We start from the raw sequence: 56262 nt of genomic DNA, 5'->3' as shown, positions 1-56262 counted from the left end.
GATCACCACCGAACCCACCATGACCAATCTCTTCCTGCAACTGGGCCTGGATGAAAGCGAGCAGGGGATCGCCGACTTCATCAAAGGCCATCAGCTCCCCACCGAAGTAGCGCTGGGCGATGCGCCGTACTGGAGCGATTCGCAGCGCCAGTTCCTGGTCGAGCAACTCAAGGCCGATGCGCCCTGGGCGATGATCGTGGACCAGTTCAGCGAATCGCTGCACTCCGACGCGGTCAAGCGCAGCACGGGGCTCTGAAGCGCCCGCAGGGCGGGCGCAGCGGTGGTGTGCTGCCGCCGCGCCCTTCCTTGCGTTATCGCGCGGGCGCGGCAGTGGGCGCTGTGCCTGGCGCTGCTGGGGTCGCCGCGCCCCGCAGGCGCGCGAGCAGGTCGGCGGTGGCGTAGCCGTCTGCCACCAGCCCTTCGCTTTGCTGATAGCGGCGCAGTCCCGCCCGGGTGGCCGGTCCCAGCACGCCGTCTGGCGTTCCGGTGTCGAACCCCCGTTCGTTGAGTGCCACTTGCAGCGCCAGCACCTGGTCCCGCGACAGGGCGGGCAGGTCACGCGGCCAGGCGGCGATGATGGGCGCGCCGCCGTCGATCTGCTGAGACAGCTGGGCCACGCCCAGTGCGTACGTCACCGCGTTGTTGTAGCGCAGCAGCGTGCGGAAATTGTGGCCCACCAAAAACGCTGGGCCCCGGGCACCGGCCGGTGCCAGGATGGAGGCAGCCTCCAATGCCGGCAATGGGCGCCCGTCCATGGTCTGCACGCCTTCGGCCGCCCACTGCACCGCGCTCTGGCGCACGCTGAGCTCCGTGCGTGCATGGTCAAAACCCGCGGGCAGCTGGACTTCGGTGCCCCAGCTCTCGCCGCGCCGCCAGCCTTCGCCGGCCAGGAATGCCGCGGTGGACGCAGCCACGTCCGGCACGCTGCCCCAGATGTCGCGGTGGCCGTCGCCATCGGCATCGACGGCATGGCGCAAGAACACCGAGGGCAGGAATTGCGTGTGCCCCATGGCGCCCGCCCACGATCCGATCATGCGGTCGGCAGCGATGTCGCCCTGGTCGATGATGCGCAGGGCGGCCAGCAGCTCGTTTTGCGCCCAGGCGCGGCGCCGCCCCTCGTAGGCCAGCGTGGCCAGCGCATCCACGGTGCGGAAGGTGCCGAAGTTGCTGCCGTAGTTGCTCTCCATGCCCCAGATGGCGGTAATCACCGTCGCCGGCACGCCGTAGCGTGCGGACGCCGCCTGCAGCGCTGCGGAATGCTCGGCCAGCTTGGCCTGGCCCTGCGCCACGCGCTGCGGCGACACCGCGCTGTCGAGGTACGCCCACGGTGTGCGTGTGAACTCGGGCTGGGCGCGGTCCAGCTCCACCACACGGGGTTGCCACTGTGCCGTGGCCAGCACATTGCGCACCGTGTCGGGGCGTATGCCGGCCTGCAAGGCCTGCGACTGAAAGGCGCTGTTCCACACGGCGAAGCCTGCGATGTGGTCCGCGTCCGAGCCCGTGGCCAGGGCAGCAGCCTGGGCAGCCGTCGGCGCAAGCGGTAAGGCGCCGGGCTGCGGCGGGCTGGGGAGCGCGGCGGCGGGTGTGGCTGCGGTCGCTGGGGCTGGGGCGGGGGCGGGGGCGGGGGCCCGGTTGGACGCCTGGGCAGGGCCGCTGCCATTGGCGGGGGCAGCGCAGCCTGCCAAAGCCAGCGCGGTGGCCAGCGTCACGAGCGCTGCAGGCGTTGCCTTGGGGCGGCGGGTGGAGTCGGTGGAAACAAGCGTGTTACGGGTCATGCGCCATTGTCCCGCCCCTGCCGGGCGTTTGTTGCACTGCAGGTGTATCACTGCGTGAAGACGCTGCGTCAGCAGCATGGCGTCGGCAGGCGGGATGAGAAAGGCGGTTTACTATGGTTTTGATAGCTGCCAGCGCTTGAACGGCAAGCGGTAGGGGCCCAAATCGCTTCAAAATGGGGTTACATTTGGCGCACCGTGGCGGGCCCGTCGTCCGCCGCCCGTTCACGTTCACTGTCACCGACAAGCCCACCGTCCTCGTCCTCCGTCCATGGCTTCACACACCTTTCTCTGGCACGACTACGAAACCTTCGGCGCCAACACGCGGCGCGACCGGCCCGCGCAGTTCGCGGCCATCCGCACCGACGCCGATCTCAACGAGATCGGCGAGCCCCTGAACATCTTCTGCCAGCCGGCCAACGACTACCTGCCCGACCCGCAGTCGTGCCTGATCACCGGCATCACGCCCCAGCAGTGCCTGGAGCAGGGCGTGCCCGAACACCAGTTCGCCGCTCGCATCGAGGCCGAGCTGGCGCAGCCTGGCACCATCGGCGTCGGCTACAACACCATCCGCTTCGACGACGAGATCACGCGCTTCATGTTCTGGCGCAACCTCATCGATCCGTATGCCCGCGAGTGGCAGAACCAGTGCGGCCGCTGGGACCTGCTGGACGTGGTCCGCATGACCTATGCGCTGCGGCCCGACGGCATCACCTGGCCCAAAAAGGAAGACGGCGCCCCCAGCTTCAAGCTGGAGCACCTCTCTAAAGCCAACGGCCTGCTGCACGAGGCCGCGCACGATGCCCTGTCGGACGTGCGCGCCACCATTGCGCTGGCGCGCCTCATCCGCCAGCACAACACCAAGCTCTTCGACTTTGCGCTGTCGCTGCACAAGAAGGACCGCGTGGCGACGGAACTGCGCCTGCCGGCCACCAGCGTCACGGCGCGGCCTTTCCTGCACGTCTCGGGCATGTTCCCGGTGGACCGGGGCTGCCTGGGCGTGATGTGGCCGCTGGCCAGCCACCCCACCAACAAGAACGAACTCATCGCCTGGGACCTGTCGCAGGACCCGACACCCCTGGCCACCATGGGTGTCGACGAGATCCGCCTGCGCATGTTCAGCAAGGCCGACGCACTGCCCGAGGGCGTCACGCGCCTGCCGGTCAAGACCATCCACCTCAACAAGTCGCCCATGGTGGTGGGCAACGTGAACACCCTCACGCCCGCGCTGGCGCAGCGCTGGGGCATCGACATGGAGCAGGCCGCGCAGCATGCCGACGTGGCGCGCAGCCTGCCCGACATGAGCGGCATCTGGCCGGCCGTGTTTGCCCGCCCGCCCGAGGCCACGCCCGATGTGGACCAGGACCTGTACGGCGGTTTTGTGGGCAACAACGACCGCCGTCTGCTCAACGAGTTGCGCACCATGAGCGGCGAGAAGCTGGCCCGCTCCCGCGCCGCGTTCGACGACCCGCGCCTGGCCGAGCTGCTGTGGCGCTACCGGGCGCGCAACTTCCCCGCTACGCTGTCGCCTGAAGAAGCGCAGCAGTGGGAGGCGCACCGCGCAGCCTGCTTGTTCGACGGGCAGGGCGGGGCGCGCACGGTGGAGCAGCTGTTCACCGAAATCGACACGCTGTCGGAGACCGCTGAAGACGACCGCACACAGGACATCCTGGGGGCCCTGTACGATTACGCGGAGCACATCGCGCCTGAACGGTAGCCCCCCCTGAGGCGCTGCGCGCCTTCCCCCCTGAGGGGGGACGCACCCGGTGGCCTGGCGAAGCCAGTTCCACGGGTGCACTGGCGTTAAGGGCGCGCCAGTTTCAGAGCTTGTGACGATAGCTGACCCAGCAATCCGCTTACTTTTTATGACGACACCGCAGACCAACCATTTCACGACCGAGATCCTCCACGCCGACCGCCAGGGCGGCGCGGAGCATGGGGCCATTCACAAGGCGATCCACACCTCGGTGCAGTACGGCTACGACCAGGTCGAGGACCTGATCGCCGTGTTCCAGGGCACCGCCAAGGGCGGCTTCAATTACGCGCGGCAGGGCACGCCCACCACGGCGGCGCTGGAGGCCAAGATCACGCAGATGGAAAAAGGGCAGGGCACCATCGTGTTCGCCACGGGCATGGCGGGCATCTGCGCCATCTTTCTCACGCTGCTGAAGGCGGGCGACCACCTCGTGGCCAGCCAGTTCGTGTTTGGCAATACCAACAGCGTGTTCGGCACGCTGGCTGACCTGGGCATCGAGGTGACCCTGGTGGACGTGACCGACGCCGCCAACGTGGCGGCTGCGGTGCGGCCCAACACCCGCATGGTGTTTGTCGAGACCATCGCCAACCCCGGCACGCAGATCCCGGATCTTGAAGGTGTCGGCACCGTCTGCCGCGAGCGCGGGCTGCTGTACGTGGTGGACAACACCGTGGCGTCGCCCTACCTGTTCCGTGCGTCCACGGTGGGCGCGGGCCTGGTGCTCAACTCGCTCACCAAAAGCATCGGCGGTCAGGGCGCGGCGCTGGGCGGCGCGGTCACCGACACCGGCTTGTTCGACTGGAGCACGTACCCCAACATCTTCGCGCCCTACCGCAAGGGAGACGCCAAGGGCTGGGGCCTGCAGCAGGTGCGCAAGAAGGGCCTGCGCGACATGGGCGGCACGCTGTCGTCCCACGCCGCGCACCAGATCGCGCTGGGCGCCGAGACGCTGTCGCTGCGCATGGACCGCACCAGCGCCACGGCGCTGGCGCTGGCCCAATGGCTGGAGCAGCACCCCGCCGTTTCGCGCGTGCTGTACCCTGGACTGCCTTCGCACCCCCAGTACGCTTTTGCGCAAAAGCACCTCAAGGCCGGCTCGTGGCTGCTGTCGTTCGAGCTGCGCAACCCCGACCACTGCCTGCCCGTGTGCAACCGCCTGCAGCTGCCCATCAAGGCCACGGGCCTGGCAGACACGCGCACGCTCATCATCCCGGTCGCCCACACCATCTTCTGGGAGGCGGGCCCCCAGGTGCGCGCCGCCATGGGCATTGCCGACAGCATGATCCGCTTGTCGGTAGGTCTGGAGGAAGTCGAGGACCTGCTCGCGGACTTCGAGCAGGCGCTGGCGGGGCTCTGACGGGCCTACAGCGAAGTCCACCCCGGCTGCCCCCACCGCCCCATCCACACCATGGCCACCGCCACCTCTGCACCGCCCGCCAACATCGGCAAGTACCGTATCGAGCGCGAGCTGGGCCGGGGCGCCAGCGGCATCGTGTTTCTGGGGCTGGACGGGTTTCGGGGCCGCAAGGTGGCCATCAAGCAGACCCACGCGCATCTGCTGAAGCAACCCGAGCAGGCCGAGCGCTACCGCAAGCTGCTGCGCAACGAGGCCGCGCTGTCGGGCCGGCTGCGCCACCCCAACATCGTGCGCCTGCTCGACGCGGATGAAGAAGCCGTGCCGCCGTACCTGGTGCTCGAATACGTCGACGGCCAACCTCTGTCGGCCTACTCCACGCCAGACGCACTGCTGCCCGTGCCCCAGGTGCTGGACATCGCCTTCAAGTGCTGCAACGCGCTCGAATACGCCTACCGCGAAGGCCTGGTGCACCGGGACATCAAGCCCGCCAACCTCATGCTGGCGCAGGGCGGCGACATCAAGCTCACCGACTTCGGCGCCGCCCTGTCGCTGCGCAGCGATGCCACCCAACTGTCGGGCCTGGTGGGCTCGCCGTCGTACATGTCGCCCGAGCAGGTGCGCGAGCAGGACCTGACCCACCACAGCGACATGTTCTCGCTGGCCGTGGTGGTGTACGAGCTGCTCACCGGCCGCCGCCCGTTCGACGGCGACACCGACTTCGCCACGCTCTACAAGATCAGCAACGAAGCGCCCACCCCGCCCAGCTTGCTGCGCGCCTCGCTGCCCAGCCATGTCGACGACGTGCTGCTACGCGCCCTGGCCAAGAACACGGCCGACCGCTTTGCCACCTGGCAGGACTTTGCCCAGGCCCTGCTGGCCGCCCACCAGGGCCTGCCCCGCCAGAAGTCGCAGGACACCGAGGCCGAACGCTTTGCGCGGCTGCGGGCGCTGCCTTTCTTTGCAGACTTTCACGACGTGGCGCTGTGGGAGCTGATGCGCCTGGGCCACTGGCGCCGGCTGGAGCAGGGCACCGTCCTCATGCGCGAGAACACGCCCGGCGACTCGTTTTGCATCCTCATCGAAGGCCAGGTCAGCGTCAGCCGCCAGGGCTGGACCCTGAGCACCCTGGGCCCCGGCGTCACCCTGGGCGAGATGACCTACCTGCGGCCCGAGGACAAGATGCGCACCGCCACAGCCGTGGCAGAGACCGAGGTGCTGGTGCTCAAGGTGCGCAACCCCGCGCTGCAGGGCGCATCGGAAGACCTGCAGTCGCGGTTTGACAAGGCGTTCATCAAGCTGCTGGTGGGGCGGCTGATTGCCACCAACGAGCAACTGGGGGAGTGGGAGCTGGTGGCGGCGCCGGGAGCGGCGGGCGACGAGTGATAGTTCTGGCGGGGGTGTCGTGCGCAGCGCTGCTGTCCATGGGCCTGACGCTGCGGACGGCTGCCAGGCAGCGTTTCTGCCATCTGCCATCTGCCATCTGCGCCTTGTCTTTGAACGCTTACTATCGGCCAGACGGGTACATCGCCCTCGGTCACTTGGGCAGGTGAGTTGTTGCAAGCTTTGGGGGCGAAGCAAACCATGGATCTGATGAAGTTGCTGCGAAGTCTTGAGGAGTTCGTCTTCGAGGCGATAGCTCTGCTGTTCTTCTACCCCAAGACGCTGTTGCGAATCGTCTCAAGGCCGCTCCAGGCCATGGAGTACGCCGAGCAGGAAGAGACTGCGAACAAGCCCGATGCCTATGACAGTGCGGTGAGCCCGCCCTTGCTGTTGTTGCTCACGTTGCTGTTGGTCAATGCCGTGGGCACGGCATTGCATGTCTCGCAAGCAGCGGATGCCGCCCCCCTTGCCCGCCAGATTCTCAACTCTCCGCAGAACCTGCTGCTTTTTCGCAGCCTGCTCTTCAGTCTGATTCCGCTGTCAGCCGCAGTGCTGCTGCTGAGAGCGCGCGGGCAACTCACGTCGCGCACCACTTTGCGCCAGCCTTTCTTCGCGCAGTGCTACCTGACCTCGCCATTTGCGTTGGTTGTTTCGATGGGCCTCATCGCCACACAATTGCACGAGCGCAGCACGGCAGCGGTAGGTGCGATTGCGTTCGCTCTGGCGTGCATGTGGATGCTGGGCGTTCAAGCCGCCTGGTTCCGCGTCAAGCTTGGCATCGGCTGGCTGGCTGCATTGGCCATCGGCTTCGGGCTCCTGGTGTGGTCCGGTGCGTGCGTGCTTGGCGTGGTGGCCTTGGTCGCCAGCTTTTGAGTTTGCAAAGGGTCTCACCATCGTGCGTCTCAAACCTCACTGGGTTATCGGGCTGGGCATCTACCTCGCCTATGCAGGCTGGGTGGCTGCGGCATGGGCATTCTTTGGCATCGACTATGCGTCGCTGGGTACGTCGGCAAACCTGCTGCGGGGTGTCATCCTGCCGTTGGGCCTGGCGGCGCTTGCGCTGTGCATTTTCAACGGGCTGGCGCAATGGTGGCCACAGACCACCCGCGAACCCCGCATGCACGCGCCCATGTATCAGCTCGCGCTGGCGCTGCCCATGTGCGCCTTCATTGCGCTGAACATTCAAGGTGCCGACTGGGCATCGATGGGGCTGCAGCATGCCCTGGTGTTGGCCGGGGCGATGCTGCTCGTGGGTTTTTGCGAAGAGATGGTCCATCGTGGCATCTTGCTGGTGTGCCTGCGCCATGCCCTTGGATCGGAAGCCTGGGTGTGGTTCTGGTCAAGCGCGCTCTTCGGCCTCATGCACGCCAGCAACGCGTTCTTTGGCCTTGGAGCGGCGGCGCTGCTGCAGGTGGTACTGGCGTTTTGCGCGGGCACGGCGCTTTATCTGCTGCGCCGGTTGACTGGCAGCCTCTGGGTCGCAATGCTCTTCCACGCCTTGTGGGACTTCTCGAGTCTGGCACATGCCCTGGGGCATGCCACCCAATCCGGCGCTGCACTCGCCGCTCTGGGAGCCACCTATCTGAGTGCATTCGTGGTACTGGTCCTGGTTCTGCGCAAGAGGCCGGAGGTGGTCATCAACACGTACGATCCAAGCTGACAGGTGCAAGTATCTCAACGCAGAAAAGTAGCCCGTTGCAGGGGAGTCGGGGCAGGTGGTTTTGGCTTCCTGTACATCTGCCCTTGGCGTGCGACGTCGCGACCCCGGTTGAATCCGCATGTCTTTTAGAAGAAGTCGGTATCCAAAAACCTGTGTATGTTGCCGCAAGTTCCGCAGGTATTTCCTCAAAACTTCGCCAGGGATTCTCTGCACGAATCGAGCTGCCAAGTGTGCGCTGCGGATCGGGATGGAGTGCAAGGCGCAAAACGCAGCAATAGCCGTAGCTATTGCGAGTATTTGCAACGCCGCAGGCCGCCCGAGACCGCAGATGCACACGGCGCGATGATTCGTGCAGAGGGTCCCTAGGGATTCTCTGCACGAATCGAGCTGCCAAGTGTGCGCTGCGGATCGGGATGGAGTGCAAGGCGCAAAACGCAGCCATAGCCGTAGCTATTGCGAGTATTGGCAACGCCGCAGGCCGCCCGAAACCGCAGATGCCCACGGCGCGATGATTCGTGCAGAGAGTCCCTAGGAGCCCCCATTGAATCGCCGCATCGTCACCACCTGTTTTGGAATCGCCACATTCGCGATCATTGGGGCGTCCTTGGCCCCTCTTTTGCTGCCCGCACCCACAACAAAATGCACACACCTCAGTACACCGGTTCGGTTTACGAGGATTGACAGCTTCCCCGTAAAGGTCAGTCGAGGCACACGCGAGTTTCCTCTGGTGGAATACAGTTACGTTGCTTCCGGCAAGAGCTATACCAGCACCAATATCTTCTGCGGAGCGAACGATAACGTCGTGGTGGACTGGAATAGAGTCGCCCAATTTTTTCATGATGCAAAGAATGGGGTGGACGTGGTGGCTTGGTTTGCCCCCTCCTCACCGGAGTCGGCATGCATCTCCATAACTTCCGAGTTCCGGTACTCCGTGGTGTCCAGCACATCCGCTCAATGTCGCTCAGACTGAGGCTGGGGATTCAACGAAGTGGACATGCACGGCAAGCTGAGCAGTTCCGCTCATTTCAAACGCCGAGCGTCCGCTTTGCCAGCGTCAAAGGTCGCCTAAATTCAGCGCCAACGCATGCGGCGCTACCGCAACTGCCCGGCCAGCCTCTCAAATCCCTGCGCTAGACATTTTAATTGAGAATGCATATCATTTGCATGCCTGAGTACGCCACCTTCGTCCACCGCAAAAGGCTTCCCCCAGGAGCATTGCCATGGACACCGGCTTACACCCCCGCCCTCACCGACCCGATGCGACCCCCCACCAACCCGCCACGCTGACGCGCTGGCAGCATGCCGCGCAGCGCGCGCGGTCCGCACAGCAACTGGGTCAGTGGCGCATGGCCATGGCGTACCAGCACCAGGCGCTGGCCCTGTCGCTGCAGCTTCTGGAGCGCACGCCGCCCGCAGGGCATGAAGACGACTGCATTGCTGCCGCCGTGGTCTCGCACCTCAACGTGGCCGACCTGCAGGCAGAGGCCGGAGCGCTGGCGGACGCCGCCCAGGTGCTGTGCCGTGCCCACGCCCTGTTGCTCAGCCTGATGGCCGACGCGCGCCATGGCGCGGCCCTGCAGCAGGCCGCCTGGCGCCATAGCCGCGAGACGCATGCCGCGCTGCTGCGGCATGTGCAGGCCCATGGCGCACAGCCCCTGATCACGCAGACCCTGACGTCGGCCCATGTGGTGCATGCGGCCGGTGGGGCAGGGCACCACTGAATCCTGTCCTCTTTCGCGCGCTGTGCCTGTTCGCGGTCGCTGCACTACGTTCGCCGCGCTTTTTCCCCAACTTTTTTGCCTTTCAAGGACACCATGCCCCATACCTTGCCCGCCTTGCCGTACGCCTATGACGCGCTGGAGCCGCACATCGATGCCCGCACGATGGAGATCCACCACACCAAGCACCACCAGACCTACATCAACAACCTGAACGCGGCGCTGCAGGGCACGCCACATGCCGACCTGCCCATCGACGAGCTCGTGGCACGGCTGGCGCTGTTGCCCGAAAACCTGCAGGGCCCTGTGCGCAACAATGGCGGCGGGCACGCCAACCACAGCCTGTTCTGGCGCGTGATGTCACCCCAGGGCGGCGGCCAGCCGCAGGGCGATGTGGCGCGCGCCATCGACGCAGACCTGGGCGGGTTCGACGCGTTCAAGGACGCTTTCACCAAGGCGGCACTCACACGGTTTGGCAGCGGCTGGGCGTGGCTGTCGGTCACCAAGGCGGGCCAGCTGGTGGTCGAAAGCACGGGCAACCAAGACAGCCCGTTGATGGCGGGCCTGATGTCCGGCCACACGCCCATCCTGGGCCTGGATGTGTGGGAGCACGCCTACTACCTGCAGTACCAAAACCGCCGCCCCGAATACATCGCGGCGTTCTACAACGTGGTGGACTGGGCCGAGGTCGAGCGCCGCTACGCGCTGGCCCGGGGCTGACAGATTCATCCGGGCCGTACACGCCACACCGCAGCCCGGCAATCGACCCGCTCTGTACCGCCCCCTGATCAATCCAGCCCGACTGACCCCAGGAGCCACCATGCCCACCCCGCCCACCTCCCTGACGTCGCCGGACACGGCGGATGAACCGATGCTGCCCGCTGAGCCTGGCGCGCGCAGCGACGCTGCCTTGCACTGGCGGCAGTGGATCGGGCTGGGCATCGTCCTGCTCGGTGTGGTCGCGGCGTTCGCCCAGGTGTGGGCCTGGATTGCCAACCAGCCTGTGGTGCTGGGCGCCCTGTGGGGCGGGCTGGCTGCGGCGCTGGCCACGGCGCTGGGCACCTTGCCGGTGATGCTGTCGCAGCGGCTGTCCGAGCGCACGCAGGACACGCTGTTCGGCTTTGGCGCGGGCGTGATGCTGGCGGCGTGTTCGTTCTCGCTGATCATTCCGGGCATCCAGGCTGCGCGCGCTGGCGGCGCGGGGGCCTGGGGCGCGGGCGGCACGGTAGGGGCGGCCATCCTGCTGGGGGGGCTGGTGTTGCTGCTGATGGAGCGGTTGCTGCCGCACGAGCATTTCATCAAGGGGGTGGAGGGCGCGCAGGCGTCGCGCACCCTGCGACGCACCTGGCTGTTCGTCTTTGCCATCGGCCTGCACAACCTGCCCGAGGGCCTGGCGATCGGCGTGGCCTATGCCGGCGGCGATGCACTGCGCGCGAGCGCCCTGGCCACGGGCATCGCGATCCAGGATGTGCCTGAGGGTCTGGTGGTGGCTGTGGCGCTGCTCGCAGCGGGCTACCGCCGTTCGCTGGCGGTGGGGCTGGGCATGGCGTCGGGCCTGGTGGAGCCCGTGGGCGCCGTGCTGGGTGCAGCGGTGGTCAGCTATTCCGCCAGTCTGCTGCCCTGGGGCCTGGGCTTTGCGGCGGGTGCCATGCTCTTTGTGATCAGCCACGAGATCATTCCCGAGTCCCACCGCAAGGGGCACGAGGCCTGGGCTACGGGCGGGCTGATGGTGGGGTTTGTGATCATGATGCTGCTGGATACGGCCTTGGGTTGAACGCTACATTTTTTATAGCTGTCAGCGCTTGCTGGAAAGGCGATAGGACCGGTTTTGATGCTGCATGGTGGCGATATCGGCATTGCCCCTAGGCATTTGCATTGCTTGGAGCAGGGCTTGGGCACTACTCACCCAAAGAACCAGTAGCACACCGCAATGGCCGCCACCACCCCGGCCAGTTCTGCCAGCAGCGCGCAGCCCACCGCGTGGCGGGCGCGCTGGATGCCCACGGCCCCGAAGTACACCGCCAGCACGTAGAACGTGGTTTCGGTGCTGCCCTGGATGATGGCGGCGGCCAGGGCCGCAAAGCTGTCCACGCCGTGCGTCTGCATGGTCTCGATGAGCATGGCGCGCGCCGCGCTGCCTGAAAACGGCTTGACCAGGGCGGTGGGCAGGGCGTCCACAAAGCGGGTGTCTGCTCCCAGTGCGGTCACGCACCAGCGGATGCCGTCCAGCACATAGCCGAGCGCGCCGGACGCGCGGAACACCCCCACGGCGCAGAGCATGGCCACCAGGTAGGGCAGCAAGCCCTTGGCCACATCGAAGCCCTCGCGCGCGCCTTCGATGAAAGCCTCGTACACAGCCACCTTGCGCCAGGCGCCGATCGCGACAAAGGCGACGATGAGCGCAAACAGCGTGAGGTTGCCCAGCAGCGACGACAGTTGCGCCAGCGCCGCGCCGCTGAGCGTGGCCAACAGCGCCATGAAGCCACCCAGCAGCAGCGCCACAGGCAGCAAATAGGCCAGCACCACCGGGCTCCACAGCGGCAGCCGCTGCACCACCGCCACGCTGACCAGCCCCACCAGCGTGGACGCGGACGTGGCCAGCAGGATGGGCAGGAACACCAGCGTCGGGTCCGGCGCGCCCTGCTGCATGCGGTACATGAAGATGGTCACCGGCAGCAGCGTGAGGGACGACGCATTGAGCACCAAAAACAGGATCTGGGCATTGGTGGCGGTGTCGGGCTCGGGGTTCAGCTCCTGCAGCGCCTTCATGGCTTTGAGGCCCATGGGCGTGGCGGCGTTGTCCAGCCCCAGCGCGTTGGCGGCAAAGTTCAGCGTCATCAGGCCCAGGGCCGGGTGGCCGCCGGGCACCCCCGGCATCAGCTTGGCGAACAGCGGCGCCAGCCACCGCGCCAGGGCATCGACGATGCCGGCCTTCTCGGCGATGCGCAGGAACCCCAGCCATAGCGTGAGCGTGCCGAACAGCAGCACCATCACCTCGACCGACAGCTTTGCCATGGCGAACAGGGCTTCCACCATGGCCGCGAAGATCTGCGCGTTGCCGCCCACCAGCCATTGCGCCAGCGCGGCCACGGCCGCCGTCAGAAAAAAGCCCAGCCACAGGGTATTGAGCATCAGGAGTCCGTCATTCCAGGGAAGTGGGTTGGTCGCGTAAAGAGCGGGGGTGCCTAGCAATGGACTTTTCATCCGCTGCTTTCTGTCTGCCTGCTTGTCTATTTGCCTTTCTGCGAGGTTACCTTTCCTTGTGCAGGGCAGGGTCTGGCGGCGTGGCACCAGGGCAACGGTGGCCACAGTGGTACCCTATAGGGTTCGGTTCCGTTCACCGCAGGCGGCTTTTTACAGCCCGTGTCCTGCGCTGACGCAGAGCCGCCCGTACAAGGCGCCCCGGCGCGCCGCACACCAACACCAAGGAAAAGAGGTCCATCATGGGCGCGCAGTGGAAGGCAAAGGGCAAGGCGTTGGTCGCCGATGCCAAGGGCAAGCTGTTTGGCAAGCTGGTCAAGGAAATCACCGTGGCCGCACGCGGCGGCGCCGACCCCGCCAGCAACTCGCGGCTGCGCCTGGTGGTCGAGCAGGCCCGCAAGGTGTCCATGCCCAAGGACACGCTCGAGCGCGCCATCAAGAAGGGCTCGGGCACCGGTGCCGACGCGGTCAACTACGAGCGCGTGATCTACGAAGGCTTTGCGCCCCACCAGGTCGCCGTGATGGTCGAATGCCTGACCGACAACGTCAACCGCACCGCCCCTGAAATGCGCGTGCTGTTCCGCAAGGGCCAGCTGGGCACCTCGGGCTCGGTGGCGTGGGACTTCAACCACGTGGGCATGATCGAGGCCGAACCCGCCAACGCCGATGCCGACCCCGAACTGGCCGCCATCGAGGCCGGTGCGCAGGACTTCGAAGCCGGTGACGAAGAGGGCACCACCACCTTCTGGACCGACCCGACCGACCTGGACCTGGTGAGCCGTGCCTTGCCCGCCCACGGCTTTACCGTGCTGTCGGCCAAGCTGGGCTACAAGCCCAAGAACCCGGTGAACCCCGCCAGCCTGAGCGCCGAGCAGCTCGAAGAGGTCGAAGCGTTCCTGGCGGCCATCGACGGCAACGACGATGTGCAGAACGTGTTCGTGAGCCTGGGCGCGTGAAGCAGCGCGCTGCAGCGTTCACCGCCTGCCCGGCGCGGGCTGCCTGCCGCGCAGGGGCCGGCGCACATGGAGAGGGCTGATTCATGACCGCAGACCACTACGCAGCGCTCGGGCTCGCGCCCAACGCGTCGCTGGCGGACATCAAGAAGGCCTTTCGCCAGAAGGCGTCGTTCTACCACCCGGACCGCAACGACGCGCCCGACGCCGCACAGCGGTTCCAGGCGGTGCAAAAGGCCTACGAGGTGCTGTCGGACGACACCGCCCGCCAGGCCTACGACGACAACCGCCGCCGCAACCTGCTGGACGACCCGCTGCAGACCGCGCAGGAAATCTGGCAGACCTACGCCCGCGACATTCTTTCCTCGTCGTCCTCTTCGTCCTCGTCTTCATCTTCCTCTTTGCCCGTTCAGTGAAACTTTCTCCCTACTTCTATGACCTGCGTTCGGCCTACCAGGCCGAGCTCGACGATCTGGTGTCCGACTCCGAAGGCAAGGACGTGCTGCGCAAGCGCCTGGCCGAAAAGCGCAATGAAATCGCCTTCCTGGTGCAGATGATGGAGCTGGCGCCCGAGATGGTGGCGGTGGCCTTTCACCAGGGCTTTCGGTTTGCAAAACCGGCGGCGGTGGAGCACCTGCTGGGCCTGCCCCAGGATGAACTGCCCGACTGGCACAGCCTGACCCACGCCGTCACGCTGGAACCCTGGGCGCAGAGCCTGGCGCAAACCGTGTTGCGCGAGCCGCAGGGCGCGCGGTTTCTGGCGGTGGCCGCCGGGCTCGAATACACGCTGCTGCACGCCCGCATGGCCCCCGCCGCGCAGGCTGCAGACGCCGATGGAGACGACGCCGAAGACGGTGAAGACGCCGCGGAACACGACGACGACTTCAACACCCTGAGCGCCGACGACGCGGCAGACCCGCAAAACAGCCGCACGCGCGAAGAGGCCAGCTCCAACTGGCTGTCGGACGTCGGCTTCGACCGGAAGGATTGAGCCCCCTGAGGCGCTGCGCGCCTTACCCCCGTGGGGGGACGCCTCCGGTGGACCGGCTAAGCCGGATCCACGGTGGCGCTGGCGATGGACGCGCGCCGGTCTCGGGCGCGTTCTGGAAACGACGAGACATTCTCTTGAGAGCTGAGGTACGACCATGAGCAACGACAGCAACAACACCCACCTGGCCCTGATCACCAAGACCACCAGCCTGATTGCGGCGGGTGACATCGTGGGCGCAGAGTCGGCGCTGGCCGAGCTGGCCGACACCGACGGCGACGGCGCGCTGATGGTGGTGCTGGACCAGCTCGCGCCCAAGGACATCCTGGCGGTGATGCGCGAGTACGACGACTCCAAGGCCTCGGTGGTGAACCTGCTGGTCACGCCCGAGCAGTTCGCGCGCGCGATGGTGCTGGAAAAACAATACAAGGACCTCACGCACACGCACCTGCGCAACATGGTCAATGCGGTGGTCTTCCGCGACGACGCGGACCCGGTGGAATTCCTCGCCGCCATTGGCGACCTGGAAGGCGGCGCCGAGGCGCTGGCCAACTACTTCGCCGAGAAGTGGAGCCGCATCGAGGCGTTTGCCCGCACCGGCACCTTCGACGCGGTCGAAGACTACGGCGTCACGCTCACCGACGATGAACTGCTGGCGTCCGGCTATGTGCAGCCCCGCGTCGACCAGGACGAGGTCGCCGACCGCGACTGGATGCAGATGGCCTGGCTGCTGCGCTACGAATGCCGCGACCTGTTCATCGAAATGCTGCTGGTGCTGCGCGCCAAGGCCCGCGCGTTCGACCTGGGCCTGGAGGAGGGCGACGAGCCCGCCGAAGAGGACGATGGCAAGTTCGAAACCAGCGAGACCGACCGCGGCAAGGCCACGCCGGCTGCGCGGGCCTCGGATGAAGAATCCGCTATCTAGATGGCAACCCCCTGTGGCGGGGCGGCCCTTGCGCGGCGACCCTGGCTGGGGCCGCGCCAGTTTCGTGACACCGCGACGACGCGCAGCGCGATGGAAACCTGAATGACATTGCCTCACACACCACCCACCGATTCGCCTGCCGCACCCGGCGCGCTGCAACTGCACGATGCCCGCCCGTTCTTCGACAAGGCCCTGGCCTACGGTGTAGCGCACGGCATCATCGGCGCGGACCGGCTCGCAGCCATCCACACCGATGCCCCCAAAGGCATGGTGCAGATCGCGCGCTACTTCGGCAGCGAGTTCCTGCGGCCCGAGCTGGAAAAGGCGCGGGACCGCATGGTCAACCTCGTGAGCCTGTACCTGCTGGACACCACCGGGGGCGATCTGCACGAGGCGGCCGTCTCGTTGCGTGACAACTCCTTCCTGTCGCGCTCCAAGGGTGGCTCCGACATGCTCAAGCGCCTGATCGCCATGCCCGAGAGCAGCAACTTCGGCATGGCGGGCTACGCCGATGCGGAGACTCCGCTGCTGGCCGTGTGGTCGCTGCGCAGCCATGCCGACTACCGTGCCGAGCTCGCGCGCCGCACGCAGACCGCGGCCGCCATCGGCGCAGCCCGGTGGCTGGCGCAGCAGTACGACCTGGACGAAGACGAGCTGGAAGCCGCTGGCGCCGATGCCGAGGCGGTCATCCGCACCGGCCTGCTCATGCAGGCGCTCGCCCCCCGGGCGATGGAGCTGGGCGAATGGCCCAATGCCGTCGCGTTCGACAAACTGGTCACCGCGTTGCGCAAGAAGAAGGTGGCGGCCCCGGTCACGCTTCGCGTGCCGGCGGGCCTGCCCGCCGACTTGCGGGGCGCTGTCGAGGCGCAATGCGCCGCCGTGCTGGCCGACCTGCCCAGGCTGCTGGACACCGCCGCGCCCCTGCGCAACCTACTGCGCCCTACAGGCACCTTCCGTGCGCAGTACTTTTTGCTGGACGACCCCCTGGCCGAGGTGGACGACTACCACCGCAGCCTGGACGAACTCGATGCCGACGAAGAGCCTCCGCAGCCTGCCAGCAAGACCTGGACGAAAACGGTGCAGGGCAACGACGACGAGCACTCGCTGCTGACGCTGTTCCTGTGCCTGGCGGCCGGGGTGCCCAAGAAGACCCTGCTGACCGAGAAGACCGCCGCCAGCCTGGTGCGCAAGGTCCGCAAGTCCGGCTGGCAGCCCGCACTGGCCACCGACTTCATTCAGGGCCACGCCAGCGGCGTGCACCAGCAGGACTACGCCACGCTGTGGGCCGGCTTCGTGCAGGATGCAGAGAAGACCTTGCTGAGCGACATGGACTACCAGATGCACGACGCGCTGGCGCTGCTGCGCCGCGAGTGCAACGTCGTGGGCGACTGAAGCCGCTGACGACACCGACGAGACTGACGTCGTAGCGCCCGGGCGCTGCTCCGGGTCGCCACGGCCGCTCTGGGCCGCCAGGCATCGGTGCCGCGCCATGGACCGCAGGTGGGCCAGCACGCACAGAGCCTTCGGGTCAATGATGAAGATGCCGTCGGAGTCCACGCCACCATCCGGTGCGTCCCAGTGCCGGTCGCGTGCGCTGGTATCCAGTTAGAGCCACCTGCAGCAGCCCGGTGCGGCCTTGCGCAGACATCAAACCGCACCGCGTCAATGGCATCGCACCGGCTGCGCCGCACACAGGGGCGAGCGACTTGCTTCACTGTCATCCGCATGAGGTCATGCTCGGTTAACATGAGGCCGCTTTCATGCCCTGCAGCGTGCGCTCTTGGATGATCGATCTGTCTGAGACGCCGAGCCTGCAGGGTAGACCAAGCCCGTGCCCGCGGCCCACCAGCCCCAGTTTTCTGCCCAGCTTCTTCGCGTACGTGCACAGTCCCACCCTCGTCATTCTGGCGGCCCTGCTGGCTGCGCTGGTTACCTCCGTGCTCTACGCCGTGTGGTACTTCCACCGGAACATCCCTGGCCTGCGCCTGTGGGTGCTGTCCTTTCTGGGGGCGACGGTGTTCAGCACCACACTGCTGCTGCGCACCTTCATGCCCGAGGTGGTGTCGGTGCTTCTGGCGCAGGCCTCCATCGCCCTGGCCTCGTACACCTGCCTGATGGGCAGCCGTGCCTATGTCGGCCGCAGTCCCCTGGGGCATGGCGCCGCCGCGGTCGGCATGGTGCTGCTGCTGGCGCTGTCGGCGTACTTCACGGTGGTGCACCCGCATCCGGGCGCGCGGTTTGCGCTGGCGGGGCTTTTCTCGGGGCCCTGCTTTTTGCTCACGGCGCGCACGCTCGCGCGCGGCGGCTTTCGCAACGTACCTGTGCGCTACCTGGTGGGGACGGCGATTGGCGCGCACGGGCTGTTCGTGCTGGTGCGGCCCGCGCTGTTCAAGCTGTCGTCGCCGCTCACGGGCTTTCAGTGGAACGACGAGCTGCTCGAGCTGCTGTCCCAGTTCGTGGTGCTGGAGGCCACGCTGGCGCTGGTGCTGATCGGCTTCGGCGTGCTGATGCTCACGCACGAGTTCACCACGCGCGAGTTGCGCCACTTGGCCGAGGTCGACCCGCTGACCAGCGTGTTCAACCGCCGCGCGTTCCTCACGCTGCTGGACAAGGCGATCAGCAACGCGCAGCGCACGCAATCGGCGCTGCCCGTGCTGGTGATGGACCTGGACCATTTCAAGCGCATCAATGACACCTGGGGCCACCACTGCGGCGACGATGTGCTGCGGCACTTCGTGCAGCTGGCGGGCCGCTGCCTGCGCAAGGAAGACGTGATGGGGCGGCTGGGCGGGGAGGAGTTTGCGATCTTTTTGCCCAATGCGGATGGGCTGGGCGCGGCGGCGGTGGCCGAGCGCTTGCGCTCCACGGTCGAGTCCCAACTGGTGGAGAGCCTGGGGCCACAGGGCCGCAACGGCCCGCCGCTCACGGTGAGCGTCGGCGTGGCGCTGTTTGCCGAACCCGACACGGGCGAGGCCGTGCTGCAACGGGCCGACGAGGCCATGTACCTGGCCAAGCAGCGCGGCCGCAACCGCGTGGAGATGCTGCAGCGGTAAGGGCGGCGAAGGGCGCGCGGCTGCATGGCTGCACGCCCACCAGTCTGACCCGAGCGATGGCGCATGCGCGGGCTGCCGGGCCGCGCGTCCGGCTGCGTTCGAATGCGGCTTGTGTCGCCTGCCCGACCTTGGCCGGCAACTGGTGGGTGGCTGCGGGGCGGGGCGCGGTCGCACAATGGCAGCCCCTTCCCCCACCTTCTTAAGAACCCCCGATGAGCGAGCAGACCGGCATGGCAGGCACAACACGTGGCGGTGCGGCTGAACCACGATCAGGCCAGGCAACCCGGGCCCCGTCGCACACGCGCCGACGCGTGCTGGCGCTGGGCTCTGGCGTGGCTGCAGTGGGAGTGGCTGCGGGCGCCGGATACCTGCTCTACCAGCCCAGCCATGACCGGCAACTGGTCTACGCCCGCGTCAGCGACGCCATGAAGGAAGTGGACCGCCTGCACGTCGCGTCCGCCCAGCCAATCGCGCCCGCCACGGCGTGGAGCTGGTCGCAGACGCTGGAGCACTGCGCGCAGAGCATCGAGTTTTCGTTGGCGGGCTTTCCCGAGCCGAAGTCGGCGGTGTTCCAGCACACGGCCGGGGCCGTGGCGTTCGGCCTCTTTGCCTGGCGCGGCCGCATGAGCCATGACCTGGCGGAGCCCATTCCGGGTGCGCCGGCGCTGACTGCGCCCACAGCGGATGCATCAGCCGCCCTGGCCCGACTGAAAGCCGCCGTGACAGCGTTTGAGCTGCACCCAGGGCCGCTGCATCCGCACTTTGCCTATGGCATGCTCAGCCGCTCGCAGTACGAGCATGCCCATGCCATGCATCTGGCCAACCACCTGTCTGCGTTTGACGCGCGCATTGCTCGTTGACCGACTGACCCGCTTGGCGGTCAGGTTTGATGGATGAAGCAACCTGGGATGTGCACCAAGACCTGGGTGGAGCGGGCAGGCTGCCAGCCCTTTTTGGCCATGGGTCATGTGAGGAAGGTATCACCGGCGCCGCCGATCGGGCCTCGATGGCAAGTTGCGGACCATCGTTTTTGATGAGTCTGTCATTACCGGTCAAAATATTTCGCGGGCAATGCAGGTGCGGTATTCGGAATCTCAATAAGCTGCGTATCGAGCCACGCTTGAGGAGCCGGATTGGATGGATTTTTTGCGTAGGCTCCCACATAAGGCGCCATTCGCGTGGTTTGGTAGACAGTGGGCGTCCATTCAGCCGGTGCCAGAAACAACGTGGTGCCTCTTTTTTCACTGTATGGACATGCACCGTACGTAGATATGTTCCACAACGTCTGCGTGTAGGTTTCATAGTCCGCAGTGTGACGCTTTGAGCCGATCGAGTACGGCCAGCCTTCAAGTTGGAAAAAGCTGTTGTAATCCCCTGGGCGCGCCAGCGGATTGTTGACCGTTCGACCCGTGAGGAACGAGAGAATAAGACCGCAGCCCGGTGGAGAAAAATCGCTGGATATATCCAGGTAGTACGTTCCCGTCACGTTGAGTAAACCCGTATAGTGTGAATTGCCAATGTCGTGCTTTGTTGTCAAAGCGCTGGACTTCAGCATCTCATCCATGGGCATGACATTAGCGGTCGACGATGGCAGATCATCTTTTGCGCAGATTGCGACGAAGTGGCCGCCGCCCAGTAAAAGTGTCAAAAAACACGTGACGGTATCTGAATTCCAGGAATTTCCAGCACCGAGGAATGGCATCGGCATATAGCCGCTGAGCAAGTAGGAAATGGGCTTGGAATTTTCGACTGGCGCCATCGTGGGAAGCCAGAGGGTGAGTGGTCCGCTTGAGCTTGCGGTCACAATATAGTGTTTAAGAAAATCGAGAAGAGCGATGTCGTCGCTGTTGCAGATGCCGGTCTCCGTGCCTTGCCATTGATCCAGAAACACTGCTGCAGCCCCGGCCAGCTGTCCGCCTGTGAAGTCTGCGGGCATGACGTAGCCGCTCTTGCAAGGCTCACTCGGTGTTGCTGAAATCTGAGATGCAGATCGAATGTTGGGCCCGAACATGCTGTTGGAGAAGTCTTGGCCATTTTCAAATGGCGGATTTGCCAAAATACCCAGCGGTACTACGTAGCCGCCATCTGGACCAGAAGGTACGCTGTGATAGAGGTTCAGCTGCGGTGCAATGGATGTGCCCTGGTAGACAGGAGCGTTGAATTCGCCGATCACTCCGACTGGCAAGCTGATGACAATACTCGCAGGTCCCCCTTCAGGATTTACGGTGTAATTTATGATCAATAGATAATCTTCAGCGACGAGCTGAAATTTGCCGGCGCAGCCAGTCATTCCATTCGCGCTTATGTTTATCGCCCCATTAGGTGCTACCGACGGGGCGGATGGAGTGGGGGATGATCCAATGGTAGATGTCGGATTGTCAAATGTGAGCGATACCGATAGTCGATTGACGATCAATAAGTTGATGCTCGTTTCCACAGAAGGCATGTGCATTTCCGAGTTGATTGAATTTCCCCCCGCCCGCAAATTAAATCTATGCTTGATTCAGCGTAACGCTAAAGTTCGAAGTTGCGTTCCGAGGATTGGCTATATAGTAATTTTTCCCCGTGGTGAGCTTTCCGCCGGGGACAACGGTTCCATTTGTCGCGTCTTTGACAGGCGTTGGGTCTTCCTTGAGCGAAATGTCTTGTTTGATGTCAAACACGATGCCAGAGGGCAATGACAAGGTAATGGGTCCACCGTCATCGCTGATGAGCGTAAAGTTCGGTCCGGACCGATGGGATTGGCCGGATTCGGGTTTTGGCAGCGAGGTTCCTGCGGCAATGACAGTCATTTTGAATTCCTTCGATTTGTGAAATTTAAAAATAAAAATCGGCAGCTTGTTTTACAGTTGCCGATCGCTTCAATTGAGCATTGCTCAGTGCGTAGCTTGAATTCATCGCCCATTCGCGAAACAGGCCATTACATTCATGAAATCCGAGGAGGTATTTGATTGATAGAATGCTCGGTATTCAATGTAATAAATATGAATTTTTGATGGGCAAATTTGTTTTATTTCTTCAGGCCTATCAAATTTTATAGATCAGCAAGCGCCGAAGAGGGTGACATTGGCGATGACGCTACCGTTCAGGTAGATCGTGGCCTTCAGGCCGGTGGGAATGAAGCTGCCGCAGGTTTGGGCGCACACCTTGATCTGACCGCCTACTGGAATATGCACTGGGGAGGTCACGCAGTAATTGCCATAGATCGGAATGGTGAAGCAGATCTTGTTGGTGGACGCGTTGTAACTTGCGCCAACGCAGACGGAAAGCTTCAGCGCATGGACGCCTTCCAGTTGCGCAGCTACGCCAGCATTGGCCTGCAAGGCCTGTGCGTGGCTGTTGCCTTCGGCGAAACCGGCTTCCGCAAAGTTGGGCACTTGGGCAGAGTTGTCATTGGCATTGTTTTGGTTGCAATTGCAGTCAGACATGGCTTTTCCTTGGAAATGGGATTTTCTGAAATTAATGCCGGCGTCGGAAATGACTTGGTCCGGCATTTTCTCATGATGCTTTTGATTAATTTTAAATATCGATTTAATAATATTTATAATGTTTTCTTTTTTGCGCTTCATGAGTGAAGGAATTCTCTGTCGTGCGTGGCCATATTGGCCTTAAGGCAAGCTGGCAAAAACTTAATAGTCCTTAAAAAATTCTTGATGTAGAGTCCGCCGGGCCACCTGAGGGGTGCATTGCACAGGTGATGAGAAACAGAGGCCAAGACCATGGAATTCACGTTTTCCCACTTCACGCTGAGGGTTCACGAGCGACAGTTGCTTTCCTACGGGAAGCCCGTCTTGCTGGGAGCGCGCGCTTTCGATGTGCTGTGCGCCCTGGTGCACAAGGCCGGCGGACTGGTGACCAAATCGGAGTTGTTCAGCCTGGTATGGCCGGGCGTGGTGGTGGAGGAAAACAACCTGCAGGTGCACGTGTCCTCACTGCGCAAGCTGCTGGGCTCCGAGGTGATCGTGACGATCCCCGGGCAGGGTTACAGGTTCGTGGCGCACGTTGCGCCGGTGGTGGTGGACGGCAGCGCCTCGGAGCTTCTGCCGTCCGTGGTGTCCAGTGCGTCCCGTTCGGTGGCAGTGCTTCCTTTCGGCGTCGCCGCGGGAATGTCCGACGACGGGTATCTGGCCGATGGAATGGCCGAGGACATCATCAACCGGCTCTCCCGGTCGCGATGGTTGTACGTGATAGCCCGCAACTCGTCGGTGAGCTACCGGCACCCACTGCCTGCGAGCGGCACCATCAGCCGCGAGTTGGGGGTCCGGTATCTCGTCTCCGGTTTTATCCGTTGGACCGGCAAACGCCTGCGGATCACCGCAGAGCTCATCGATGGGCCGCGCAATGAAACCATCTGGGCGCAGAGCTTCGACAGGCCGGCGGACGACCTCTTTCAGGTGCAGGACGAAATATCGGCCGCCATCGTGAGCGCCATCGAGCCCGCCTACCTGCGGCGCGAAGAGTGGGCCAGCAGCCAGTCCACACCCCGTGACCGCGAGCATTGGGAGCTGTTGATGCGTGCACGCTGGCATTTCTGGCGCACCACCCGGGAACACATGGACAAGGCAGAGCACTTTGCGAAAAAGGCGCTGCAGGCCAAACCCGACGATCCGCCGACCCTGGCCATGCTCGCTTTCATCTTGATGTCGCGGGTATGGGCAGGCTGGTCGGAGTCTCCCCGCATGGACATCGCCGAGGCCAACCGGCACGCCCTGCTGGCCGTCAGCCACGACGACAACGACGCCTTCGCGCATTTCACGCTGGGCACGGTGCTGTCGTTCTCGCGCAATTTTCCGCAGGCGATCTCCGAGCAGGAACATGCGCTGTCCATCTACCCGCAACTGGCCGCTGCTGCCGGCGAACTGGGGCGCCTGCTGGCGTTTTGTGGACGCACCCAGGAGGCTGCAAGCTACGTGCTGCAGGCCTGCGAGGCCAGTCCGCTCGATCCGCACCTGAGCCTGTGGCTGCGCACGCGAGCCCTGGCAAGCTTCATCGAGCGCGACCATGAGGCCGCGCTGAAGTTTGCCTTGCAGGCGCTGTCCAAGCGGCCGGACTGGTTCTTCAACCACTACCTCCTGGCGGCATGCCAGGTAGCCGCCGGCCATGTCGAAGATGGCCAGCAAACCCTGCGGCAGGCCCAGAAATTCGGGCCCTACACCATGCAGGCCTTAAAGGCCGGACACCCCTTCGCAGCCGAGGCGCATCTCAACGAGTACACGCACTGCCTGCGCCAGGCGGGCTGGAGCGAGTGACCCCGCACAGCCACGCGTCCATGGGCTTGGCCGTCGGCCGTCATGCGCCATCCGTCATGCGTCATCCGTTATTTGCGAGTTGCCAGTCCTTAGTTTTTAGTTTTTAGTCATTCATTCATCCACGACAAGCCGCCTGAAATTCACTGGAGAGGGAAACCATGCCTGAAACGAATGCACCCCAGAAGATCGCCATCCTCGGAGGCGGCCTGGCCGCGCTGACGGCTGCCTACGAGCTGACCAGCCAGTCGGGCTGGCAGCAAAAATACGAGATCACCGTGTACCAGATGGGCTGGCGGCTGGGCGGCAAATGTGCGACCCGGCGCGGGCCCAACAACCGCATCGAAGAGCACGGCATCCACGGGTTTCTGGGCAGCTACTACAACGCGCTGCCCCTCATGGCCGACTGCTACAAGGCGCTGGGCCGCCCGGCCGACGCCAAGCTCGCCACGTTCGAGCAGGCGTTCCTGCCTGAGAGTTTCGTGCTGATGTGGGAGTTCGAGAACGGCGGCTTCAAGCGCTGGCCCATGACCGTGCCGACCAACTCGCTCACTCCGGACGATGCCTCCTCCCTGCAGACCATCCGGCATTGGATCGGCGGCCTGGCCGAGACTGCGCAGGGCCTGATCGACCCCCAGGCCGTGCCGGGCCTGAGCGAGATCCACCAACTGGAATTGCGCGCCGGGCAGGACCTGCTGCGGCGCGTGCAGGCTGCCATGCTGGATGAGAACGCCGAGCTGGCGGAGAACCACCCCGTGCTCGACGAAGTGTGGAGCTGGCTGAACGCCCGGCTGAAGGCGTTGATCGAGGGCAATGACGACCTGCGGCGCCTGTACATCCTGCTCGAATACCTGATGGCCATCGTGCGCGGCGTCTTGGCCGACCGCATCATCGAGCGGGGCTTCGATGTGATCGACAACGAGAATTTCAGCGACTGGCTGACCCGCCACGGCGCGTCGGTCATGACGGTGTCGTCGCCGCTCGCGCTCAATACCGTCAACCTGTCCTACCAATACCCGCAGGGCGACACGGCCCGCACGGCCAGCATGGCGGCAGGTGCGTATCTGCACTGGTCGCTGCGCAGCTATGCGTACATGGGCGCGTTCGCCTGGCTGTTTGCCGCGGGCACGGGCGAGACCGTGATCGCGCCGCTGTACCTGGTGCTGCGCCAGCGCGGCGTGCAGTTCGAGTTTTTCCACAAGGTCGAGAACCTCGCGCTGTCGGCCGACGGCGAGTCGGTGGCCGCCGTGCAACTGGGCGTGCAGGCCACGCTGGTCAATCCGCAGGCTCCTTACGAGCCGCTGGTGCCGGTCGAGGGCCTGCCCTCGTGGCCAGCCGGCCCAGGCTATGACCAACTGGTGCAAGGCGATGCGCTGCGCGAGCAGAACATCGACCTGGAGTCGTACTGGACGCCCTGGAAAAACGTGGCCCAGAAGACCCTGAAGGCCGGCGAAGACTTCGACCAGGTGGTGCTCGCCATTGCGGTGGGTGCCGTGCCTTACCTGTGCAAAGAGCTGCTGGCCGCGCGCCCCGCGTGGCGCGCCATGGTCGAGAAAGTGCCCACCGTACAGACGCAAACCATGCAGGTGTGGCTCAACCGCAGTACCACCGACCTGGGCTGGGACATTCCCCTGAAGAACCCCACGGACACGGTGATCGGCGCCACCTACATGAACCCGCTGGACGGCCAGGTGGACTTCACCCATCTGCTGCCGTGGGAGTCGTGGCCGGCCAGCCAGACGCCCAAGTCCCTGTGGTACTTCTCGGGTGCCATGGCCGACTATGAGCCACCGCCGCCGCTCACCGACACGGACTACCCGGCGCGGGCCCATGCGCGGGTCAAGGCGCAGTGCATTCAGTACCTGCAGGTGTGCATGGGACCGCTGCTGCCCAAGTCCACCACCAATGTGGTCTCGCCACCGGGCGACCCGACCGGCATGGATTTCAGCCTGCTGCAGGACCATGACCCGGCCAATGCAGGGCAGGGCGTGCAGCGGTTCGATCAGCAGTTCTGGCGCGCCAACATCGACCCGTCCGAGCGTTACGTGATCAGCCCGCCGGGCAGCACGGCCGCACGGCTCAAGGCTTGGGAGTCCGGTTTCAGCAATCTGGTGCTGGCGGGCGACTGGATCTACACCGGCCTGAACGTGGGCAGTGCCGAGGGTGCCACCATGGGCGGGCGGCTCGCGTCGCATGCCATCAGCGGATACCCGGCGTTGGAAGACATCGTGGGGTATCCGGTGCCGGCAGCGACTCCGCCCACATCGCCGGTTTAGGCCGCTTAGGCCACCGTGCTGCTTTCAGCGGATAGCTCATCCCGCCAGGAAAGCCACGTTGCCCGGCCGCCCTGGCAGGTCGAGCATGGCCACGGGCGCCGGGCTGCTGGCGACTTTCCTGCCCCGGCGGTACACCGCCAGCCGCGTGGCGCGCAGGCGGATGGCCTCGACCGGATTGCGTGCGTGCAGCAGCACGAAGTCGGCATGGCAGCCCGCCTGCAGGCCGTAGCCCTCCAGGCCCAGCAGCCTGGCGGGGTTGACCGTCACTGCGTCGAAGCACTGGAGCATGGCGGCCTGGCTGGTCATCTGCGCCACGTGCAGGCCCATGTGCGCGGCCTCCAGCATGTCGGCGCTGCCGCCGCCGTACCACGGGTCCATCACGCAGTCGTGGCCGAAGGCCACCGTGAGGCCTGCGGCCATCAGCTCGGGCACGCGGGTCATGCCGCGGCGCTTGGGGTAGGTGTCGTGGCGGCCCTGCAGCGTGATGTTGATGAGCGGGTTGGCCACCACGCCCAGTTGCGCCTCGGCCATCAGCGGGATGAGCTTGCTCACGTAGTAGTTGTCCATGCTGTGCATCGACGTGAGGTGCGAGCCTGCCACGCGACCGTGCAGGCCCAGGCGGTGCGTCTCGTGCGCCAGGGTTTCCACATGGCGCGACAGCGGGTCGTCCGATTCGTCGCAGTGCATGTCCACCCGCTTGCCCCGCCTGGCCGCCAGTTCGCACAGGATCTTCACGCTTTCGGCGCCCTGGGCCATGGTGCGCTCGAAGTGCGGAATGCCGCCCACCACGTCCACGCCCAGGTCCAGGGCGCGGGTCAGGTTGTCGAGGCCGCCGGGCGAGCGCAGCACGCCGTCCTGCGGAAACGCCACCAGCTGCAGGTCCAGGTACGGCGCCACGCGCTGCTTCACGTCGAGCAGGGCCTGCACCGGCAGCAGGCTCGGGTCGCTGGTGTCCACATGCGATCGGATGGCCAGCAGGCCGTGCGCCACGGCCCAGTCGCAGTACTGCAAGGCGCGCTGCACGATGGCATCGTGCGTGAGCTGCGGCTTGAGCTCGCCCCACAGGGCGATGCCTTCGAGCAGGGTGCCGCTCTGGTTCACGCGCGGCTGGCCGTAGCTCAGCGTGGAGTCCATGTGGAAATGCGCGTCCACGAACGGCGGGCTGACCAGCAGGCCGCCCGCGTCCACGGTCTCGTGGGCGGGGGCTTGCAGGCCCTCGGTCACTTCGGTGATGCGCCCGTCCTGCACCGCGATGGAGACATCGGACCGGCCGTCGGGCAAGGTGGCGTGGGTAACGAGCAGGTCGAGCATGGTGTGAGGCAGTGCTGGGAGGGCAGGGTGGGCTAAAGAGCTGGGGGCACCGTCATGAAGCGCTGTCCACGGGTGTGTAGTGCAGTGTAGAGCGCTCGCGCGGTGCTGTGGGGCCAGCAGCATTCATGCCACGCACAGGCCGCAGTCCGCGGCTGTGTTCGGGGCTTGCCTGCGTGTGTCGGATTTCTTCAAGACGCCTGGCCGCCCCACGCCTATGCTCCACGCTTTTCCTGAATCTGAAGAAGGGCCCCCCATGCAATTCGGCTACACCATCCTCTACGTCGAAGACGTTCCCCAGACCATTGCCTTCTACGAAGCCGCGTTCGGCCTCACGCGCCGGTTCGTGCACGAGGCTGGCGACTATGGCGAGCTGGACACCGGTGCGACTGCGCTGGCGTTCTCGTCATTGCGCCTGATGACCGAGCTGGGCAAGAACCCGCAGCGCGCCACCGCCCGGGCCCCCAGCTTCGAGATCGCTTTCACCACCGCCGATGTCGCTGCCGCCGTGCAGCGCGCCGTGGCCGCCGGTGCGCGCCTGGTGCAGGCGCCCGAGCAAATGCCCTGGGGCCAGACGGTGGCCTACGTGGCCGACATCAACGATGCGCTGGTGGAGCTGTGCACGCCCGTGGCGCCGCCGCCCGCCACCGCGGGCTGAACCTGCGCGTGGTGGCTGAAGACTCAACGCGCGCTGCCGATGCGCAGCAAGCGCACTCAGCCATAGCCCGCCTGCGCCACCGTGGCCAGCAGACCGGGCGAGCGGCGCAGCGCTGACGGCGACTGCCCCAGCCAGCGCAGGCAGTCGCGGCTGAGGTGGGCCTGGTCCGCATAGCCATGGTCGGCCGCAATGCCGGCCAGCGTCTCGCCGCCGCCCAGCGCCTGCGCCGCGCGGCGCACCCGGGCCAGGGCGCGCCAGTAGCTGGGCGGTTGCTGGGTCGCGGCACGGGTGAGGCGTTCCAGGCTGCGCTCCGACACCCCCAGGGACCGGGCCGCAGCCGCCACGGTGGCGGTGTGGGCCAGGGTGTGCAGGGCTTCCTGCACGCGCGCCTCCAGGTGCGTGTGCGTGTCGATGGCGTCGAGCAACTGCTGCTCCACGGTGGCGTCGATGTGCACTTGCTGACTGCTCCATAAGGCCCTGCGCGCAGCCTGCGACCAGATGGCCTGCGCAGCGCGGATCAGCGCCGGGGCCTGCACCACCGTGCCCGGCCGCAGCCGGTAGCCGCGCCAGAACTCGTGGGCGGCCCCGGGCACGGTGACTGCGGCATCGGCCAGCGGCGATACCTGCCAGGCAGGGCGGCCCGCCGCATCCACATGCAGGATCAGGTCGCAGCAGCCATCGGGCAGCACCACCGTGGCGCCGGGCTCGGTGGTGCTTTGCTGCCAGCGGGCCAGCAGGCTGTCCGGCAGCAGCTCTGCGGCAGGCGGGGCGGGCGGCGGCTGCAAAAGATCCATGGCGGGATGGCGCCGTCAGCGCAAGGGCGTGGTGCGGTAGCGCAGCGCGCCGGGCCGGTGGCCTGCATCGATGGTGATGCGAAACACACTGTCGTCATGGCCCGACTCGGCCCGCGCGGTGAAGCGGATGCCCTGCGGCGTGGCCTGACAGCGCATCTGGCTGAGCGAAATGGAGGCGTGGTCGTTGTTCAGCGCGGCCACGCCCACCGTCTTCACCTCGTGCGCGGTGTCGTTGTCGTCACGGCGCAGCCACTGGATGTACAGGAACGACTGGGCGTACCGCGTGGCATGCACGATGCGGTACATGCCCCGGCGGCTGTCGTCCTTGCCGGGCGGGGCGGGCCATTCGCCGCAGGCCTGCACCCAGTCCACATCGGGCTCTGCAGCAAAGACGCCATAGGGAATGTCCATGCCCAGTGCGTGGGCGTTGCCTGCGGCTGCAAGCATCAAGGCCATGGTCCACAGTGCGGGCCGAAAGAGGTTTTGCATGGTATCGAAGGGTTGTCGCAGAGGCGATGGCACAGGGTTTGGGTCAAGGCTCACTCAAGGCTGCCAACGCACCTGCACCGTCCAGCCCGTGGCGGAGAACAAGGGCTTGAGCACCGCCTCGGCATTCTCCTTGGCCGTGGCTTTGGTGCTGGCGGCCTGGCAGGTGCGCTCCACATCCTGCTGCGCGCGCTGCAGGGCTGTGTCGATGGCCTGCGTGCGGTTGGCCGAGCCCGGGATCAGCGGCTCGATGCCCGTGCCCTGCACCGCGTAGAAGTACGAGCCGCCCTGGTCGCGCGGGCCGTGGTTCACCCGGGCAGACAGCGTGGCAGGCGCAGGCAGCCGCAGCACGGCGGTGCGGGCTGCAGCGTCCACCGCTTCATACCGCGCCTGGCGCATGTCGGCGCCCACCAGGCAGTCGCCGCGGGCCACCAGCAGCACCTGCGTGCCGCCCAGCTTCAACTCCCACTGCGTCCACGGAATGCCCTGCGTGATCTGCTGCGTGAACTCGATGACGTTGGCATACCGCACCTTGACCGAGACCAGGTGGCCCATGTCCTCCAGCGCCAGCAGGGCAGGCGGGGGCGGCGGCGTGGCAGGCCGGTGCAGCAGCGCCCACAGGCCCAGCCCGCCCAGCGCCATGCCCAGGGTGGTGCCGGCGATGGCCGCGGCCAGCGGGCTGCGGCGCGGCATGGCGACGACGGTGTCCGCCACGGTTCAGGCGCCGTGGCGCCGGTAGCCTGCCAGCAAGGCCGCCAGCACCCCCATGCCGACCGCGCAGCTGCGGTTGAGCCAGCGCAGCCCGCGCTGCGACAGCCACCGCACGGCCTGCCAGCCTGCAGCGGCGTAAGCCACCATGACCAGCGTGTCGAGCCCTACAAAGATCGCGCCCAGCACCGCGTACTGCAGGGCCTGTGGCTGCGCCGGGTCCACGAACTGCGGCAAAAAGGCCGCAAAGAACAGCAGCGTCTTGGGGTTGGACAGCGCCACGCCCAGGCTGCGCGCAAACGCTGCCCGCCCCACGGTCTGCTGGCCTGGCACCTGGGCCACGGCGGTCTGCACATCCACCGGCGGGCTGCGCCACAGCTGCACGGCCAGCCACAGCAGGTACAGCACACCGGCAATGCGCACCGCGTTGAACAGCGTGGCCGATGCACTGAGCAGCGAACCGAGGCCCACTGCCACCACGGCGATCAGAATGCCTGCACCCAGCCCCGCGCCCGCCATGCCCCAGGCCGCACGGCGCATGCCGCCGGCCATGCCGTTGGCCAGCGCCAGCAGCATGGTGGGGCCGGGGATCACGGCCAGCGCCAGCGAGGCGGCGGCGAACATGAGCAGGGTTTGCAACGTGGGCATTCAACGCTCTCCTTTGCGGTAGGGCTTCATCAGTGCCTGAGGATACGCGGCCTTGCGCGCCACCAGCACCAGCGCCAGGATGGACAGCCCGTAAGGCAGCATCAGATAGACCTGGTAGGGCAGCCACGCATCGCCCGCCTGCTGCAGCCGCAACTGCAGCGCATCGCAGAAGGCAAAGAGCAAGGCACCCAGCAACGCCTTGCCCGGCCGCCACGAGGCGAACACCACCAGCGCCACGCAGATCCAGCCGCGCCCGTTCACCATGTTGAAGAAAAACGCGTTGAACGCCGACAGCGTGAGGAAGGCACCCGCCACGCCCATCAGCGCGGACCCCGCCACGATGGCCCCGGTGCGCGTGGCCGCCACCGGAATGCCCTGGCCCTCGGCCGCCTGCGGGTTCTCGCCCACCATGCGCACCGCCAGGCCCAGCGGGGTGCGCATCAACACCCAGGCCAGCAGCGGCACCAGCACCAGCGCCAGCAGCGTGAGCGGCGTTTGCGCCGACAAAATGGGTATGCCCAGCCACTCCATCGGCGCAAAGGGCTCGATGGTGGGCGGCGTGTTGACCTTCGGGAAGCTCACCCGGTACCCGTAGTACGACAGCGCCGTGGCCAGCAGCGTGATGCCGAGGCCCGACACATGCTGCGACAGCGCAAGGCCCACCGTCAGCCACGCATGCAGCAGCCCGAACACCGCACCCGTGAGCGCCGCCACCATCACCCCCGTCCACAGGCCGTGCCCGGCATACACGGTGAGCCAGCCCGTGAAGGCCCCCGCCACCATGATCCCCTCGATGCCCAGGTTCAGCACGCCAGCGCGCTCGCACAGCAGCACCCCCAGCGTGCCCAGGATGAGCGGCGTCGCCACGCGCAGGGTGGCGATCCAGAAGGCCGGGTTGGCGAGGATATCGAGCAACTCGGTCATGCGGCGGCGCTCCAGGCTGTCACTATCAAATTAATAGCTGCTAGCGCTTGATAGACAAGCGGTAGGGGCATTTTTTGTTTGAATTTTGAGTGCATGGCGGGTTCACTTCCAGCGCACCCGGTACTGCGTGAGCAGCCCTGCCACCAGCACCGCGATCAGCGACGTGGCCACGATCACGTCCGCAATGTAGGTCGGCACGCCCACCGCGCGGCTCATGCTGTCGGCCCCCACCAGCACGCCCGCCACGAACACGCCCGCCGCCACCACGCCCAGCGGGTGCAGCCCTGCCAGCATCGCGATCACGATGCCGCTGTACCCGTAGCCCGGCGACATGTCGAGCGTCACATAGCCGGTGCGGCCCGCCACCTCGATGGCCCCCGCCAGCCCCGCCAGGCCTCCCGACAGCAGCGCCACCAGCACCACGGTGCGCGTGATGGGCACGCCCGCAAACGCCGCCGCCCGCGCATTGGCACCTGCCGCGCGGATGTCGAACCCCGGCACCGTGCGCGCCAGCAGCGCCCACAGCATCACCGCCAGCGACACGGCCCACAGCAGCCCCGTGTGCAGCCGCGTCTGCGGCACCAGGCGCGACAGCTCCAATTCGCTCTGCAGCGCCACGCTCTGCGGCCAGCCCATCGAGAGCGGGTCCTTCATCGGGCCGTCGAGCAGTGCCGACACCAAGAGCAGCATGATGAAGTTGAGCAGCAGCGTGGTGACCACCTCGTCCACCCCCAGCCGCGCCTTCATCAGTGCCGGGCCCAGCAACAACAGCGCCCCCGCCATCGCCGCCGCCAGCATCATCAGCGGAAAGAGCAGCCAGGGCGACCATTCCAGCCCCGTGCCGCCGTGCATCCCGCCCACGGCCACGGCGGCCAGCGCGCCCGCGTACAACTGCCCCTCGGCACCGATGTTGAACAACCGCGCCCGAAAGGCCACGGCGGCTGCCAGCCCGGTCAGGATCAGCGGCGTGGCGCGGGTGAGCGTCTCGGTCAGCGCAAACACCGAGCCGAAGGCGCCCTGCAGCAGCAGCGCATAGGTCTGCCCCACCGGCGCGCCGGCCCACAGCACGAGCAGCGCGCTGATGAGCAGGGTGAACACCACGGCGCCCAGCGGCGCCAGCACGTAGGCCGCGGGGGAGGTGTGGTTGCGTTTTTCGAGTCTCATCGTTGTCCGTTGTCTCTTGCATGCGAAACGGGCGCGGCCCACGCCCGTGCACCCGTGGAACTGGCTTCGCCAGGCCACCGGGTGCGTCCCCCTCCCGAAGGAGAGGGGCTGAGGGCCGCGGCTCCAAGCCCGCCTGCGCAGGCTTGGACGGCCTCGAAGAGCCGGCGCCTCGGGCGCCGGCACCGAGGCGCGAAGCGACGCAGGGGGAGCTTCATATCACCCCCGCCATCGCCAGGCCGATGGCCTCGCGCGTCCAGCCCTCGGCAGGCAGCGCGTCGCCCAGGTGCCCTTCGTGCATCACCGCCACGCGGTCCCCCAGCGCCAGCACTTCATCCAGGTCGTCCGAGATCAGCAGCACGGCTGCGCCGCCGTCGCGCGCGTTGATGAGCTGCTGCTGCACCAACATCACCGCGCCGATGTCCAGCCCCCAGGTCGGCTGGTGCGCGACGATGAGGCGCGGGGCGGCGGCGGTGCCGGCGGCATCCTGCGGCGGCAGCAGGGCGCGGCCCAGGATGAGCTTTTGCATGTTGCCGCCCGACAGCGCCCGGGCAGGGGCATCCGGCCCGCCACCGCGCACGTCGAAGTTGCGGGCCAGGTGCTCGGCATGCGCGCGCGCTGCACCGCGCTTGACCCACAGGCCCTTGAACCAGGGCTGCGCGAACCAGCGGCTGCGCAGGCGCTCGGACACCGCGTTCTCCCACACCGGCAAGTCGCCCACCACGCCCACCGCGTGCCGGTCTTCCGGGATGCGGGCCACGCCCTGTTCCACCAGCCACGCGGGCTGTGCGCGCAACGGTGCGCCCAGCAGCGTGGCATGGCCCGACACAGCGGCGCGCACGCCGCACAGCACATCGGCCAGCGCCACCTGCCCGTTGCCCGACACGCCGGCAATGGCGACGATCTCGCCCGCATGCAAGGTGAGCGACACGTCCCGCAGCCGGTCGCGCCCGGTGGGGGCGGTGCTGACGTGGTCGAGCACGCACACCGGTGCGCCCACCTGGCGCGCGGGGCGGCGTTCGGCGGCCTCCACGGCATGCCCCACCATCCATTGCGCAAGCTGGCCCTGCGTGGTGCCTTGCGCTGGCGCCTCGGCCACCAGCCGCCCCTGGCGCAGCACGGCCACGCGGTGCGACACGCGCAGCACCTCGGCGAGCTTGTGGCTGATGAAAATGATCGACAGGCCCTGAGCCACCATCTGGGCCAGCGTGTCGAACAACGCCTCGCTCTCCTGCGGCGTGAGCACGGCGGTGGGCTCGTCCAGGATCAGGATGCGCGCGCCGCGGTACAGCGCCTTCAAGATCTCCACCCGCTGCCGCTCGCCCACCGACAGGCTGCCCACCCGCGCATCGGGCTGCACCGGCAGCCCGAACTGCTGCGACACCGCCAGCAGCCTGGCCCGCGCCGCCGTGCGCCGCGAGAACGGTTGCCACAGCGGTTCGGTGCCCAGCAGCACGTTGTCCAGCACCGTGAGGTTGTCGGCCAGCGTGAAGTGCTGGTGCACCATGCCGATGCCCGCACCGAGCGACGCGCGGGGCTGGCCCGGCGGCAAGGGCTTGCCGAACACTTCGATATGCCCTTCGTCTGCCACGTAGTGCCCGAACAGGATGGACATCAGCGTGGACTTGCCCGCCCCGTTCTCGCCCAGCAGCGCCAGCACCTCACCGCGCTGCAGGGTCAGGCTGATGCCGTCGTTGGCAACCAGCTTGCCAAAGCGCTTGGTGATGTTCTTCAGGTGCAGGACGGCGTCGGGCATGGTGGGGTGCGATGGAGGCTGCGGATTCAGGGGCCCGGGCGGGCGTGAACAGTGTGCTGCGATGGGCCGCTGGCGCTGTGCCACACTGCGCCGCAATGATGATTGCACACCTTCACTCCCTGACCGCTGTGCGCTGCCTTGTGTTGCTGTGCGGGTTGGCCGTGCCGTTGGCTGCAGCCGCGGCAGGCGGCAATGAGTCCGCCACGGCGCCACCGGCTGCGTCCACGCGGTGCGGCTGGTTCGACAACCCATCGCCCGGCAATGCGGACCTGCTGGACGCGGGCGGCAGCTGGTCCGTGGCGCAGCAGGGTGGGCACCAGGCACAGGGTGATTGGCCCACCTTCGCGGGCAAGCACTGGGTCCGTACCGGTGTCGGCAGCTACGGGTACGGCTGCGCGTGCCTGACGGGGCGATTCGATGCCGACAGCCAGGCCGTGCTGACCATCGCCCGGTCGCGCTCCCGGCCGCTCAGCGCGTGCCGTGCAGACAAGGCTCTGCAGGGCCTGGAGCCGGTGAATCCGTTGAAGTAGCACCCCAACCGGCAATGCGTGAATGGGCGGGCCGCAGTGCACTGGTCGAGGCGCAGGCAAACGCCCGCCTTCATGCATTCGCAGTGCTGGGCCCTGGTTCATCAGCCCGCTACTTCCAGCTGGCCAGAAACGCCTGCAGCACCTTGGCCGAGTTGGCCGCGGCCAGGTGCATGAAGGTGTCCATCTCGTTCTCGCCATCGCCCCCGCCGGCCAGGTCGCTCAGTGAGCGGAAGGCGATGTAGGGCACGCCGTTGCTGTGCGCGACCATGGCGGTGGCGGCGGTTTCCATGTCGAGCACGTTCGCATCGAAGGTCTTGAACGCGTATTCGCGGAACGCCTTGTTGTCCACAAAGGCCTGGCCCGAGACGCCGTTGCCGCCGATCACCATGCGGGGGCGCTCCTTGAGGCACTTGTCGGCGTGGCAATGGTCCAGCGCGACGCTGGTGCCCAGGCTGCGCGCCACGGCCAGCATGCGGGCGTCGGCGGCAAACCAGAACTGCTTGGTCAGGGAGGGTTGTGCGGCGCTGCGCACCTCCACCGGGCGGGGGTGCATCATGCCGAAGGCGGGCAGGGTCAGCTCGCTTTTCATCCAGGCCGGGGCGCTGTACTGGCCGGGTTTGTCCTCGCGGGCCATGAGCCATTCCATGTACTGGCCCCACTGGGCAGGCACTGTCACGTCGCCGATGTGCAGGCCCGGGTTCACGCCGCCCGCGATGCCGCTGAACACGATGTGGCTGACGTTGAAGCGGTCCAGCGCGAGCTGGGTGTTCATGGCCGCGTTGGTCATGCTGATGCCCGACAGGAACACCACCACGGGCTGGCCCGACAGGGTGCCGGTGGTGAACTCCACACCGTTGATGCGGTGCTTGGCGGCTTGCTGCACCTGGGGCAGCAGCACGGTGAGTTCGGGCTCGAAGGCCGAGATGACGGCGATGCGCGGTGTGGCATCGAGCTGCACCACCGCAGCCCCCGATGAACGAGTGGGTGCTGTGCTGCAGCCTGCCACCGCCGCGGCCAGGGTGGCCGCCGCCAGCAGGCGCAGCCCGTGCCGGGCGAGGGTGCTGCGAAGATGGGTGGAAGTGGTGGTGCTGCTGCTGGATGAGGGCATGGTCAGGTCCTGAAGATGTCAGAAGTGCCGCAGCCTAGCGCAAGTGCGGTGCGGTGCGGTGCCGGCAACGCAGTGGAGGGCGGCCCGGCGCCATTGACGGCAACGGTGTGCGCACGGCCGGTGGGTGACGGTGGCGGGTGGTCCACCACCGTCACGGGCGCTGCACCGCTGGCCGCGCCCATCAACGCAACGCCGACGGCATTACTTCGATTACTTCGCCGTGGACTTGGGCTGGCTGTCGTCCACCTTCACCGTGAACTTGCCGGCCAGGATCTCGGCCTCGCGCGCCTTGACCTTGGCCACGATGTCGGCGGGCACCTTTTTCTCGAACGTGCCCAGCGGCGCGAGTTCAGAGCCCTTGTGCTTCATCATCGAATACGGGCCATAGTCCTCGGGCGTGAACTTGCCTTCCTTGACCAGCTTGAGCGCGCGGTCGATGCTGGGCTCCATGTGCCACAGGGCCGACGCCACCACGGTGTCGGGGTACTTGTCCTGCGTGTTGATCACGTTGCCGATGGCGAGCTTGCCCTTTTCCTTGGCCGCGTCGGACACGCCAAAGCGTTCGGCATAGAGCACGTCGGCGCCCTTGTCGATCATGGCAAACGTCGCTTCCTTGGCCTTCGGCGGGTCGAACCAGCTGTTGATGAAGCTCACGGTGAACTCGACCTTGGGATTGGTCTCTTTCGCCCCCGCCATGAAGGCGTGCATCAGGCGATTCACCTCGGGGATGGGAAAGCCGCCCACCATGCCGATCTTGTTCGTCTTGGTCATGCCGCCCGCGACCATGCCGGACAGGTAGGCGGGCTCCTGGATGTAGTTGTCGAACACGCTGAAGTTGGGCGCCTGCGGCTTGCCGGACGAGCCCAGCAGGAAAGACGTCTTGGGGAAGTCCTTGGCCACCTTGCGGGCGGCGGCCTCCACCGCAAAGGCCTCGCCCACGATGAGCTGGTTGCCGCCGGTGGCGTACTCGCGCATCACGCGCTCGTAGTCGGCGTTGGAGACGTTCTCGCTCGACTTGTATTCGATCTCGCCACGCGCCTCGGCGGCCTTCAGCGCCTTGTGGATGCGGCTCACCCATTGCTGCTCGTAGGGCACCGTGTAGATCGCCGCGACCTTGAGCTTGGCCTGCGCCCCGGCCAGCGAGGGCGCCAGGCCCAGGGCGGCCGACAGGGCCATGGAGGTGCAGAGCAGGCGTCCGGTGAAGATGCGGCGAGTGGTCATGGCAACGCTTTCTTGGGTTGGGTGCAATAGGGCAGTGAACTTGGCTCCAAGCAATAAGCATGCACGACGTTGCAGTGGCCTGCAACCGGCGGAGCGCCGTGCCCGGCCACGGGGTCCCCCCCCAAGGCGTAGCGCAGCGCACGATGTTCGCTTGCCAGGCGAGCCATCACAGGGCGGGCGGCCGCGCGCATGGGCAGGGCTCTTCCGTGGTGCGTGCCGATGCACTTTTATGTGCGACAGGCAACGCCACACGACGTGTTGTGCTGAATCAAGAGCCAAAAGTCGGTAATGTTCCGAATGCGACCGAGGCACCCTTTTGGGGTGTGTTCTTCTAGTTACAATTCGCCGCCCGCAAGCAGCGGGTCTATAAAACGAAGAGGGATTTCTTGTGAAAGCTTTGCTTGCAGCAGCGGCTGCCCTGTCGCTGGTAGGGTGTGCATCGGTCATGAACGACACCACGCACGGAGTGCGCGTAGACACCAAACAAAAGGGCGGCACCGTCGTGGTGGGCGCCGAGTGCGTGGCCACCAACGATTACGGCTCCACCACCTTCAAGTCGGGCACGATGCAGGCCCTGCGCCGTTCGTCCAAAGACATGACGATCGTGTGCACGCAGCCCGGCGAGGACGCCGCCAACGGGTCCCTGGTTTCCCGTCCCAATGGCGCTCTGGCCGGCAACATCATCCTGGGTGGCGTGATCGGCGCTGTCGTGGACCACAACCGCGGCACGGCCTACACATACCCCACGTGGATCGAGATGGTGTTTGGCGAAACGCTGGTGTTCGACAGACAGCTGCAAAAAGGGGATACCGCTCTGGCGGGCGTGCCCGCCAACTCCCCAGCGGCTGTGGCCAAGGCACCTGGGAGGAGCAATGCGTCTTCAACCGAGTGCATGCAGCAGTTGCCTGGCGCTATTTGCTGACCCGACCGCCTTTGAGCCGTCTTCCGCCACGTACAAAGCCTCGCTGTTGCGAGGCTTTTTTACGGGTGCCCGTGGCGCCTACTTGGTGCCAAAGATCCGGTCGCCCGCATCGCCCAGGCCCGGCAGGATGTAGCCGTGGTCGTTCAGCTCGCGGTCGATGGCGGCGGTGAAGATCGGCACGTCGGGGTGGGCCTTCTGCAGCGTGGCCACGCCTTCGGGGGCGGCCAGCAGGCAGACGAACTTGATGGAGCGGGGGTTGAGCTTCTTCAGGCGGTCCACACACGCGGCGGCCGAGTTGCCGGTGGCCAGCATGGGGTCGACGACGATGATGTCGCGCTCTTGCATCTCGGACGGCATTTTGAAGTAGTACTCCACGGGCTGCAGCGTGGCCGGGTCGCGGTACAGGCCGATGTGGCCCACGCGCGCGCCGGGCACCACGTTGAGCATGCCGTCCAGAAAGCCGTTGCCCGCGCGCAGGATGGACACCAGCACCAGCTTCTTGCCGTCGATGACCTTGCCGGTCATGGTCTCCAGCGGGGTTTCGATCTCGAAGTCCTGCAGCGGCATGTCGCGCGTGACTTCGTAGGCCATCAGCGTGGACAGCTCGCCCAGCAGGCGGCGAAAGCTGTTGGTGCTGGCGTCCTTGCGGCGCATGAGCGTGAGCTTGTGCTGGACCAGGGGGTGGGTGATGACGGTGACATTGTTGTTGCTAGCGGTGCTCATGGCGCGGCCTCGGGTGTGCTGGGAATTGAATGAATGGCGGTGGGTGTATTTTCACCTCCATTCGCCGCGGGGCCGGGAAACCCGAGCGGCGGGGCGCCCCGGCGGGGGGGCCAGGGCGTGTGATGGCAAAGCTGCAGCGACGTGCACAGCCGTACAGAGCCGTACAAAGCCACAGGCCCCGGCGCGCGGCCCGCTCAGTCCGCCAGAAACCGCGAGTACCGCGCCAGGTCCACGTTGCCGCCGCTCACGATGACGCCCACGCGCTCGCCGTGCAGCAGCTTGGCGCCGTCGTCCTCGCCGGAGAAGGCCTGCACGCCCGCGAAGGCGAGGGCGCCAGTGGGCTCGACGGTGAGCTTCATGCGCGCGGCGAAGAAACGCAGCGCTTCGATCAGCTGCGCGTCGCTCACGGTGATGATGTCTTCGACATGGTCGCGAATGATAGGGAAGGTCAGCGCGCCCAGCGACTGTGTCTGCGCCCCGTCGGCGATGGTTTGCGGGTGGTCAATGGTCACGATGTGCCCGGCGCGCAGCGACTGCTGGGCGTCGTTGGCCGTGGCAGGCTCGACGCCGATGACCTTGCACTGCGGCGCCAGCGCCTGCGCGGCCAGCAGGCTGCCCGAGAGCAGCCCGCCGCCGCCCAGGCAGACGAAGAGGTAGTCGAGGTCGGGCACCTCCTGCAGCAGCTCCAGCGCGGCGGTGCCCTGGCCCGCGATGACGTGCGGGTGGTCGAACGGCGGCACCAGCGTCATGCCGCGCTCGCGCGCGAGCTGGCGGCTGATGGCCTCGCGGTCTTCGGTGTGGCGGTTGTAGGTGACGACCTGGGCGCCGTAGTCGCGCGTGGCGGCCATCTTGGAGGTGGCAGCGTCTTCGGGCATGACGATGAGGGCGGGCATGTCGAGCAGGCGGGCCGACAGTGCGATGGCCTGCGCGTGGTTGCCCGCCGAGAAGGTGAGCACGCCGCCCTCGCGCTGCGCATCGCTGAACTGGGCCAGCGCGTTGTACGCGCCGCGGAACTTGAAGGCGCCGGTGCGCTGCAGGTTCTCGCACTTGAAGAACAGCTTGGCGCCCAGGCGCTGGTCGATGGCCGTGCAGCGCATCACCGGCGTGTGGTGCGCGACGCCTGCGAGCCGCTGCGCGGCAGCGGCCACATCGTCGTAGGTGGGCAGGGGTAGGCTGGGCACGGTCATGGTGGCGTCCTCGCTGCGGGGCGCGGCCTGCCCCGGGTCGGCACATGATAGCCCTTGGTGGCGGTTTTGGGGTTAAAAATGCCTGCTACCGCTTGATGGGTGGACGCTGGTAGCTATGAATTCGATAGTGTTTGGATGGGAGTGGGTCTGGTCGCGGCGGGGGAGGGTGCGCCCTGGCTTCGACGGGCTCAGCCCGAACGGGTGGGGTGAGTGCTCCCAAGCTGTAGACCCGCAGAGGTGGCGCAAGCAGCCGGCCACGACCGCAGCCCAGCGGCTGCCCACCGCCCGCGCCATTACCCCTGTTCGCTGAACCGGATCAGCGGCGTCAGCGTCGGGAAGTCGCCCGCACGCTTTTGCTTCATGGCCGTGACGGACTCGCGCACGTGCTGGTTGCTCCAGATGGCGCCTTGCAGCCAGCCCATCTGGCGCAGGCTGTCTTCCACGCTGTGGTCGCGGGCGTAGTTCACGGCCTGCTTGGTGCCCCAGATGGCGACGGGGGGCTTGGTGGCGATCTCCTGCGCGCACTGCAGTGCGGCGGCGACCGTGGCCTCGTGGGTGTCGAACACCTCGTTGACCAGCCCGTGGCCCAAGGCCTTGGCGGCGCTCAGGCGGCGGCCGGTGTAGGCCAGCTCCTTGACCACGCCCAGCGGGATGAGCTTGGGCAGGCGCTGCAGCGTGCCTACGTCGGCCACCATGCCGATGTTGATTTCCTGGATGCAGAAGAACGCGTCGGCCGTGGCGTAGCGCACGCAGGCCGCCGTGACCATGTCCACCGCGCCGCCGATGCAGCCGCCCTGGATGGCCATGATGACGGGGATGCGCAGGCTCTCGATGCGGCTGAAGGTGGCCTGCATGTCGGTGAGCAGGTCGAAGATGGCGGCCCGGCCCTCGGGGCTCTGGTCGTCCATGGTGATGGCGCCGCCGAAGGTCTCGAGCGCCATGCCCGCACTGAAGTGCTTGCCGGTGCTGCTGATGACCAACGCCCGGGCCTCGCCTGATTTGTTCAGCTGGGCCAGCACCTCGTCCAGTTCGCGCCAGAAGGTGGGGTGCATGGTGTTCATGGCCTCGGGGCGGTTCAGCACGAGGTGGGCAACGTGGCTGTCGATGCTGAGCGAAAAGCAGGTGAAGGGCGGTGTGTTCATGGGCAGGCACTGTAGACCCGGCGGGCAGCGCTGTGTCGTCGCGTGGGTGACTTGGGGGGCGCCTTGGATATGAAGAGGGGCTCTATCGCTTTCCCTCTGTGCGCAGGGCGCTATGGATTGCGTAGCAGAGCGGAGGCAGTGTGGCTGCACCGGGCTGCGGTGCGATTGCTGCGCCGTGGCGCGCCACTGCTGCGCAAACGTCCGCAATCGCAGCGGCAGCGTGTTTAGCCTCGGTGGCTTTTCTTTATTGAAAGAAAGGCCTTGTGTGAATCGCTTCCAATGCCGCGGTGCGGCGCCCGCCCTCGTCCTGTCTGTGGCACCGATGCAGCAGCTTCGGTGTCTTGCGCACGGAGCCGCCGCATGACCACCTGGGTGCTGCTGGGCTTGCTGGCCGGGCTGGTGCTGGGCACCTATGACTTTCTGACCAAGATCGCGCTGCGGGAGACCGGGGTGCTGGCCGTGGTGGTGGCGTCGTCGCTGCTGGGAGCCTGCGCATGGCTGCCTTTCATCGTGGTGCCGGGCGGCAGCGCTGCAGCGCAGGTGCTGGGCCCGCTGGGCTTGCACCCTGCGCCGCTGGCCTGGCAGGCGCATGCGCTGCTGCTGCCCAAGTCGCTGATGATGGTGGCGACCTGGGTGCTGTCGTACTACGCGGTCAAGGCGCTGCCGCTGTCGATATCGGCCGGGGTGCGCGCGTCGGGGCCGGTGTGGACGGCGCTGGGCGCCATCGTGCTGCTGGGCGAGCACCTGAGCGCGTGGCAGTGGGCGGGGCTGGCGGTGGCCATGCTGTCGTACCTGGCGTTTTCGCTGATCGGGCAGAAGGAGGGCATCCGCTTCAGCCGCGATGGCTGGGTGCTGTGCATGGTGGCGGCCACGCTGCTGTCGTCGGCCAATGCGCTGTACGACAAGCACATCGTCGCGCAGCTGCGGCTGGACCTGGCGGCGGTGCAGGCCTGGTCGGCCGTGCAGCGGGGCGTGCTGGCGCTGTGTCTGCTGCCGTGGGTGGTGACGTCTGTGTTGCCGGGGCTGGGCGGACGTGGCTTGCGAGGGCGGTGGCCGGGTTGGAGTGCGGCGTGGCCCGCTGTCTGGCCGGTGGTGGCGATTGCGGTGGCGTACGTGGTGGCCGAGTACATCTACCTGGCCGCGGTGCAGGTCGAGGGGGCCATGATCTCGGTGATCTCCGTGCTGCGGCGGACCAACCTGGTGATGGTGTTCGGGCTGAGCGCCTGGCTGCTGCAGGAGCGCTTCATTCGTCACAAGACCGTGGCGATGGCGGGTGTGCTGGCGGGCATCGTGTTGATGGTGAAGACGGGGTGATACCTGGGCAACGGGCCCGCGTACTCATCTTTCTGCGGCACAGGTAGCTTGCGTTGACAGGCGCTGTGGCGCCGCGTTGCCCTGACGTGCCAATTGCCGGATCCAGTCCATCACGGCCTGGCCGCGCGGCGTGATGACGGTGCGCTCGGACGCGAGCAGGTAGTACGACTGCTCGGCGGGCAGCGCCACGTCCGACAGCCGCACCAGCGCGCCGGACGCCAGCAGGTCGTGCACCAGCGACTGCCGCGCCAGCGCAATGCCCTGTTCGGCCAGGGCCGCGTCGATGAGCAGCGCGGTGTCGGTGAAGGTCATGGCGCGCTGCGCCGCCGCCAGGCGGATGCCTGCCTGTGCCAGCCAGGGCTGCCAGGGTTGCCGGGTGTGGGTGAGCAGCGTGCCCTTGCGCAGCGCAGGCTCGCTGGCCGGGACGTCCAGCCGCCGCAGGTAGCCCGGCGCCGCCACCGGGAACCACACGTCGTCCAGCAGCTTCTCGCAGTGGTGCGCGTGCGGCCGGGCGCGCGCAAAGCGGATGGCGATGTCGGCGTCGCCCTGGTCCACGTCGGCCAGGTCGGTGCTGGCCTGGATCTCGATGCCGGGCGCCTGCCCGGTGGCCTGCAGCTGCGCCAGGGCCGGCACCAGCCGCAGCCGCGCGAACGAGGGCAGGGCGCTGATGCGCACCACGCTGCGCTGCTGGTGCGCGTAGCCGGCAAACGTGTCCTGCAGGGCCTGCAGCGCGGCCTTGGTCTGCTGGTGCAGGTGCAGGCCTTCGGGCGTGGGCGCCACCGACCGGGTGCTGCGGGTGAACAAGGGCACGCCCAGGGTCTTTTCCAGTTCGCGCACGCGGTGGCTCACGGTGCTGGCCGACAGGCTGAGCGCGTCGGCCGCTTTTTGAAAGCTGCGCCACTGCATCACCGCGTCGAAGGCGGCGATGAGGTGCAGCGGCGGGATGGAGTGCATGGGGGCGAGGTTACCTGCGCGCGCCGCGTCAGTCGCCGCCGCCACCACCGCAGCCACCGCCGCAACTGCCCCCGTCGCCACCTGCGTCGCTGCTGCTGCCATCGCTGCTGCTGGAACTACCGGAGCTGCTGGAGCTTTCGGCACCGCCGAAGTCACCCGAGCTACCGCTGTAGCCGCTGTTGGCAAAGTGCGTGCCGCAGTAGGTGCCGCTGGCATCGCCCCCAGCATCGCTCTTGCGGATGATGTCGCGGCAGTCGGGCACGTAGGCAAAGCCGCCGGCAATCGCGAGCTTGGCGTCCAGCGCGAACAGCAGCGGCAGGCGCGAGGGGTATGTGGGGTGGATGCCCTCGTCCTTGCACGCCCAGTACCAGGCGCGGCGCAGGCCGTCGTTGTTCTTGGCCCGGGCCCCCAGGGCCTCAGCGGGCGTGTGGTGCAAGAAGAAGCCCAGCGCGCGCTCGCACCAGGTCTTGTAGGCCTGGGTGTGCAGGATGAACTCGTGCCACATGGCGTCCACCGCCTTGGACGGCATGGCGACGAATTGCTTCCTGCTGCGCATGCAGGCCAGGAAGAACTGGCGCAGCCCGCGCTCGACCAGCTCGCAGTCCTTCTGGTTCAGGTGGGGATACGCTTCGCGCAGTTTGCGCTTCAAGAACTGGGGCAGGGCGGCTTCGCGCACATAGCGCTCGCGCACCACATTGGTCCACTGGATGACGATGGCCGTCAGCACCACGGTGGCGACCGCATACGCCGCCCACGTCCAGCGCATGCGCCACAGCCCGGCGAACATGCCCACAAAGACCAGCACCCAGATGCCGCTGGCCATCAGCACTGTGCGGGGCCCCCAGCGCACGAGCAGGTTGTCGATGCGTCCCATCCCATCCTCCTGTGGTGTGTTGTTTTGTGCGCGCATGGTGCCATGCCCGCACGCACGCCGGGAGAAGAATTTGAGGGGGTGTGGCGTGGATGTTGAATGCTATTGAATTGATAGCTTCTGGCGCTTGATGGATAAGCGGTAGAGGCCTCTGCAGTGCACTATCTTTTGCCCTGATGTGCCCCCAGCGAGATCCCTTTGTCCAAGACCGTCATGACTGGCGCGCCCCAGGCCAGTGCGCCCTTGGAACTGGCTTCGCCAGGCCACCGGGTGAGTTCCCCTCCCGCGCAGCGAGAGAGGGGGAAGGAGCGCAGCGCGGGAGGGCGAGCTACCTCTTCTTGCTGCCGAAGATCCCGCCCAATACGCCGCGCAGAATCTCCTTGCCGACACTCGTGCCCACGGTGCGCACGGCCGACTTGGCCATGGTCTGCACCAGGCCGTCCTTGCGCCCGCCGCGCGGGCCGGTGGTGCCAAAGAGCAGGTCGTTGAGAAAGCTGCTTTCCTGCGGCTGGGCGCCCCCGCCTGCCGTGCCCACCGGGGTGCCGCCGCCCGTGCGTGCGGCAGGCGTGCCGGCCGGTGCCGCGGGGGCGCTGTCGGCTCGGCCCTTGAGCTTTTCATACGCGGACTCGCGGTCCACCGTGGTCTCGTACACGCCGGCCACCAGCGAGTTGGCCATCAGCGCCTGCCGCTGCTGCGGGGTGATGGGGCCGAGCTGGCTGCCCGGGGGCAGCACGAACACGCGCTCGGTCACGCTGGGGCGGCCCTTGGCGTCCAGAAAACTCACCAGCGCCTCGCCCACGGCCAGCTCGGTGATGGCGGTCTCGATATTGAGGCCCGGCTTTTGCCGCATGGTGGTGGCCGTGGCTTTGACGGCCTTCTGGTCGCGGGGGGTGAAGGCGCGCAGCGCGTGCTGCACGCGGTTGCCCAGCTGGGCCAGCACGCTGTCGGGGATGTCGAGCGGGTTCTGCGTGACGAAGTACACGCCCACGCCCTTGGAGCGCACCAGGCGCACCACCAGCTCGATGCGCTCGATGAGCACCTTGGGCGCCTCGTTGAACAACAGGTGGGCCTCGTCGAAGAAGAACACCAGCTTGGGCTGGTCGGGGTCGCCGATCTCGGGCAGTTGCTCGAACAGTTCGGACAGCATCCACAGCAGGAAGGTGGCGTACAGGCGCGGAGAATTCATGAGCTTGTCGGCCGCCAGGATGTTCACGACACCGTGACCATCGACGGTCTGCATGAAGTCCTGGATGTTGAGCATGGGCTCGCCGAAGAACGCGCTGCCGCCCTGCTGCTCGATCTGCAGCAGCCCGCGCTGGATGGCGCCCACGCTGGCGGCGCTCACGTTGCCGTATTCGGTGGTGAACTCCTTGGCGTTGTCGCCCACGAAGGTCAGCATCGCGCGCAGGTCTTTCAGGTCCAGCAGCAGCATGCCGCTGTCGTCGGCGATCTTGAACACCATGTTCAGCACGCCCAACTGCGTCTCGTTCAGGTTGAGCATGCGGCCCAGCAGCAGCGGGCCCATGTCGGACACCGTGGCGCGCACCGGGTGGCCCTGCTGGCCGAACACGTCCCACAGCGTGGTGGGGCAGGCCAGGGGCGGGGGCACATCGAGGCCCCGCTCCTTGAGCACGGCGGCCAGCTTGTCGCCGATCTTGCCGGGCTGGCTTGCGCCGGTCAGGTCGCCCTTCACGTCGGCCATGAACACCGGCACGCCGATGCGCGAGAAGTTTTCGGCCAGCGTCTGCAGCGTCACCGTCTTGCCGGTGCCCGTCGCGCCGGTGATCAGCCCGTGGCGGTTGGCCAGGCCGGGCAGCAGGTGGCATTCGATGGTGTCGTGCTTGGCGATCAGAAGGGGTTCGGCCATTTCGGGTTTCCTCGGGGGCGGGGTCGGCAAAAAGTAAAATCGGCAGATGACTTGTTCGGCCCGGGCGCTACAGAGGCAAAACGGGTGGATCGGGCGCCGCCTGAGGGGCGCAAAAACCAGCCTCTGCAGGCGCTGGCGGTGGAGTTTGCACCGCCGCCGTGGCGCGAAAGACACGGTTTGCCGCTGCACCGGGCCCGACAAGCATGGCTAGATTAAATCAATACAAAAGGACTTCTCGTGGCAGGACACAGCAAATGGGCGAATATCCAGCACCGCAAGGGGCGGCAGGATGAAAAGCGCGGCAAGATCTGGACCCGCATCATTCGCGAAATCACCGTGGCTGCCCGTTCCGGCGGCGGCGACCTGTCTGCCAACCCCCGCCTGCGCCTGGCGGTGGACAAGGCCAAGGCGGCCAACATGCCCGCCGACCGCATCAAGTACAACATCGACAAGGCCACCGGCAACGCCGAAGGGCTGACATACGAAGAAATCCGCTACGAAGGCTACGGCATCGGCGGCGTGGCCATCATGATCGACACCATGACGGACAACCGCGTGCGCACCGTGGCCGAAGTGCGCCACGCCTTCAGCAAGCACGGCGGCAGCATGGGCACCGAAGGCTCGGTGGTGTTCCAGTTCAAGCACTGCGGCCAGCTGATCTTTGCACCCGGCACGAACGAGGACCAGGTCATGGAAGTGGCGCTGGAGGCCGGTGCCGACGATGTGGTGACCGGCGAGGACGGCGCCGTCGAAGTGCTGACCAGCCCCGCCGACTTCGAAGCCGTCAAGGATGCGCTGCAGGCCGCCGGCCTCACGCCCGAACTGGCCGAGGTGACGATGCGGGCTGAAAACACCATCGAGCTGACCGGCGACGACGCCGTGCGCATGCAAAAACTGCTGGACGTGCTGGAAGATCTGGACGACGCTCAAGAGGTCTATCACAACGCGGCGTTGTGAAGCTCCCCCTGGGGCGCTGCGCGCCTTCCCCCTCTCTCGCTGCGCGGGAGGGGGACGCACCCGGTGGCCTGGCGAAGCCAGTTCCACGGGTGCGCTGGCGATGGGGCCGCGCCGGTTTCGAGGGCCTGGGCGCCCTGCGCAAAGAATGTTGAGTAACTGAGATCGAGATGTTTTTCCCGAACCCTGTACGTGGCCCAACGCCGCGCCAGAGGTTCACAAAGGTTCTATGAAAGTACTTGTGATTGGTGGCGGCGGCCGTGAACACGCAATGGCCTGGAAACTGGCCCAGTCCCCCAAGGTCACCAAGGTGTTCGTCGCGCCTGGCAATGGCGGCACTGCGCTCAACGCCAAGCTGGAGAACGTGGCCATCACCGACGTGCAGGCCCTGCGCGTCTGGGCACAGGAGCAGAAGATCGCCCTCACGGTGGTCGGCCCCGAGGCGCCCCTGGCCGCTGGCGTGGTGGATGAATTCCGCGCGCACGGCCTCAAGATCTTCGGCCCCACGCAGGCGGCCGCCCAGCTCGAAAGCTCCAAGGCCTTCAGCAAGGCCTTCATGCGCCGCCATGGCATCCCCACGGCCGACTACGACACCTTCACCGACCCGGCAGCGGCCCACGCTTTCGTGGACCGGCTGGGCGCGCCCATCGTCATCAAGGCCGACGGCCTGGCGGCCGGCAAGGGCGTGGTCGTGGCCATGACGCTGCAGGAAGCCCATGACGCGGTCGACTTCATGCTGGTGGACAACAAGTACGGCGTGACGCACAACGAGGGCGGGGCGCGCGTGGTGATCGAGGCGTTCCTCGAAGGCGAAGAAGCCTCGTTCATCGTGCTGTGCGACGGCAAGAACGTGCTGGCGCTGGCCACCAGCCAGGACCACAAGCGCCTGAAAGACGGCGACGAAGGCCCCAACACCGGCGGCATGGGCGCGTATTCGCCCGCGCCCGTGGTCACGGCCGACGTGCACGCCCGCGCCATGCGCGAGATCATCCTGCCCACCATCCGCGGCATGGAAAAGGACGGCATCCCGTACACCGGCTTTTTGTATGCGGGCCTCATGATCGACGCCAAGGGCCACCCCAAGACGCTCGAATTCAACTGCCGCATGGGCGACCCCGAAACCCAGCCCATCCTGATGCGCCTCAAAAGCGATTTCAGCGATGTGATGGCCGCCGCGGCCGACGGCAAGCTCGACCAGATGGAGCTGCAGTGGGACCGCCGCACCGCGTTGGGTGTGGTCATGGCCGCCCACGGCTACCCCGAGAACCCGCGCAAGGGCGACGCCATCACCGGCCTGCCGCAGGACGCTGACGATGCGGTGGTGTTCCATGCCGGCACGCAGCTGCAGGACGGCGTGGTCAGCGTGACCGGCGGCCGGGTGCTGTGCGTCACGGTGCTGGCCGACAGCGTCAAGCAGGCGCAGCAGCGGGCGTACGACGTGGCGCGCGGCATCCAGTTCGACGGCGCGCAGTACCGCCGCGACATTGGTTTCCGGGCGCTGAAGAGCTGATGGCGGGCGCACAAAGCCTGAACACGGTCGACACGGTGGAGCAGGTGCGCGGTTACCTGCAGGGCCTGCAGGCCCGCATCACCGCTGCGCTGGAGGCCGTGGAAGGCGCGCAGGAGCAGGGCGGAGCCCGCTTCCTGGCCGACGCCTGGCGCAAGGCGCCCGGCGAGCCGCTGCAGGGCGACGGCATCACCAAGATCCTGGAAAACGGCCGCGTGTTCGAGCGCGCGGGCTGCGGCTTCAGCCACGTGCGCGGCCCCCAGCTGCCGCCGTCGGCCACGCAGCACCGGCCCGAGCTGGCCGGCGCGCCGTTCGAGGCCATGGGCGTGTCGCTGGTGTTCCACCCCCGCAACCCGTATGTGCCCACGGTGCACATGAACGTGCGCATGATCGCCGCCGGCCACCCGGGCCAGGCGCCGACCTGCTGGTTCGGCGGGGGCATGGACCTGACGCCGTACTACGGCTTCGAGGACGACGCGGTGCACTTTCACCGCACCTGCCACGATGCGCTGGCGCCCTTTGGCGACGACAAGTACCCGCGCTTCAAAGCGTGGTGCGACGAATACTTCTACCTCAAGCACCGCAGCGAGCAGCGCGGCGTGGGCGGGGTGTTCTACGACGACTTCTCCGAGCTGGGCTTCGCGCAAAGCCTGGCCATGACGCAGTCGGTGGGCGACGCCTTCCTGTCGGCCTACCTGCCCATCGTCGAGCAGCGCCAGCACATGCCCTACGGCGAGCGCGAGCGGGAGTTTCAGCTCTACCGCCGCGGCCGGTATGTCGAGTTCAACCTGGTCTGGGACCGGGGCACGCATTTCGGGCTGCAGTCCGGCGGGCGCACCGAGTCCATCTTGCTGTCGATGCCGCCGCTGGTGGCCTGGTCGTACCAGCGCTCGGACGCCGCCGACTCTGCCGAAGCGCAGCTGGCGCAGCGGTTCCTGGTGCGTCGCGACTGGCTGGGCAGCGGGGCGCAGGCAGGCGCCTGACGCCGTGAAGATGCTGCCACAGATGGCCCGAAGGGCACCAAAGCTATAATTTCAATAGCTGTGTGCGCTTTTCACAAAAGCGCCAGAGGCCAAAAACACCGCGAACTGCCGCAGCGCCCCAGCGCGACACCGGCGCAACACCCAAGGCGCAGCCCCACTGGCTGTACGCCGCGTTGCACGCTATATTGATTCCATTCCCTCTCTATTCACCACCTGATGACCACCTCCACCAAATCGGAATCCGCCGCCAAGAAAGACGTTACCAAGCTCCAGCGCGCCATCGTCGATGGGCTGGAGGACGTCAAGGCGCAAGACATCCAGGTCTTCAACACCGAGAATCTCTCGCCGCTGTTTGAACGGGTGATCGTGGCATCGGGCACCTCCAACCGCCAGACCAAGGCGCTAGCCGCCAGCGTGCGCGACGCGGTGAAGGAAGCGGGCTTCTCCAAGCCCCGCATCGAAGGCGAAGACAACGGCGAATGGATCATCGTGGACTGCGGCCCGGCCGTGGCGCACATCATGCAGCCCGCCATCCGCCAGTACTACCGCCTGGAAGAACTGTGGGGCGAAACCCCCGTGCGCCTGAAGCTGGGTGCCGCCAAGCCGGTGTCCAGCGCCGCCGCCGATCTGGCCGAAAAGAAGTCGGCCCAGAAGGCCGCCAAGTCGGGCGCCAAGGCCGCTGCGAAGGCTCCGGCCAAGAAGGCTGCTGCTGCAGCTCCGACCGTGGCTGCACGCTCCGGCAAGGCCACCGTGAAGGCCGTGGCCAAGACGGCGGCCAAGGCTGCCCCCGCAGCGCCCGCCAAGTCGGCAGCCGCCAAGCCATCGGCAAGGCCGGCCGCCAAGACCAGCGCGGCCAAGCCCGCGGCCCGCGCCGGCAGCAAGCCAGCGGCCAAGACCACCCCAACCAAGACCACCGCCAAGACGGCGGGCAGCACCGCAGCCGCCAAGAAGCCATCGGCCCCCAAGACCCCGATCAAGACCGTGGTCGTGAAGCCGGGCGGCGCCAAGAAGCCCGCAGCCGCCAAGTCGACCGGCGCCAAGGGTGCCGCAGCACCCGCACGCGGCGCCCTCCGGTCTGCCGCCAGCGCCCCGGCCAAGGCCGGCGCCAAGCCCGCGGCCAAGAAGTCGCCATCGCGCAGCGGCGGCCGGGCCTGACGGTCGGGCGGCACGGCTGAGCTGACGGGCGGCGCAACCCTTTTCGGTAACGCATTCGCATGAGACTGCTGATCGTGGCGGTGGGCCAGCGCGTGCCCGACTGGGCGCAGACGGCCTACGACGACTACGCCAAGCGTTTCCCGCCCGAGCTCAAGGTGGAGCTCAAGGCCGTCAAGACCGAGCCGCGGGGCTCCAAGACGCTGGAGACGCTCTACGCCGCCGAGCGCGAGCGCATCGAGGCGGCCATTCCGCGCGGCACGCGCGTGGTGGCGCTGGACGAGCGCGGCACCAACCTCACCACCAAGGCGCTGGCCGAGCGGCTCAAGGGCTGGCAGCTGGGCGGCGACGACGTGGCGCTGGTCATCGGCGGCCCCGACGGGCTGGACCCGGCCTTCCGCCAGGGCGCGCACGAGCGCATCCGCCTGTCCGACCTGACCTTGCCCCACGCCATGGTGCGCGTGCTGCTCATCGAGCAGCTCTACCGTGCCTGGTCGGTGAACGCAGGCCACCCCTACCACCGCGAATGAGCAGGCCAGAGCGCACCATGGCCCTCCTGCCGTTTGCTATTGATGTGATAGCTGCCAGCGCTTGATGGATCAGCGCTGGGGCCGATTTTTGATCGAATCCGTTCATGCCTGACTTCCTCTACCTCGCCTCCCAGAGCCCGCGCCGGCGCCAGCTGCTCGAACAGCTGGGTGTGCGCCATGAACTGCTGCTGCCCAATGTCGATGGCGACGAGCCCGAGGACGCCGAAGCCATCGAGGCCGTGCTGCCCGGCGAGGCGCCCACGGCCTATGTCGAGCGCGTGACCGGCCTCAAGCTCGACGCTGCCGTGGCGCGGCGCGCACGGCGGCAGTTGCCCGATGCGCCCATCCTGTGCTCCGACACCACCGTGGCCCTGGGCCGCACCATCTACGGCAAGCCCGACGACGCCGCGCACGCCGCGCGCATGCTGGGCGAGCTGGCAGGGCACGAGCACCGCGTGCTCACCGCCGTGGCGCTGCAGGTGGGCACCAAGCGGCTTGCGGCGCTGTCGGTGTCGCGCGTCACCTTCGCGCCCATGACGGCGGCGCAGATCGACGCCTACGTGGCCACCGACGAGCCGCTGGGCAAGGCCGGCGCCTATGGCATCCAGGGACGTGCTGCCGCGTATGTGGAGCACCTGGCGGGCAGTTATTCGGGCATCATGGGGCTGCCCATGTACGAGACGGCGCAACTGCTGCGCGCAGCCGGTTTCGCCGTCTAGTGGCGCTTTGACGCACCCGGCAAACCCCCTCGCATCTCCCGCCCCTGAGCCCGCCCGACAGCTGTGGCCCCCACAAAGCCACCAGCGCTCGGCGGACCGGCAAAGACGTGTTGGTGGGGGCGTGAACGGAGCCAAAGCCCGGCAGCGACCAAAACCCAAACATAACGACAACGCCATGCAACAAGACATCCTGATCAACTGGTCTCCCCAGGAAACCCGCGTGGCCATCGTGGAGCACGGCGCGGTGCAGGAACTGCACATCGAGCGCACGCTGGAGCGCGGCCTGGTGGGCAACGTCTATCTGGGCAAGGTCTCGCGGGTGCTCCCGGGCATGCAGTCCGCGTTCATCGACATTGGCCTGGAGCGCGCGGCCTTTTTGCACGTGGCCGATGTGTGGCACCGCCAGCCTGACGGCGAGCCACCAGCATTCGCCCGCAAGACCGAGCCGCAGATCCCGATCGAAAAGCAGGTGTTCGAGGGCCAGTCCCTCATGGTGCAGGTCATCAAGGACCCCATCGGCACCAAGGGCGCGCGCCTGTCCACGCAGATCAGCATCGCCGGGCGCCTGCTGGTGTTCCTGCCGCAGGACGACCACGTGGGCGTATCGCAGAAGATCCCCGGCGCCGAGCGCGATGCGCTGCGCGCGCGCCTGCAGGCGCTGGTGGGCGACAAGTCCACGGGCGGTGGCGGCGGCTTCATCCTGCGCACCAATGGCGAAGACTCCACCGATGAAGAACTGGCCGAAGACATCGCCTACCTGCGCAAGACCTGGGCCCGCATCAAGGAGGCATCGCTCAAGCTGCCCGCCATGTCGCTGCTGCACCAGGACCTGGACCTGCTGCAGCGCGTGCTGCGCGACCTGGTGGGCGACCACACGCAGACCATCCGCCTCGATTCGCTGGAGCAATTCCAGCGCCTGCGCGCCTTCGGGCAGGAATTCATGCCCGCTGCTGCTCCCAAGCTGCAGCACTACAAGGGCGAGCGCCCCATCTTCGACCTGTACTCCATCGACGAAGAAGTCGCCAAGGCCCTGGGCCGGCGCGTGGATCTGAAGTCGGGCGGCTACCTCATCGTGGACCAGACCGAGGCGCTCACCACCATCGACGTGAACACCGGTGGCTACGTGGGTGCGCGCAACTTCGACGACACCATCTTCAAGACCAACCTGGAGGCGGCGCAGGCCATTGCGCGCCAGCTGCGGCTGCGCAACCTGGGCGGCATCATCATCGTGGACTTCATCGACATGGTGCAGGCCGGCCACCAGGACGCGGTGCTGACCGAGTTCAAGAAGCAGCTCTCGCGCGACCGGGTCAAGACCATGGCGGGCGGCTTCTCACAACTGGGCCTGGTGGAGATGACGCGCAAGCGCACCCGGGAGTCGCTGGCCCACATGCTGTGCGAGCCCTGCGAAGCCTGCCAGGGCAAGGGCAGCGTGAAGACCGCGCGCAGCGTCTGCTACGACATCCTGCGCGAGATCCTGCGCGAAGCCCGCCAGTTCAACCCCCGCGAATTCCGCGTGGTCGCCTCGGCGCGCGTGGTGGAGCTGTTCCTCGACGAAGAAAGCCAGCACCTGGCCGGGCTGTCGGACTTCATCGGCAAGCCCATCTCCCTGCAGGCCGAGAGCGCGGTGGGGCAGGAGCAGTACGACATCGTGCTGCTGTAGCGCCGCTGCATCGCCACGGCCCTGCGCATACGCTGACGGTCGGCGCTGTCGCAGCGCTTCGTGAACAAAGAGTCCGTTCACGCTGAGCTTGTCGAAGCGCCGCGCGACGTTTCGGCAAGGCTGTTGAACGGCCCCTCCAAGCAGGCCGTTGGAGCGACCGCCAATCCGTCTCAGGACTCGATCTGCATCGCCGGCCGCGCCTGCACCCGCGCCAGCCAGGCCTGCACATGCGGGTGCGCATTCACCGGTGCGCCCAGAAACACGCTGTAGCCGAGCACCGAGCCGACGACCAGGTCCACCAGCGAGTAGTCGGCGCCCAGCATCCAGGGCTGCGCGGCCAGGCGCGCGTCCAGCACCGCCAGCAGGTCATTCAGGCCCGCCTTGGCGGCCTGCGCATGGATGTCGCTCTGCAAAGCCTCGTCGCCCCGCGTGGCCACATTCAGGCGCACCATCAAGGCGCCGTAGGTCACATACGACCATGCACACCACGACAGCGCCTGCAGCGCCTCGGGCGTGCCCGCCGCGGGCCACAGACCGCGCTCGATGCCAAAGCGGTGGCCCAGCCACAGATGGATGGCCAGGGTCTCGAACATCGGGGCGCCGTCCACCGTCAGGGTGGGGACCTTGCCGTTGGGGTTGAGGGCCAGGTACTCCGGGCGGTGCTGTTCGCCGGTGCGGATGTCGACCTTCACGCGTTCATGGGGCACGCCCAGTTCGGCCAGGGCGCAGGCGATGGGGCTGGCGCTGGACATGGGGTGCCAGTAGAGGACGATGGACATGGAGAACTCCTTTGGGTTGGGGGTGAAAGAAAAGGTGTCTCCACTGTAGAAACCATTGCGGACAGTTTTGGTCCTCAATAAAAAGTACAGTGACGCCATGCTGAGTTCATCGACGCGTCTTTTGCGGCTGCTTTCCCTGCTGCAGACTCGCACCCACTGGATGGGCCCCGAGCTGGCCGAGCGACTGGAGGTGCACCCGCGCACCGTGCGGCGCGATGTGGACCGCCTGCGCCAGCTGGGCTACCCGGTGCATGCCAGCAGCGGCGTGGCGGGCGGTTACGCCTTCCGGGCCGGGCAGGCGCTGCCGCCGCTACTGCTGGACGACGACGAGGCCCTGGCCGTGTCGATTGCGCTGCGCACCGCCACGGCCGGTGCGGTGGGCGGCATCGAAGAGCCCGCGCTGCGCGCCCTGGTCAAGCTGGAGCAGGCGATGCCCGCGCGCCTGCGCAAGCGGGTGGACGCGCTGCGCTCGGCCATCCTGCCGCTCGACCGCATCGGCCCCGTGGTCGAGGCCTCCGTGCTGGCCACGTTGGCAGGCGCCTGCCGCGACCAGTTGCGCACCGAGTTCCACTACGAAGACGCCCAGGGCCGCCACGCGCGGCGCAGCGTGGAGCCGCAAGGCGTGGTGCACACCGGCGAGCGCTGGTACCTGGTGGCCTGGGACTGCGTGCGGGGCGACTGGCGCACCTTCCGCATCGACCGCATCGTGGGCGACCCGCAGGTGGGCGCGCATTTCGCGCCGCGGGTATCGCCCGATGGCGGTGATCTGAAGGGCTACGTATCCCGCTCGATCTCTGCACCGGCTCACACTGAGCAGGCACGCGTGGTGCTGCACGCGCCCTATGCGTTGATGTCGCGCCGTATCCCCCAGTTTGCGGGCGTGGTGTCCAGCGTCGACGGTGGCCAGCGCAGTCAGCTGGAATGCGCGGCCAGCGATTCGCTGGTTTACTGGCTGATGGCGCTCAACGTGGACTTTGAGGTGCTGGCACCCGCCGCGCTGAAAGAGCGGCTGCGGGTGGCGGGCGCGCGGGCGACGCGGTGCGCGCTGTGAAGGCCCGTTGCTCGTCCTTGGAGGACGGGCTTACAGGGTCTTGGTGAGCGTGACGATCACGCGCGACTTGTTCACGTGGCCGAAGAAGGCCTTCTTGTTGGCGCCCACCACCGCAGCGCCGAGCGACAGGCCGCTGCCGAAGTCATACGCGCCGCCGACGCTGTAGTCCATGTAGTTGGGCACGCCCGTGTCCTTGATGTCGCTGGCAAAGCGGGTGAAGCCCACCGATGCCTTCAGCGTGATGCTGGGGGCCACTTCCTGGGCGAACGCCAGGTTCAGGTAGCCGGTGTTGGTGCCCTTCAGGCCCGAGCCCGCCTTGGCGCCTGCGAACCCGAAGTAGTCCTTGGAGATGGTGTG

53 protein-coding genes (1 of these 53 only partly in view) are annotated in these 56262 nt (G+C 66.7%); 30 read left to right on the top strand and 23 right to left on the bottom strand.

The genetic code is table 11. The features are described from left to right. Positions 1-256: the 3' portion of a DUF2789 domain-containing protein gene (locus ACIGHN_RS16570; RefSeq protein WP_056419783.1), read on the top strand. Its footprint begins 2 nt before the window's first position; the window shows 256 of its 258 coding nt (coding positions 3-258); only part of the start codon is in view: it crosses the left edge, with 1 base visible at position 1; it ends in the stop codon at positions 254-256. Between the two features lie 55 nt (positions 257-311). On the opposite strand, the gene ACIGHN_RS16565 is transcribed toward ACIGHN_RS16570, so the two are convergent. Further along, positions 312-1775: a lytic murein transglycosylase gene (locus ACIGHN_RS16565; protein WP_396505222.1), complete on the bottom strand. Its 1464-nt coding sequence runs from the start codon at positions 1773-1775 to the stop codon at positions 312-314. Between the two features lie 268 nt (positions 1776-2043). On the opposite strand from ACIGHN_RS16565, the gene sbcB reads away from it, so the two are divergent. The 8 genes from sbcB (at position 2044) to ACIGHN_RS16525 (ending at position 11417) form a co-directional block, all read left to right on the top strand. Further along, positions 2044-3489, top strand: a complete 1446-nt coding sequence (gene sbcB, locus ACIGHN_RS16560) for an exodeoxyribonuclease I (RefSeq protein WP_396505221.1) — start codon at positions 2044-2046, stop codon at positions 3487-3489. A gap of 148 nt (positions 3490-3637) precedes the next feature. After that, the gene (locus ACIGHN_RS16555) at positions 3638-4885 is read left to right on the top strand and encodes a cystathionine gamma-synthase family protein (RefSeq protein WP_396505220.1); all 1248 of its coding nucleotides are present in this window, start codon (positions 3638-3640) and stop codon (positions 4883-4885) included. 51 nt (positions 4886-4936) lie between these two features. Next, complete coding sequence (locus ACIGHN_RS16550; protein WP_396505219.1) at positions 4937-6268, top strand: protein kinase; 1332 nt, start codon at positions 4937-4939, stop codon at positions 6266-6268. A gap of 198 nt (positions 6269-6466) precedes the next feature. Further along, positions 6467-7138 carry a permease gene (locus ACIGHN_RS16545; protein WP_156370496.1) on the top strand — a complete coding sequence of 224 codons (672 nt, stop codon included), beginning with the start codon at positions 6467-6469 and terminating at the stop codon, positions 7136-7138. Between the two features lie 22 nt (positions 7139-7160). Then, on the top strand, positions 7161-7925 hold the full coding sequence (locus ACIGHN_RS16540) for a lysostaphin resistance A-like protein (RefSeq protein ID WP_396505218.1): 765 nt from the start codon (positions 7161-7163) through the stop codon (positions 7923-7925). Positions 7926-9145: 1220 nt separating this feature from the next. Continuing rightward, complete coding sequence (locus ACIGHN_RS16535; RefSeq protein WP_396505217.1) at positions 9146-9646, top strand: hypothetical protein; 501 nt, start codon at positions 9146-9148, stop codon at positions 9644-9646. Between the two features lie 93 nt (positions 9647-9739). After that, positions 9740-10363, top strand: a complete 624-nt coding sequence (locus ACIGHN_RS16530) for a superoxide dismutase (RefSeq protein ID WP_396505216.1) — start codon at positions 9740-9742, stop codon at positions 10361-10363. A gap of 151 nt (positions 10364-10514) precedes the next feature. Then, positions 10515-11417, top strand: coding sequence for a ZIP family metal transporter (locus tag ACIGHN_RS16525; protein ID WP_396505346.1), 903 nt, complete (start codon positions 10515-10517; stop codon positions 11415-11417). A gap of 128 nt (positions 11418-11545) precedes the next feature. Here ACIGHN_RS16525 and ACIGHN_RS16520 read toward each other — a convergent pair whose 3' ends face one another. After that, on the bottom strand, positions 11546-12775 hold the full coding sequence (locus ACIGHN_RS16520) for a nucleoside recognition domain-containing protein (RefSeq protein ID WP_396505215.1): 1230 nt from the start codon (positions 12773-12775) through the stop codon (positions 11546-11548). 311 nt (positions 12776-13086) lie between these two features. Between ACIGHN_RS16520 and ACIGHN_RS16515 the strand changes: the two genes are divergently transcribed. From ACIGHN_RS16515 to ACIGHN_RS16485, 7 genes are all read left to right on the top strand, one after another. Further along, a complete protein-coding gene (locus ACIGHN_RS16515) occupies positions 13087-13800 on the top strand; it encodes a YebC/PmpR family DNA-binding transcriptional regulator (protein WP_056419800.1) in 714 nt (237 codons plus the stop codon). 83 nt (positions 13801-13883) lie between these two features. Then, complete coding sequence (locus ACIGHN_RS16510; RefSeq protein ID WP_056419803.1) at positions 13884-14213, top strand: J domain-containing protein; 330 nt, start codon at positions 13884-13886, stop codon at positions 14211-14213. Then, entirely contained in the window at positions 14210-14788 is a 579-nt protein-coding gene (locus ACIGHN_RS16505) for a hypothetical protein (RefSeq protein ID WP_056419807.1), read from the top strand. The genes ACIGHN_RS16510 and ACIGHN_RS16505 overlap by 4 nt, the downstream gene beginning before the upstream one ends. 154 nt (positions 14789-14942) lie before the next feature. Beyond that, the gene (locus ACIGHN_RS16500) at positions 14943-15710 is read left to right on the top strand and encodes a hypothetical protein (RefSeq protein ID WP_396505214.1); all 768 of its coding nucleotides are present in this window, start codon (positions 14943-14945) and stop codon (positions 15708-15710) included. 102 nt (positions 15711-15812) lie between these two features. Continuing rightward, positions 15813-17102 (top strand): hypothetical protein, encoded by a 1290-nt coding sequence (locus ACIGHN_RS16495; RefSeq protein ID WP_396505213.1) that lies wholly within the window; start codon positions 15813-15815, stop codon positions 17100-17102. A gap of 488 nt (positions 17103-17590) precedes the next feature. Then, on the top strand, positions 17591-18763 hold the full coding sequence (locus tag ACIGHN_RS16490) for a GGDEF domain-containing protein (RefSeq protein WP_396505212.1): 1173 nt from the start codon (positions 17591-17593) through the stop codon (positions 18761-18763). A 212-nt stretch (positions 18764-18975) separates the two neighbouring features. After that, the gene (locus tag ACIGHN_RS16485) at positions 18976-19623 is read left to right on the top strand and encodes a DUF1569 domain-containing protein (RefSeq protein WP_396505211.1); all 648 of its coding nucleotides are present in this window, start codon (positions 18976-18978) and stop codon (positions 19621-19623) included. Positions 19624-19808: 185 nt separating this feature from the next. Here the strand turns inward: ACIGHN_RS16485 and ACIGHN_RS16480 are convergent, their stop codons facing one another. From ACIGHN_RS16480 to ACIGHN_RS16470, 3 genes are all read right to left on the bottom strand, one after another. Then, positions 19809-21209, bottom strand: a complete 1401-nt coding sequence (locus ACIGHN_RS16480; RefSeq protein WP_396505210.1) for a hypothetical protein — start codon at positions 21207-21209, stop codon at positions 19809-19811. A 46-nt stretch (positions 21210-21255) separates the two neighbouring features. Further along, positions 21256-21555 (bottom strand): hypothetical protein, encoded by a 300-nt coding sequence (locus ACIGHN_RS16475; RefSeq protein WP_156372010.1) that lies wholly within the window; start codon positions 21553-21555, stop codon positions 21256-21258. Positions 21556-21804: 249 nt separating this feature from the next. After that, positions 21805-22332, bottom strand: a complete 528-nt coding sequence (locus ACIGHN_RS16470) for a hypothetical protein (protein ID WP_396505209.1) — start codon at positions 22330-22332, stop codon at positions 21805-21807. 150 nt (positions 22333-22482) lie between these two features. Here ACIGHN_RS16470 and ACIGHN_RS16465 point away from each other — a divergent pair, with 150 nt between their 5' ends. Both ACIGHN_RS16465 and ACIGHN_RS16460 read left to right on the top strand, forming a co-directional pair. Beyond that, positions 22483-24012, top strand: a complete 1530-nt coding sequence (locus ACIGHN_RS16465) for a winged helix-turn-helix domain-containing protein (RefSeq protein ID WP_056419821.1) — start codon at positions 22483-22485, stop codon at positions 24010-24012. Positions 24013-24170: 158 nt separating this feature from the next. Next, complete coding sequence (locus tag ACIGHN_RS16460; protein WP_396505208.1) at positions 24171-26285, top strand: NAD(P)-binding protein; 2115 nt, start codon at positions 24171-24173, stop codon at positions 26283-26285. 36 nt (positions 26286-26321) lie between these two features. Here the strand turns inward: ACIGHN_RS16460 and ACIGHN_RS16455 are convergent, their stop codons facing one another. Next, positions 26322-27596, bottom strand: coding sequence for an amidohydrolase family protein (locus ACIGHN_RS16455; RefSeq protein ID WP_396505207.1), 1275 nt, complete (start codon positions 27594-27596; stop codon positions 26322-26324). Positions 27597-27849: 253 nt separating this feature from the next. Here ACIGHN_RS16455 and ACIGHN_RS16450 point away from each other — a divergent pair, with 253 nt between their 5' ends. Continuing rightward, positions 27850-28251: a VOC family protein gene (locus ACIGHN_RS16450; protein ID WP_056419831.1), complete on the top strand. Its 402-nt coding sequence runs from the start codon at positions 27850-27852 to the stop codon at positions 28249-28251. Between the two features lie 56 nt (positions 28252-28307). On the opposite strand, the gene ACIGHN_RS16445 is transcribed toward ACIGHN_RS16450, so the two are convergent. The 7 genes from ACIGHN_RS16445 to ACIGHN_RS16415 all read right to left on the bottom strand — a co-directional run bounded on the left by ACIGHN_RS16445 (position 28308) and on the right by ACIGHN_RS16415 (position 34728). Next, positions 28308-29045 (bottom strand): helix-turn-helix domain-containing protein, encoded by a 738-nt coding sequence (locus ACIGHN_RS16445; protein ID WP_396505206.1) that lies wholly within the window; start codon positions 29043-29045, stop codon positions 28308-28310. 15 nt (positions 29046-29060) lie between these two features. Continuing rightward, positions 29061-29534, bottom strand: a complete 474-nt coding sequence (locus tag ACIGHN_RS16440) for a hypothetical protein (protein WP_396505205.1) — start codon at positions 29532-29534, stop codon at positions 29061-29063. A gap of 54 nt (positions 29535-29588) precedes the next feature. Continuing rightward, positions 29589-30245, bottom strand: a complete 657-nt coding sequence (locus tag ACIGHN_RS16435) for a DUF4230 domain-containing protein (RefSeq protein WP_396505204.1) — start codon at positions 30243-30245, stop codon at positions 29589-29591. A 3-nt stretch (positions 30246-30248) separates the two neighbouring features. Continuing rightward, on the bottom strand, positions 30249-30887 hold the full coding sequence (locus tag ACIGHN_RS16430) for a LysE family translocator (RefSeq protein ID WP_396505203.1): 639 nt from the start codon (positions 30885-30887) through the stop codon (positions 30249-30251). Further along, complete coding sequence (locus ACIGHN_RS16425; protein WP_396505202.1) at positions 30888-31811, bottom strand: ABC transporter permease; 924 nt, start codon at positions 31809-31811, stop codon at positions 30888-30890. Between the two features lie 102 nt (positions 31812-31913). Further along, positions 31914-32975, bottom strand: a complete 1062-nt coding sequence (locus ACIGHN_RS16420) for an ABC transporter permease (protein WP_396505201.1) — start codon at positions 32973-32975, stop codon at positions 31914-31916. Between the two features lie 211 nt (positions 32976-33186). After that, positions 33187-34728 (bottom strand): ABC transporter ATP-binding protein, encoded by a 1542-nt coding sequence (locus ACIGHN_RS16415; RefSeq protein WP_396505200.1) that lies wholly within the window; start codon positions 34726-34728, stop codon positions 33187-33189. Between the two features lie 95 nt (positions 34729-34823). On the opposite strand from ACIGHN_RS16415, the gene ACIGHN_RS16410 reads away from it, so the two are divergent. After that, complete coding sequence (locus ACIGHN_RS16410; RefSeq protein WP_396505199.1) at positions 34824-35258, top strand: DUF4087 domain-containing protein; 435 nt, start codon at positions 34824-34826, stop codon at positions 35256-35258. Positions 35259-35367: 109 nt separating this feature from the next. Here the strand turns inward: ACIGHN_RS16410 and ACIGHN_RS16405 are convergent, their stop codons facing one another. Next, positions 35368-36366, bottom strand: a complete 999-nt coding sequence (locus ACIGHN_RS16405; protein WP_396505198.1) for a 5'-methylthioadenosine/S-adenosylhomocysteine nucleosidase — start codon at positions 36364-36366, stop codon at positions 35368-35370. Positions 36367-36576: 210 nt separating this feature from the next. Further along, positions 36577-37587 (bottom strand): BMP family protein, encoded by a 1011-nt coding sequence (locus ACIGHN_RS16400; RefSeq protein WP_056419847.1) that lies wholly within the window; start codon positions 37585-37587, stop codon positions 36577-36579. 388 nt (positions 37588-37975) lie between these two features. Between ACIGHN_RS16400 and ACIGHN_RS16395 the strand changes: the two genes are divergently transcribed. Further along, the gene (locus tag ACIGHN_RS16395; protein WP_396505197.1) at positions 37976-38509 is read left to right on the top strand and encodes a hypothetical protein; all 534 of its coding nucleotides are present in this window, start codon (positions 37976-37978) and stop codon (positions 38507-38509) included. A gap of 78 nt (positions 38510-38587) precedes the next feature. On the opposite strand, the gene upp is transcribed toward ACIGHN_RS16395, so the two are convergent. The 3 genes from upp to ACIGHN_RS16380 form a co-directional block, all read right to left on the bottom strand. Further along, complete coding sequence (gene upp, locus ACIGHN_RS16390) at positions 38588-39232, bottom strand: uracil phosphoribosyltransferase (RefSeq protein ID WP_056165581.1); 645 nt, start codon at positions 39230-39232, stop codon at positions 38588-38590. A gap of 194 nt (positions 39233-39426) precedes the next feature. Beyond that, the gene (locus ACIGHN_RS16385; RefSeq protein WP_056419850.1) at positions 39427-40419 is read right to left on the bottom strand and encodes a threo-3-hydroxy-L-aspartate ammonia-lyase; all 993 of its coding nucleotides are present in this window, start codon (positions 40417-40419) and stop codon (positions 39427-39429) included. A gap of 293 nt (positions 40420-40712) precedes the next feature. Beyond that, the gene (locus tag ACIGHN_RS16380) at positions 40713-41561 is read right to left on the bottom strand and encodes an enoyl-CoA hydratase-related protein (RefSeq protein WP_396505196.1); all 849 of its coding nucleotides are present in this window, start codon (positions 41559-41561) and stop codon (positions 40713-40715) included. 360 nt (positions 41562-41921) lie between these two features. On the opposite strand from ACIGHN_RS16380, the gene ACIGHN_RS16375 reads away from it, so the two are divergent. Next, the gene (locus ACIGHN_RS16375; RefSeq protein WP_396505195.1) at positions 41922-42875 is read left to right on the top strand and encodes an EamA family transporter; all 954 of its coding nucleotides are present in this window, start codon (positions 41922-41924) and stop codon (positions 42873-42875) included. Positions 42876-42899: 24 nt separating this feature from the next. On the opposite strand, the gene ACIGHN_RS16370 is transcribed toward ACIGHN_RS16375, so the two are convergent. The 3 genes from ACIGHN_RS16370 to ACIGHN_RS16360 form a co-directional block, all read right to left on the bottom strand. Next, entirely contained in the window at positions 42900-43829 is a 930-nt protein-coding gene (locus ACIGHN_RS16370) for a LysR substrate-binding domain-containing protein (protein WP_396505194.1), read from the bottom strand. A gap of 28 nt (positions 43830-43857) precedes the next feature. Next, entirely contained in the window at positions 43858-44703 is an 846-nt protein-coding gene (locus tag ACIGHN_RS16365) for a glycine-rich domain-containing protein (RefSeq protein ID WP_396505193.1), read from the bottom strand. A 325-nt stretch (positions 44704-45028) separates the two neighbouring features. Continuing rightward, positions 45029-46567, bottom strand: coding sequence for a helicase HerA-like C-terminal domain-containing protein (locus ACIGHN_RS16360; protein ID WP_396505192.1), 1539 nt, complete (start codon positions 46565-46567; stop codon positions 45029-45031). A 237-nt stretch (positions 46568-46804) separates the two neighbouring features. Here ACIGHN_RS16360 and ACIGHN_RS16355 point away from each other — a divergent pair, with 237 nt between their 5' ends. The 7 genes from ACIGHN_RS16355 (at position 46805) to rng (ending at position 54075) form a co-directional block, all read left to right on the top strand. After that, complete coding sequence (locus tag ACIGHN_RS16355) at positions 46805-47524, top strand: YebC/PmpR family DNA-binding transcriptional regulator (RefSeq protein WP_056419863.1); 720 nt, start codon at positions 46805-46807, stop codon at positions 47522-47524. 226 nt (positions 47525-47750) lie between these two features. After that, on the top strand, positions 47751-49031 hold the full coding sequence (gene purD, locus ACIGHN_RS16350) for a phosphoribosylamine--glycine ligase (RefSeq protein WP_056419865.1): 1281 nt from the start codon (positions 47751-47753) through the stop codon (positions 49029-49031). Then, positions 49031-50011 (top strand): oxygen-dependent coproporphyrinogen oxidase, encoded by a 981-nt coding sequence (gene hemF, locus ACIGHN_RS16345; RefSeq protein ID WP_056422614.1) that lies wholly within the window; start codon positions 49031-49033, stop codon positions 50009-50011. The genes purD and hemF overlap by 1 nt, the downstream gene beginning before the upstream one ends. A gap of 216 nt (positions 50012-50227) precedes the next feature. Next, positions 50228-51166 (top strand): ribosome silencing factor, encoded by a 939-nt coding sequence (rsfS, locus tag ACIGHN_RS16340; protein ID WP_396505191.1) that lies wholly within the window; start codon positions 50228-50230, stop codon positions 51164-51166. 59 nt (positions 51167-51225) lie between these two features. After that, positions 51226-51693 (top strand): 23S rRNA (pseudouridine(1915)-N(3))-methyltransferase RlmH, encoded by a 468-nt coding sequence (rlmH, locus tag ACIGHN_RS16335; RefSeq protein ID WP_056165599.1) that lies wholly within the window; start codon positions 51226-51228, stop codon positions 51691-51693. Between the two features lie 104 nt (positions 51694-51797). Then, positions 51798-52412, top strand: coding sequence for a Maf family protein (locus ACIGHN_RS16330; RefSeq protein ID WP_396505190.1), 615 nt, complete (start codon positions 51798-51800; stop codon positions 52410-52412). A 175-nt stretch (positions 52413-52587) separates the two neighbouring features. Continuing rightward, the gene (rng, locus tag ACIGHN_RS16325) at positions 52588-54075 is read left to right on the top strand and encodes a ribonuclease G (RefSeq protein WP_056165604.1); all 1488 of its coding nucleotides are present in this window, start codon (positions 52588-52590) and stop codon (positions 54073-54075) included. A gap of 170 nt (positions 54076-54245) precedes the next feature. On the opposite strand, the gene ACIGHN_RS16320 is transcribed toward rng, so the two are convergent. Then, entirely contained in the window at positions 54246-54854 is a 609-nt protein-coding gene (locus tag ACIGHN_RS16320; protein ID WP_396505189.1) for a glutathione S-transferase family protein, read from the bottom strand. Between the two features lie 97 nt (positions 54855-54951). Between ACIGHN_RS16320 and ACIGHN_RS16315 the strand changes: the two genes are divergently transcribed. After that, entirely contained in the window at positions 54952-55905 is a 954-nt protein-coding gene (locus ACIGHN_RS16315) for a helix-turn-helix transcriptional regulator (RefSeq protein ID WP_396505188.1), read from the top strand. A 30-nt stretch (positions 55906-55935) separates the two neighbouring features. Here ACIGHN_RS16315 and ACIGHN_RS16310 read toward each other — a convergent pair. Then, positions 55936-56262 (bottom strand): TorF family putative porin (locus ACIGHN_RS16310; protein WP_396505187.1); only part of this gene is annotated, 327 nt, incomplete at its 5' end.

The sequence above is a fragment of the Acidovorax sp. NPDC077693 genome (assembly GCF_044542805.1).
Taxonomy (GTDB): Bacteria; Pseudomonadota; Gammaproteobacteria; order Burkholderiales; family Burkholderiaceae_C; genus Acidovorax.
This window is presented reverse-complemented; position numbering and strand designations above follow the sequence as displayed.

Excerpts from the sequence above, each read along its gene's own strand:
- ACIGHN_RS16565 (WP_396505222.1), bottom strand. The coding sequence starts at position 1,775 with ATGACCCGTAACACGCTTGTTTCCACCGACTCCACCCGCCGCCCCAAG.
- sbcB (WP_396505221.1), top strand. The coding sequence starts at position 2,044 with ATGGCTTCACACACCTTTCTCTGGCACGACTACGAAACCTTCGGCGCC.
- ACIGHN_RS16555 (WP_396505220.1), top strand. The coding sequence starts at position 3,638 with ATGACGACACCGCAGACCAACCATTTCACGACCGAGATCCTCCACGCC.
- ACIGHN_RS16550 (WP_396505219.1), top strand. The coding sequence starts at position 4,937 with ATGGCCACCGCCACCTCTGCACCGCCCGCCAACATCGGCAAGTACCGT.
- ACIGHN_RS16545 (WP_156370496.1), top strand. The coding sequence starts at position 6,467 with ATGGATCTGATGAAGTTGCTGCGAAGTCTTGAGGAGTTCGTCTTCGAG.
- ACIGHN_RS16535 (WP_396505217.1), top strand. The coding sequence starts at position 9,146 with ATGGACACCGGCTTACACCCCCGCCCTCACCGACCCGATGCGACCCCC.
- ACIGHN_RS16530 (WP_396505216.1), top strand. The coding sequence starts at position 9,740 with ATGCCCCATACCTTGCCCGCCTTGCCGTACGCCTATGACGCGCTGGAG.
- ACIGHN_RS16525 (WP_396505346.1), top strand. The coding sequence starts at position 10,515 with ATGCTGCCCGCTGAGCCTGGCGCGCGCAGCGACGCTGCCTTGCACTGG.
- ACIGHN_RS16520 (WP_396505215.1), bottom strand. The coding sequence starts at position 12,775 with ATGCTCAATACCCTGTGGCTGGGCTTTTTTCTGACGGCGGCCGTGGCC.
- ACIGHN_RS16515 (WP_056419800.1), top strand. The coding sequence starts at position 13,087 with ATGGGCGCGCAGTGGAAGGCAAAGGGCAAGGCGTTGGTCGCCGATGCC.
- ACIGHN_RS16510 (WP_056419803.1), top strand. The coding sequence starts at position 13,884 with ATGACCGCAGACCACTACGCAGCGCTCGGGCTCGCGCCCAACGCGTCG.
- ACIGHN_RS16500 (WP_396505214.1), top strand. The coding sequence starts at position 14,943 with ATGAGCAACGACAGCAACAACACCCACCTGGCCCTGATCACCAAGACC.
- ACIGHN_RS16495 (WP_396505213.1), top strand. The coding sequence starts at position 15,813 with ATGACATTGCCTCACACACCACCCACCGATTCGCCTGCCGCACCCGGC.
- ACIGHN_RS16485 (WP_396505211.1), top strand. The coding sequence starts at position 18,976 with ATGAGCGAGCAGACCGGCATGGCAGGCACAACACGTGGCGGTGCGGCT.
- ACIGHN_RS16480 (WP_396505210.1), bottom strand. The coding sequence starts at position 21,209 with ATGCCTTCTGTGGAAACGAGCATCAACTTATTGATCGTCAATCGACTA.
- ACIGHN_RS16475 (WP_156372010.1), bottom strand. The coding sequence starts at position 21,555 with ATGACTGTCATTGCCGCAGGAACCTCGCTGCCAAAACCCGAATCCGGC.
- ACIGHN_RS16470 (WP_396505209.1), bottom strand. The coding sequence starts at position 22,332 with ATGAAGCGCAAAAAAGAAAACATTATAAATATTATTAAATCGATATTT.
- ACIGHN_RS16465 (WP_056419821.1), top strand. The coding sequence starts at position 22,483 with ATGGAATTCACGTTTTCCCACTTCACGCTGAGGGTTCACGAGCGACAG.
- ACIGHN_RS16460 (WP_396505208.1), top strand. The coding sequence starts at position 24,171 with ATGCCTGAAACGAATGCACCCCAGAAGATCGCCATCCTCGGAGGCGGC.
- ACIGHN_RS16455 (WP_396505207.1), bottom strand. The coding sequence starts at position 27,596 with ATGCTCGACCTGCTCGTTACCCACGCCACCTTGCCCGACGGCCGGTCC.
- ACIGHN_RS16450 (WP_056419831.1), top strand. The coding sequence starts at position 27,850 with ATGCAATTCGGCTACACCATCCTCTACGTCGAAGACGTTCCCCAGACC.
- ACIGHN_RS16445 (WP_396505206.1), bottom strand. The coding sequence starts at position 29,045 with ATGGATCTTTTGCAGCCGCCGCCCGCCCCGCCTGCCGCAGAGCTGCTG.
- ACIGHN_RS16440 (WP_396505205.1), bottom strand. The coding sequence starts at position 29,534 with ATGCAAAACCTCTTTCGGCCCGCACTGTGGACCATGGCCTTGATGCTT.
- ACIGHN_RS16430 (WP_396505203.1), bottom strand. The coding sequence starts at position 30,887 with ATGCCCACGTTGCAAACCCTGCTCATGTTCGCCGCCGCCTCGCTGGCG.
- ACIGHN_RS16425 (WP_396505202.1), bottom strand. The coding sequence starts at position 31,811 with ATGACCGAGTTGCTCGATATCCTCGCCAACCCGGCCTTCTGGATCGCC.
- ACIGHN_RS16420 (WP_396505201.1), bottom strand. The coding sequence starts at position 32,975 with ATGAGACTCGAAAAACGCAACCACACCTCCCCCGCGGCCTACGTGCTG.
- ACIGHN_RS16415 (WP_396505200.1), bottom strand. The coding sequence starts at position 34,728 with ATGCCCGACGCCGTCCTGCACCTGAAGAACATCACCAAGCGCTTTGGC.
- ACIGHN_RS16410 (WP_396505199.1), top strand. The coding sequence starts at position 34,824 with ATGATGATTGCACACCTTCACTCCCTGACCGCTGTGCGCTGCCTTGTG.
- ACIGHN_RS16405 (WP_396505198.1), bottom strand. The coding sequence starts at position 36,366 with ATGCCCTCATCCAGCAGCAGCACCACCACTTCCACCCATCTTCGCAGC.
- ACIGHN_RS16400 (WP_056419847.1), bottom strand. The coding sequence starts at position 37,587 with ATGACCACTCGCCGCATCTTCACCGGACGCCTGCTCTGCACCTCCATG.
- upp (WP_056165581.1), bottom strand. The coding sequence starts at position 39,232 with ATGAGCACCGCTAGCAACAACAATGTCACCGTCATCACCCACCCCCTG.
- ACIGHN_RS16385 (WP_056419850.1), bottom strand. The coding sequence starts at position 40,419 with ATGACCGTGCCCAGCCTACCCCTGCCCACCTACGACGATGTGGCCGCT.
- ACIGHN_RS16380 (WP_396505196.1), bottom strand. The coding sequence starts at position 41,561 with ATGAACACACCGCCCTTCACCTGCTTTTCGCTCAGCATCGACAGCCAC.
- ACIGHN_RS16375 (WP_396505195.1), top strand. The coding sequence starts at position 41,922 with ATGACCACCTGGGTGCTGCTGGGCTTGCTGGCCGGGCTGGTGCTGGGC.
- ACIGHN_RS16370 (WP_396505194.1), bottom strand. The coding sequence starts at position 43,829 with ATGCACTCCATCCCGCCGCTGCACCTCATCGCCGCCTTCGACGCGGTG.
- ACIGHN_RS16365 (WP_396505193.1), bottom strand. The coding sequence starts at position 44,703 with ATGGGACGCATCGACAACCTGCTCGTGCGCTGGGGGCCCCGCACAGTG.
- ACIGHN_RS16360 (WP_396505192.1), bottom strand. The coding sequence starts at position 46,567 with ATGGCCGAACCCCTTCTGATCGCCAAGCACGACACCATCGAATGCCAC.
- purD (WP_056419865.1), top strand. The coding sequence starts at position 47,751 with ATGAAAGTACTTGTGATTGGTGGCGGCGGCCGTGAACACGCAATGGCC.
- hemF (WP_056422614.1), top strand. The coding sequence starts at position 49,031 with ATGGCGGGCGCACAAAGCCTGAACACGGTCGACACGGTGGAGCAGGTG.
- rsfS (WP_396505191.1), top strand. The coding sequence starts at position 50,228 with ATGACCACCTCCACCAAATCGGAATCCGCCGCCAAGAAAGACGTTACC.
- rlmH (WP_056165599.1), top strand. The coding sequence starts at position 51,226 with ATGAGACTGCTGATCGTGGCGGTGGGCCAGCGCGTGCCCGACTGGGCG.
- ACIGHN_RS16330 (WP_396505190.1), top strand. The coding sequence starts at position 51,798 with ATGCCTGACTTCCTCTACCTCGCCTCCCAGAGCCCGCGCCGGCGCCAG.
- rng (WP_056165604.1), top strand. The coding sequence starts at position 52,588 with ATGCAACAAGACATCCTGATCAACTGGTCTCCCCAGGAAACCCGCGTG.
- ACIGHN_RS16320 (WP_396505189.1), bottom strand. The coding sequence starts at position 54,854 with ATGTCCATCGTCCTCTACTGGCACCCCATGTCCAGCGCCAGCCCCATC.
- ACIGHN_RS16315 (WP_396505188.1), top strand. The coding sequence starts at position 54,952 with ATGCTGAGTTCATCGACGCGTCTTTTGCGGCTGCTTTCCCTGCTGCAG.